This is a genomic window from Microbacterium sp. zg.B48 (genome assembly GCF_024623505.1).
Taxonomy (GTDB): Bacteria; Actinomycetota; Actinomycetes; order Actinomycetales; family Microbacteriaceae; genus Microbacterium.
Genome location: NZ_JANJFE010000020.1, coordinates 1 through 56298, shown reverse-complemented (window position 1 = coordinate 56298; position 56298 = coordinate 1). Strand labels below are relative to the sequence as shown.

56 protein-coding genes and 2 tRNA genes (1 of these 58 only partly in view) are annotated in these 56298 nt (G+C 70.6%); 25 read left to right on the top strand and 33 right to left on the bottom strand.

What is annotated here, in order from left to right; translation table 11 throughout:
• The 6 genes from NQ152_RS16335 to NQ152_RS16310 form a co-directional block, all read right to left on the bottom strand.
• Positions 1-315 carry the start of an SDR family oxidoreductase gene (locus NQ152_RS16335; protein ID WP_257524742.1) on the bottom strand. Its footprint begins 549 nt before the window's first position, so 315 of the gene's 864 nt are visible here — the first part of the coding sequence; its start codon is at positions 313-315; its stop codon lies beyond the left edge, outside the window.
• Positions 312-1364: a hypothetical protein gene (locus NQ152_RS16330; protein ID WP_257503939.1), complete on the bottom strand. Its 1053-nt coding sequence runs from the start codon at positions 1362-1364 to the stop codon at positions 312-314. Before NQ152_RS16330 ends, NQ152_RS16335 begins: the two co-directional genes overlap by 4 nt.
• Positions 1361-1909: a UGSC family (seleno)protein gene (locus NQ152_RS16325; protein WP_257524741.1), complete on the bottom strand. Its 549-nt coding sequence runs from the start codon at positions 1907-1909 to the stop codon at positions 1361-1363. Before NQ152_RS16325 ends, NQ152_RS16330 begins: the two co-directional genes overlap by 4 nt.
• Positions 1910-1984: 75 nt before the next feature.
• Complete coding sequence (locus tag NQ152_RS16320) at positions 1985-3106, bottom strand: NDMA-dependent alcohol dehydrogenase (protein WP_257503937.1); 1122 nt, start codon at positions 3104-3106, stop codon at positions 1985-1987.
• Between the two features lie 14 nt (positions 3107-3120).
• The gene (locus NQ152_RS16315; RefSeq protein WP_257524740.1) at positions 3121-4611 is read right to left on the bottom strand and encodes an aldehyde dehydrogenase; all 1491 of its coding nucleotides are present in this window, start codon (positions 4609-4611) and stop codon (positions 3121-3123) included.
• 17 nt (positions 4612-4628) lie between these two features.
• Entirely contained in the window at positions 4629-5738 is a 1110-nt protein-coding gene (locus NQ152_RS16310) for an NDMA-dependent alcohol dehydrogenase (protein ID WP_257503935.1), read from the bottom strand.
• A gap of 306 nt (positions 5739-6044) precedes the next feature.
• Here NQ152_RS16310 and NQ152_RS16305 point away from each other — a divergent pair, with 306 nt between their 5' ends.
• From NQ152_RS16305 to NQ152_RS16285, 5 genes are all read left to right on the top strand, one after another.
• Positions 6045-6800: a 3-oxoacid CoA-transferase subunit A gene (locus NQ152_RS16305; RefSeq protein ID WP_257524739.1), complete on the top strand. Its 756-nt coding sequence runs from the start codon at positions 6045-6047 to the stop codon at positions 6798-6800.
• Positions 6797-7465 (top strand): 3-oxoacid CoA-transferase subunit B, encoded by a 669-nt coding sequence (locus tag NQ152_RS16300; protein ID WP_257503933.1) that lies wholly within the window; start codon positions 6797-6799, stop codon positions 7463-7465. The genes NQ152_RS16305 and NQ152_RS16300 overlap by 4 nt, the downstream gene beginning before the upstream one ends.
• Positions 7462-8343: an amidohydrolase family protein gene (locus NQ152_RS16295; RefSeq protein ID WP_257503932.1), complete on the top strand. Its 882-nt coding sequence runs from the start codon at positions 7462-7464 to the stop codon at positions 8341-8343. The genes NQ152_RS16300 and NQ152_RS16295 overlap by 4 nt, the downstream gene beginning before the upstream one ends.
• Positions 8344-8381: 38 nt before the next feature.
• The gene (locus NQ152_RS16290; protein WP_257524738.1) at positions 8382-9296 is read left to right on the top strand and encodes an SDR family oxidoreductase; all 915 of its coding nucleotides are present in this window, start codon (positions 8382-8384) and stop codon (positions 9294-9296) included.
• A 249-nt stretch (positions 9297-9545) separates the two neighbouring features.
• A complete protein-coding gene (locus NQ152_RS16285; RefSeq protein WP_257524737.1) occupies positions 9546-10346 on the top strand; it encodes an IclR family transcriptional regulator in 801 nt (266 codons plus the stop codon).
• On the opposite strand, the gene NQ152_RS17315 is transcribed toward NQ152_RS16285, so the two are convergent.
• Positions 10314-11867: a GMC family oxidoreductase gene (locus tag NQ152_RS17315; RefSeq protein WP_257524736.1), complete on the bottom strand. Its 1554-nt coding sequence runs from the start codon at positions 11865-11867 to the stop codon at positions 10314-10316. The genes NQ152_RS16285 and NQ152_RS17315 overlap by 33 nt on opposite strands.
• Positions 11864-12496, bottom strand: a complete 633-nt coding sequence (gene mftR / locus NQ152_RS16275; RefSeq protein WP_257524735.1) for a mycofactocin system transcriptional regulator — start codon at positions 12494-12496, stop codon at positions 11864-11866. Before mftR ends, NQ152_RS17315 begins: the two co-directional genes overlap by 4 nt.
• Positions 12497-12581: 85 nt before the next feature.
• Between mftR and mftA the strand changes: the two genes are divergently transcribed.
• From mftA to NQ152_RS16235, 8 genes are read left to right on the top strand one after another with little or no spacing between them, the layout of a single operon-like run.
• On the top strand, positions 12582-12689 hold the full coding sequence (mftA, locus tag NQ152_RS16270) for a mycofactocin precursor MftA (RefSeq protein WP_257503927.1): 108 nt from the start codon (positions 12582-12584) through the stop codon (positions 12687-12689).
• A 7-nt stretch (positions 12690-12696) separates the two neighbouring features.
• On the top strand, positions 12697-12972 hold the full coding sequence (gene mftB, locus NQ152_RS16265) for a mycofactocin biosynthesis chaperone MftB (protein ID WP_257503926.1): 276 nt from the start codon (positions 12697-12699) through the stop codon (positions 12970-12972).
• Positions 12969-14198 (top strand): mycofactocin radical SAM maturase, encoded by a 1230-nt coding sequence (gene mftC, locus NQ152_RS16260; protein WP_257524734.1) that lies wholly within the window; start codon positions 12969-12971, stop codon positions 14196-14198. The genes mftB and mftC overlap by 4 nt, the downstream gene beginning before the upstream one ends.
• A 13-nt stretch (positions 14199-14211) precedes the next feature.
• A complete protein-coding gene (gene mftD / locus NQ152_RS16255; protein ID WP_257503924.1) occupies positions 14212-15396 on the top strand; it encodes a pre-mycofactocin synthase MftD in 1185 nt (394 codons plus the stop codon).
• Complete coding sequence (gene mftE, locus NQ152_RS16250) at positions 15393-16142, top strand: mycofactocin biosynthesis peptidyl-dipeptidase MftE (protein WP_257524733.1); 750 nt, start codon at positions 15393-15395, stop codon at positions 16140-16142. The genes mftD and mftE overlap by 4 nt, the downstream gene beginning before the upstream one ends.
• Entirely contained in the window at positions 16139-17593 is a 1455-nt protein-coding gene (gene mftF / locus NQ152_RS16245) for a mycofactocin biosynthesis glycosyltransferase MftF (RefSeq protein WP_257524732.1), read from the top strand. Before mftE ends, mftF begins: the two co-directional genes overlap by 4 nt.
• A gap of 47 nt (positions 17594-17640) precedes the next feature.
• On the top strand, positions 17641-17856 hold the full coding sequence (locus NQ152_RS16240) for a hypothetical protein (RefSeq protein ID WP_257503921.1): 216 nt from the start codon (positions 17641-17643) through the stop codon (positions 17854-17856).
• A 3-nt stretch (positions 17857-17859) separates the two neighbouring features.
• Positions 17860-18159 carry a putative quinol monooxygenase gene (locus tag NQ152_RS16235; RefSeq protein WP_257503920.1) on the top strand — a complete coding sequence of 100 codons (300 nt, stop codon included), beginning with the start codon at positions 17860-17862 and terminating at the stop codon, positions 18157-18159.
• 140 nt (positions 18160-18299) lie between these two features.
• Here NQ152_RS16235 and NQ152_RS16230 read toward each other — a convergent pair whose 3' ends face one another.
• From NQ152_RS16230 to hemE, 12 genes are read right to left on the bottom strand one after another with little or no spacing between them, the layout of a single operon-like run.
• Positions 18300-19841: a hypothetical protein gene (locus NQ152_RS16230; RefSeq protein ID WP_257524731.1), complete on the bottom strand. Its 1542-nt coding sequence runs from the start codon at positions 19839-19841 to the stop codon at positions 18300-18302.
• Between the two features lie 29 nt (positions 19842-19870).
• Positions 19871-21007 carry a UDP-N-acetylmuramate dehydrogenase gene (locus NQ152_RS16225; protein ID WP_257524730.1) on the bottom strand — a complete coding sequence of 379 codons (1137 nt, stop codon included), beginning with the start codon at positions 21005-21007 and terminating at the stop codon, positions 19871-19873.
• Between the two features lie 3 nt (positions 21008-21010).
• Positions 21011-21409: a MaoC/PaaZ C-terminal domain-containing protein gene (locus NQ152_RS16220; protein ID WP_257503916.1), complete on the bottom strand. Its 399-nt coding sequence runs from the start codon at positions 21407-21409 to the stop codon at positions 21011-21013.
• A complete protein-coding gene (locus NQ152_RS16215) occupies positions 21406-21855 on the bottom strand; it encodes a MaoC family dehydratase N-terminal domain-containing protein (protein ID WP_257503915.1) in 450 nt (149 codons plus the stop codon). Before NQ152_RS16215 ends, NQ152_RS16220 begins: the two co-directional genes overlap by 4 nt.
• Before the next feature lie 38 nt (positions 21856-21893).
• The gene (locus NQ152_RS16210; RefSeq protein WP_257524729.1) at positions 21894-22700 is read right to left on the bottom strand and encodes a sulfite exporter TauE/SafE family protein; all 807 of its coding nucleotides are present in this window, start codon (positions 22698-22700) and stop codon (positions 21894-21896) included.
• A gap of 5 nt (positions 22701-22705) precedes the next feature.
• Positions 22706-24043 (bottom strand): glutamate-1-semialdehyde 2,1-aminomutase, encoded by a 1338-nt coding sequence (locus NQ152_RS16205; protein WP_257524728.1) that lies wholly within the window; start codon positions 24041-24043, stop codon positions 22706-22708.
• Positions 24040-25044, bottom strand: coding sequence for a porphobilinogen synthase (hemB, locus tag NQ152_RS16200; protein ID WP_257503912.1), 1005 nt, complete (start codon positions 25042-25044; stop codon positions 24040-24042). Before hemB ends, NQ152_RS16205 begins: the two co-directional genes overlap by 4 nt.
• Positions 25045-25058: 14 nt before the next feature.
• The gene (gene hemC, locus NQ152_RS16195; RefSeq protein WP_257524727.1) at positions 25059-26030 is read right to left on the bottom strand and encodes a hydroxymethylbilane synthase; all 972 of its coding nucleotides are present in this window, start codon (positions 26028-26030) and stop codon (positions 25059-25061) included.
• Positions 26027-27214: a ferrochelatase gene (locus NQ152_RS16190; RefSeq protein ID WP_257503910.1), complete on the bottom strand. Its 1188-nt coding sequence runs from the start codon at positions 27212-27214 to the stop codon at positions 26027-26029. Before NQ152_RS16190 ends, hemC begins: the two co-directional genes overlap by 4 nt.
• The gene (gene hemQ, locus NQ152_RS16185) at positions 27211-27891 is read right to left on the bottom strand and encodes a hydrogen peroxide-dependent heme synthase (RefSeq protein ID WP_374113612.1); all 681 of its coding nucleotides are present in this window, start codon (positions 27889-27891) and stop codon (positions 27211-27213) included. The genes NQ152_RS16190 and hemQ overlap by 4 nt, the downstream gene beginning before the upstream one ends.
• Positions 27888-29228: an NAD(P)/FAD-dependent oxidoreductase gene (locus tag NQ152_RS16180; RefSeq protein WP_257503908.1), complete on the bottom strand. Its 1341-nt coding sequence runs from the start codon at positions 29226-29228 to the stop codon at positions 27888-27890. Before NQ152_RS16180 ends, hemQ begins: the two co-directional genes overlap by 4 nt.
• Before the next feature lies 1 nt (position 29229).
• On the bottom strand, positions 29230-30306 hold the full coding sequence (gene hemE / locus NQ152_RS16175) for a uroporphyrinogen decarboxylase (RefSeq protein WP_257503907.1): 1077 nt from the start codon (positions 30304-30306) through the stop codon (positions 29230-29232).
• A gap of 100 nt (positions 30307-30406) precedes the next feature.
• Here hemE and NQ152_RS16170 point away from each other — a divergent pair, with 100 nt between their 5' ends.
• A complete protein-coding gene (locus tag NQ152_RS16170) occupies positions 30407-31687 on the top strand; it encodes a glutamyl-tRNA reductase (protein WP_257503906.1) in 1281 nt (426 codons plus the stop codon).
• Positions 31688-31696: 9 nt separating this feature from the next.
• On the opposite strand, the gene NQ152_RS16165 is transcribed toward NQ152_RS16170, so the two are convergent.
• The 3 genes from NQ152_RS16165 to NQ152_RS16155 form a co-directional block, all read right to left on the bottom strand.
• A complete protein-coding gene (locus NQ152_RS16165) occupies positions 31697-32608 on the bottom strand; it encodes a DUF2510 domain-containing protein (protein ID WP_257524726.1) in 912 nt (303 codons plus the stop codon).
• 98 nt (positions 32609-32706) lie between these two features.
• Positions 32707-34065, bottom strand: coding sequence for a permease prefix domain 1-containing protein (locus NQ152_RS16160; RefSeq protein WP_257524725.1), 1359 nt, complete (start codon positions 34063-34065; stop codon positions 32707-32709).
• Complete coding sequence (locus tag NQ152_RS16155; protein ID WP_257503903.1) at positions 34062-34433, bottom strand: PadR family transcriptional regulator; 372 nt, start codon at positions 34431-34433, stop codon at positions 34062-34064. The genes NQ152_RS16160 and NQ152_RS16155 overlap by 4 nt, the downstream gene beginning before the upstream one ends.
• A gap of 388 nt (positions 34434-34821) precedes the next feature.
• On the opposite strand from NQ152_RS16155, the gene NQ152_RS16150 reads away from it, so the two are divergent.
• Complete coding sequence (locus tag NQ152_RS16150) at positions 34822-35556, top strand: alpha/beta fold hydrolase (protein WP_257503902.1); 735 nt, start codon at positions 34822-34824, stop codon at positions 35554-35556.
• Here NQ152_RS16150 and NQ152_RS16145 read toward each other — a convergent pair.
• A complete protein-coding gene (locus NQ152_RS16145) occupies positions 35529-37082 on the bottom strand; it encodes a SulP family inorganic anion transporter (RefSeq protein WP_257524724.1) in 1554 nt (517 codons plus the stop codon). The two genes, NQ152_RS16150 and NQ152_RS16145, sit on opposite strands and share 28 nt — an antisense overlap.
• A gap of 192 nt (positions 37083-37274) precedes the next feature.
• Here NQ152_RS16145 and NQ152_RS16140 point away from each other — a divergent pair, with 192 nt between their 5' ends.
• From NQ152_RS16140 to NQ152_RS16120, 5 genes are all read left to right on the top strand, one after another.
• Positions 37275-37466 (top strand): hypothetical protein, encoded by a 192-nt coding sequence (locus tag NQ152_RS16140; protein WP_257503900.1) that lies wholly within the window; start codon positions 37275-37277, stop codon positions 37464-37466.
• 113 nt (positions 37467-37579) lie between these two features.
• Positions 37580-37951, top strand: a complete 372-nt coding sequence (locus NQ152_RS16135) for a hypothetical protein (protein ID WP_257524723.1) — start codon at positions 37580-37582, stop codon at positions 37949-37951.
• Positions 37952-38113: 162 nt separating this feature from the next.
• Positions 38114-38368: a BatC protein gene (locus NQ152_RS16130; RefSeq protein ID WP_257524722.1), complete on the top strand. Its 255-nt coding sequence runs from the start codon at positions 38114-38116 to the stop codon at positions 38366-38368.
• Positions 38365-39591 (top strand): cupin domain-containing protein, encoded by a 1227-nt coding sequence (locus tag NQ152_RS16125; protein WP_257524721.1) that lies wholly within the window; start codon positions 38365-38367, stop codon positions 39589-39591. Before NQ152_RS16130 ends, NQ152_RS16125 begins: the two co-directional genes overlap by 4 nt.
• A gap of 10 nt (positions 39592-39601) precedes the next feature.
• On the top strand, positions 39602-40528 hold the full coding sequence (locus NQ152_RS16120; RefSeq protein WP_257503896.1) for a sucrase ferredoxin: 927 nt from the start codon (positions 39602-39604) through the stop codon (positions 40526-40528).
• Positions 40529-40551: 23 nt separating this feature from the next.
• Here NQ152_RS16120 and NQ152_RS16115 read toward each other — a convergent pair whose 3' ends face one another.
• Together NQ152_RS16115 and NQ152_RS16110 are read right to left on the bottom strand one after the other, a co-directional pair.
• Positions 40552-40704: a hypothetical protein gene (locus NQ152_RS16115; protein ID WP_257503895.1), complete on the bottom strand. Its 153-nt coding sequence runs from the start codon at positions 40702-40704 to the stop codon at positions 40552-40554.
• Between the two features lie 167 nt (positions 40705-40871).
• The gene (locus NQ152_RS16110; protein ID WP_257524720.1) at positions 40872-41744 is read right to left on the bottom strand and encodes an aldo/keto reductase; all 873 of its coding nucleotides are present in this window, start codon (positions 41742-41744) and stop codon (positions 40872-40874) included.
• 159 nt (positions 41745-41903) lie between these two features.
• On the opposite strand from NQ152_RS16110, the gene NQ152_RS16105 reads away from it, so the two are divergent.
• The 4 genes from NQ152_RS16105 (at position 41904) to NQ152_RS16090 (ending at position 48429) form a co-directional block, all read left to right on the top strand.
• Positions 41904-42926, top strand: coding sequence for a 3-oxoacyl-ACP synthase III (locus NQ152_RS16105; RefSeq protein ID WP_257524719.1), 1023 nt, complete (start codon positions 41904-41906; stop codon positions 42924-42926).
• The gene (locus NQ152_RS16100) at positions 42920-45613 is read left to right on the top strand and encodes an alpha/beta fold hydrolase (RefSeq protein ID WP_306816076.1); all 2694 of its coding nucleotides are present in this window, start codon (positions 42920-42922) and stop codon (positions 45611-45613) included. The genes NQ152_RS16105 and NQ152_RS16100 overlap by 7 nt, the downstream gene beginning before the upstream one ends.
• Entirely contained in the window at positions 45610-46578 is a 969-nt protein-coding gene (locus tag NQ152_RS16095) for an NAD-dependent epimerase/dehydratase family protein (protein ID WP_257524717.1), read from the top strand. The genes NQ152_RS16100 and NQ152_RS16095 overlap by 4 nt, the downstream gene beginning before the upstream one ends.
• Positions 46579-46776: 198 nt before the next feature.
• Positions 46777-48429, top strand: coding sequence for an AarF/ABC1/UbiB kinase family protein (locus NQ152_RS16090; protein ID WP_257524716.1), 1653 nt, complete (start codon positions 46777-46779; stop codon positions 48427-48429).
• Between the two features lie 21 nt (positions 48430-48450).
• On the opposite strand, the gene NQ152_RS16085 is transcribed toward NQ152_RS16090, so the two are convergent.
• From NQ152_RS16085 to NQ152_RS16065, 5 genes are all read right to left on the bottom strand, one after another.
• Positions 48451-49905, bottom strand: a complete 1455-nt coding sequence (locus NQ152_RS16085; RefSeq protein WP_257524715.1) for a YdiU family protein — start codon at positions 49903-49905, stop codon at positions 48451-48453.
• 131 nt (positions 49906-50036) lie between these two features.
• Positions 50037-50110, bottom strand: a tRNA-Met gene (locus tag NQ152_RS16080).
• A 32-nt stretch (positions 50111-50142) separates the two neighbouring features.
• Positions 50143-50214: transfer RNA gene (locus NQ152_RS16075), tRNA-Thr, on the bottom strand.
• 65 nt (positions 50215-50279) lie between these two features.
• On the bottom strand, positions 50280-51482 hold the full coding sequence (locus NQ152_RS16070; RefSeq protein ID WP_257524714.1) for a M23 family metallopeptidase: 1203 nt from the start codon (positions 51480-51482) through the stop codon (positions 50280-50282).
• A 241-nt stretch (positions 51483-51723) separates the two neighbouring features.
• Positions 51724-52524: an inositol monophosphatase family protein gene (locus tag NQ152_RS16065; RefSeq protein ID WP_257503887.1), complete on the bottom strand. Its 801-nt coding sequence runs from the start codon at positions 52522-52524 to the stop codon at positions 51724-51726.
• Between the two features lie 70 nt (positions 52525-52594).
• Here NQ152_RS16065 and NQ152_RS16060 point away from each other — a divergent pair, with 70 nt between their 5' ends.
• Positions 52595-54181 (top strand): NAD(P)/FAD-dependent oxidoreductase, encoded by a 1587-nt coding sequence (locus NQ152_RS16060; RefSeq protein WP_257524713.1) that lies wholly within the window; start codon positions 52595-52597, stop codon positions 54179-54181.
• 53 nt (positions 54182-54234) lie between these two features.
• On the opposite strand, the gene NQ152_RS16055 is transcribed toward NQ152_RS16060, so the two are convergent.
• Positions 54235-55212 carry a hypothetical protein gene (locus NQ152_RS16055; protein ID WP_257524712.1) on the bottom strand — a complete coding sequence of 326 codons (978 nt, stop codon included), beginning with the start codon at positions 55210-55212 and terminating at the stop codon, positions 54235-54237.
• A gap of 147 nt (positions 55213-55359) precedes the next feature.
• Positions 55360-55977, bottom strand: a complete 618-nt coding sequence (locus NQ152_RS16050) for a hypothetical protein (RefSeq protein ID WP_257524711.1) — start codon at positions 55975-55977, stop codon at positions 55360-55362.
• Between the last annotated feature and the right edge of the window lie 321 nt (positions 55978-56298).

The window sequence follows — 56298 nt, the reverse complement described above, 5'->3', positions numbered from 1 at the left end:
TCCCAGCGCCTGCACCGCCTCGGAGACGGCGCGTTCGCACGCCAGATCGTCGGTGGCGTCGGCGACCACCGCGACCGCCTGGCCGCCGTCGGCGACGATGCGCTCGACGGTGCGCTGCGCGGCGTCCGCGGACCGGTCCAGCACCGCGACGCTCGCACCGTGGGAGGCCAGCAGCAGGGCGATGGAATACCCCACGCCCGGCAGCTCGCCGTTCTGCCCCGCGCCGGTGACCAGCGCACGGCGTCCGAGCATCTTCTGCTCCCCCACGCCCCCGAGCGGGTCCGACAGCGGGTCGACGAGGTCGATGGCCGTCACGAGGCCTCTCCCGCACGGATGGCGACGGAGTTTCCCGACCAGTCCGCGAAGTAGCGCACGACCATCGAGATGCCCGCGTTGCGCGAGCCCGCCACGGCGATCAGGACCCGGTCCTCGTTGCCGGGGGCGATCGTGCGCTGGAAGTCGTCGGCCGGCTCCCCGGACCCGGGAAAGCGCACTCCCGCTCCGTCGTTGTGGTCCTTGCCGGCGCGCGCCAGCTGTCCGGTCGTGCGGCCCGAGTGTTCCGCGAGCCAGGCCGCGACATCCGACCGGCTGTAGCCCGCGCCGGCCAGGAGGTTGGCGTGTTCGGGGCAGAGGACGACCCCCACCAGAGCGTGCTTGAAGATCAGCGATCCGGAGCGCCCGATCGTATCGGCGAAGTCGCCGAGAAGCAGCTCGGGGTCGGTCGTGTGCCGGTTGTCGACGTATTCGCACGTGCGCAGCAGAGTCGCCGTGACGGCGTTGCCGGTCACGCCGCGGTCCGCGGCGAGAGGCGGCCACGGGCTCTCCTCCTCGTTCTCCCCGATGCAGATCGACCACCGGCCCGGCAGACCCTGGGTGGCCTGCTCGAGCTCGTGCGGGTGCACGCCGAAGACGTTGCGCACGATCAGGCCGATCGCCCGGGCCACCGTGGCGTTCGCGCGGAAACCCGGTCCGAACACGCCACCGGTGCTGTTGAAGCCGAGCTCGTTGCGGATCGGCCCGTTCACGATGATCAGCGGAGCCGGACCGCTCGTGGACTGCCACCCGCCGCCCTTGGCGGCACGCTCGTTCATCAGGGCTTCCCACGCGGCCAGGACGACCGGGAAGTACTCGGGCAGGCACCCTGCCATGACGGCGTTGATGGCGGCGAGCTCGACGGTGACCGAGCGGTCGAGCTGGGGCATGTGGCCGATGACCTCGTCCGCGGGCCGGCCCGCAGCTGCCAGGAATCGGTCCACCAGCGGCCGCGTCGCCGGGACGAGCGGCAATCCGTCCGACCAGCCCTGCTCGTAGCAGTGTTCGACGGCGAGCTGGGCGGCGTCGGCATCCAGTTCGGCGACGCTCACGCGGCGGCCTTCGCGAGGGTGCCGACGATCTGCGGGAGGAGGCCCTCGGCGCGCGTGCGCACCTCGTCGGGCGTGAGGGACGCCATGGGATGCCGGGTCGTGATCCACTCGTAGTCGGGGGCGCCCTGCACTTCGGCCATCATGCGGCCGGTGCTCAGGAACGCGTCGGTGAGAACCACCGCGGCGGGCAATCCGGCACGTTCGAAATTGATGCCGTCGGCAACCGCCGCGGCACTGCACGATCCGCAGTCGCCCACGCCGATGACCACGACATCGCACTCCCGCGCGTAGCGAGCCACGATGGACTCGTCCACCGGAACGGAGAAGTTCGCCTTCGTCTCGACGATGCTCACCTCCGCAACGCCGTGCTCGGAGACGAGCAGGCTGCCGACCTCCCGCAAGAACAGCAGGGCGTTGTGCTTGGTGTTGTCCAGCAGCCCGACGCGCAACCCGGTGAGGTCTGCCGGTCGTGGCGCCAGGGCGCTCAGCGACGACGCTGCGGCATCAGCAGCGCGTCCGGTCGGATCGAGGATGGCGTTGGGCATTGTGGTACTCCTCCGTGTCGGGACCGGCGATCGGTGCTCGCCTGCGGACCTCTGCAGTCGAGCACCGAATCGAGGTCAGATGTCGTGAACGATCACTCCGCGGATGTTCTTGCCGTCCGCGAGGTCCTGGTACGCCTGGTTGACATCGTCCAGCGCGTATGTGCGCGTGACGAGCTCGTCCAGCTTGAGGTCCCCGGAGCGGTACAGGCCCAGCAGCTTCGGGATGTCGTACAGCGGGTTGCAGTCGCCGAAGAGAGCTCCGCGGATCTGACGCTGGTAGCCGATGAGCAGACCGGCCGGAACGTGGACGGCCTTCTCCTTCAGGGCGCCGACGCCGGTGATGGTGACCTTGCCCCCCTTGCCGGTCATCATCACGGCCTGCATGACCATCTCTTCGGTCACGACGCCGGGGGTGAGGATCGCGTGATCGGCCAACTGGCCCCACGTCGTCGCGTTGACGAACTCGTGGGCTTCCTTGGCATCGGCGAAGGTGTGCGTCGCGCCGAAGTTCATCGCGCTTTCGCGCTTGAACTCGACCGGGTCTATCACGACGACGTTCTTCGCTCCGGCGTACCGCGCGCCCTGGACCGCGTTGCTGCCCACGCCGCCCGCACCGAAGATCACGGCCGTATCGCCCGGCTTGACGCCGGCCGCATAGACCGCCGAGCCCCACCCGGTCGGCACTCCGCAGCCGACCAGGGATGCGATCTCGAACGGGATGTCGTCGGCCAGCGGCACGACGGCCCACTCGGAGACGACCGCGTACTGCGAGAACGTCCCCAGTGAGCAGAACCCGCCGAAGTCCTCACCGTCCTTGTGGAACCGGAAGGTGCCGTCCAGGAACATCCCCGAGCCGGCGTTCAGGCCCTTCACGCACATGTTCTGGTGCCCGGTCGAGCAGGGCCGACAGGCTCCGCAGGCGGGGATGTACGAGCAGACGACGCGGTCGCCGACCTTGACGCGGTTCACGTTCGGCCCGATGGACTCCACGATCCCCGCGCCTTCGTGTCCGCCGACGACGGGGAAGCGAACCGGTGCGTCACCGGCCGTGATGTGGTCGTCCGAGTGACATAGCCCGGATGCGGCGAACTTGATGCGCACCTCGTGCTCTTTCGGATCGTCCAGCTGGAGGTCGGTCAGCTCCCAGCCTTGATGTGGAGCGCGGGCAACAGCCGCGTGGGTGGTGATAGTCGCCATGTTCCGTCAACCTCTCATCGCGCCTGCGATGCGGCGCCGCGCATCGAGACCGTCTTGATCTGGGTCCATTCGAGCACCGAATCGGCACCCATCGTCCGGCCGAACCCACTGCTCTTGTACCCGCCGAAGGGACCGCCGATGACGCCGGCGCCCAGCGCGTTGTTGACGGCCACCTGGCCGGCCTGCAGTGCCCGGCTCAGCCGCACGGCCCTGCCCACATCCTGGGTCCACACCGACGCGACCAGACCGTACTCGGTGGCGTTGGCGACTTCGATCGCCTCCTGCTCGTCGTCCACGACGATGACCGACAGGACGGGACCGAAGATCTCCTCCTGCGCGATGCGCATGCCGGGATCGACCTTGTCGAACAGCGTCGGCTGGATGAAGAACCCGTTCCCGTAGTCGTCACCGACCGGCACGGCTCCGCCGGTGACGATCTCCGCTCCGGCTTCCTTTCCGAGTTCGATGTAGCTCAGCACGCGATCGTGCTGCTTCTCGTTGATCAGGGGTCCCATGTTGACGGGCTGATGCCACGGCCCCACGGTCACCTTCTGCATCTGCGCCGCCAGTCGTTCGACGAGCTCCACGTGGATGCTGCGCTGCACGATCACACGCGAACCGGCGGCGCAGATCTGCCCGGTGTTCAGCGTGATGCCGGCGACCATGGCCGGTACGGCGGCGTCCAGCTGGGCGTCGTCGAGGACGACCTGGGGAGATTTGCCGCCCAGCTCGAGGTGCAGCGGCGTGAGGTTCTTGGCGCACGCAGCCATGATCAGGGCGCCGGTCTGCGGCGAACCGGTGAAGCCCATCCGGCGGATGCGCGGGTGCGCCGGAATGGCCGCCCCGGCTTCGTGGCCGTAGCCGGTGACCACGTTGATGACGCCGGCCGGGATGCCCGCCTGCAGGGCGAGCTTGGCGAGCGCGAGCGGCGTCAGCGGGGCGTCCTCGGCGGGTTTCATCACGATCGTGTTGCCGGCGGCGATCGCTGCGCCCACCTCGGTCACGAACATGGGACCGGGAGCGTTCCACGGGATGATGCCGCCGACGACGCCGAAGGGCTCGCGCAGCGTGAACCCGAGCGTGTCAGGCGAGTAGGTGGGCAGCGACACGCCCTGGACCTTGTCGGTCTGGCCTGCGATGAAGCGCAGCTGTCCGGGCGATCCGAGCGGACCCCAGCTCGGGCGGCCGACTTCCTGACGCTCGATCTCGTCGAGCGCCTCGGCGTTCTGCTCGATCAGGTCGGCCCAGCGGAACAGCAGCCGCCCGCGGGCGGTCGCGTTCAGGTCGCGCCAGGCGGGGAACGCCTTCTCGGCTGCCTGGACGGCCGCCTCGACGTCTTCGGCGTTGCCGCGCGGGATGCGAGCCAGCAGCGTGCGGTTGGCGGGGTTGATGACGTCGATGGTCTGGCCGCTCGACGAAGCGACCCAGTCGCCGCCGATGAGTTGCACACCGTCGACGAGGAGATCGCTGTCGACCGAGGTCGCGGTGGGGGAAGTAATGGTCATGTCGTTGTCCTCGTCCTTCAGTGTTCGATCATGATGACGCCGCGGATGTTCTTGCCGTCGAGCATGTCCTGGTAGCCCTGGTTGATGTCCTCGAGCTTGTACTTCGTGGTGACCAGCTCGTCGAGCTTCAGGTGGCCGGACTGATAGAGGCTGAGCAGCTTCGGCACATCGTGCAGGGGGTTGCACCCGCCGAAGATCGCACCCTGGATGCGGCGCTGGTAGCCGATCAGCATTCCCGGGTTCTCATCGATCCATCCGGCGCCGACAGCCGTGATCGTGACCTGACCGGTCTTTCCCACGATGTTGATCGCGTCGTGGATGACCTTGTCGTGCAGCACCCCGACCGTGATGATCGCGTGGTCGGCGAGCTCGCCCCAGGTGGACTGGACGACGAACTCGGTCGCCTCCTCCGCGGTCTCGAAGGTGTGGGTCGCTCCGAACACCTTCGCCATGTCGCGCTTGAACTCGACCGGGTCCACGACGATCACCCGCTGCGCGCCGGCCAGTGCCGCACCCTGCACCGCGTTGCTGCCGACGCCACCGGCGCCGAAGATCACGACGGTCTCGCCGGCCTGCACTCCGGCGGCGTGCACGGCGGTGCCCCACCCGGTCGGCACGGCACAGCCCACCAGCGCAGCCACCTCGAACGGGATCTCCTTGGGGATCGGGATGACCGAGTACTCCGAGACGACCGCATACTGCGAGAACGTGCCGAGCACGCACAGTCCGCCGAAGTCCACGCCGTCCTGGTGGAACCGGAACGAGCCGTCCGCGAACTCCCCGGTGGAGGCGTTCTTGCCCTCGTCGCAGAGGTTCTGGCGCCCGGTGGAGCAGTAACGGCATTTTCCGCAGGCGGGGATGAACGAGCACACCACGTGGTCGCCCACCTGCACGCGGGTCACGCCGTCGCCGATCGCGTCCACGATCCCGGCACCCTCGTGGCCGCCGACGACGGGCATCCGCATCGCTGCGTCGCCCTTCTGGATGTGATCGTCCGAGTGGCACATGCCGGCGGCGTAGAACTTGATCCGAACCTCGTTGGCGCGAGGGTCATCCAGCTCGAGCTCCGTGATCTCCCATGGTTGACCTGCTTCGCGGCAGACGGCCGCCCGTGTGGTCATGCTCATGTGACCCTCTCCTAACGTGGATATGGCAGAGCCATGATGTTGCGACGAGAGGATCGTCGATCAGTGGCTGCTCCGCGACTTACTCCACCGTGCGGCCCAGAACGCCTCCTCGGCTATCGCTCTTTCGCCGCACGGAAGACTTTCGGCGTCCACCCCGACGCGGGGCCGGACACCGCTCCCCACCTTGCTCGAAGCGAGGTCGGCGACCGGGCCGCACACGTCTTCTACTCGACGGAAAGAGCGATGGCAACGGGGTCGGGATTCGATTGACTGGCCTCAACGAACAAGTACGGGAGAGGGTTGAGCGTGAACGACAAGTACCGCGAGGACCTGATGGCGGCGCTGGATGTCGTGCCTTCGGGATCTTCCATCGCCGTGGGGGGCTTCGGCAGCTCAGGCAGGCCGGATGCGCTTCTGAACGCGCTCTGCGACCTGGACAAGCGTGATCTTCACGTCATCGTGAACAACGTCGGCGACGACTACACCGGCATCGGGCGCCTCGTGGTGGAAGGACGCCTGCGCCGCTTCACCGGCTCCTTCCCGATCCTCCAGACGTTCTACGACGACTACTTCGCCGGCAGGGTCGAACTGGAGCTGATTCCGCAGGGCACCCTGGCCGAGCGCATGCGCGCAGGAGGCGCGGGTATCGCGGCGTTCTTCACACCCTCGGCCGCCGGCACGATGCTCAGCGACGGCACCTTCCCCCTCACGTACGCCGACGGCCGGCCGGCCGACCATCTGCCGGCGAAGGAGTTGCGCGATTTCGACGGCCGGCCGCACGTGCTCGAGCACGGCATCACCGCGGACTTCGGGCTGGTCAAAGCCCATCAAGGCGACCGCTTGGGCAATCTGCGTTTCCGCCTGTCCGCCCGCAACTTCAACCCGCTGGCAGCGATGAGCGGCCGCACGACGTTCGCGGAGGTGGAGCAGCTGGTGGCGGTGGACGCCATCGCACCCGATGACGTCCACCTTCCCGGGGTTTTCGTGAAGCACGTCGTCATGACCGCCGCGCCGGTCCCCGCGTCTGCGGAGTACACGGCGTCGATGAGAGGTGCAGCATGACCACGACCCAGCCAGTCCTTCCCGCACTGATCGGGCGCAGTCGGGACGAGATCGCGCAGCGCGTCGCCGCTGACCTGTCCGACGGTTTCACCGTGAACCTCGGCGTCGGCATCCCGCTGGCGGTCCCGAAGTTCCTGCCCGAGGGCATCGAGGTGTTCCTGCACGCTGAGAACGGCGTGCTGGGCCTGGGCGATCACCCCGGCGAGGGCAACGAGGACCCTGATCTGACGGATGCCGGCAAGCGGCCGATCTCGCTGGTCAGCGGCGCCGCGATCGTGGACTCCGCGCTGTCGTTCGCGATCATCCGCGGCGGCCACCTGGACGCGACGATCCTCGGCGCATTGCAGGTGGCGGAGAACGGCGACCTGGCGAACTGGTACGTACCCGGCCGCAACCCCGCTGTCGGCGGCGCGATGGACCTCGTCGCGGGCACCCGTGAAGTATGGGTGTGCATGGAGCACGTGGACCGGAAGGGTAATCCGAAGATCATTCCGGCGTGTACGTTCCCATTGACGGGTCACGCCGTGGTCACGCGCGTCTACACCGATCTCGCAGTGTTCCACTTCCGAGACGGCGGTCTCGTGCTGACCGAATGCGCGCCCGGCATCACCCCCGACGACGTCCGCGCGCGGACGACCGCTGCCTACACAGAGGATCTTGAATGACGACCGAACGACGTGCCCTCGATGAGATCGTGGCGATCGATGTGCACACGCACGTGCATCGCGCCGTCGCGGACGAATCAGCCGAACACGCCGGCAGCGAGGCGATGGGCGAGTACTTCGGCATCGGAACCATGCCGACCTACACGGTTCCGGAACTGGCGGAGTACTACCGCGAACGCAACATGATGGCGGTCGTGTTCACCGTCGACTCGATCTCACAGACCGGCAAGGAACCCGAACCGGCCAACGAGGAGATCGCCCGGCAGGCCGCGGCGAACTCCGATGTGCTGATCCCGTTCGCCAGCATCGACCCTTCCCGCGGCAAGGCGGGCGTCGAGCACGCGCGCCGGCTGGTCACCGAATTCGGCGTGCGGGGGTTCAAATTCCACCCCAGCACGCAGGGGTTCTTCCCCAATGACCGCAGTGCCTATCCGCTGTACGAGGTCATCGAAGAGCACGGTTTGGTCGCCCTGTTCCACACCGGCCAGACCGGCGTCGGCGCCGGACAGCCGGGGGGAGGCGGTATCCGGCTCAAGTACGCCAATCCGCTGCACATCGACGATGTCGCGGTCGATTTCCCCGGGATGGACATCATCCTCGCCCACCCGTCGTTCCCGTGGCAGGACGAGGCGCTGTCGGTGGCGACGCACAAGCCGCGCGTCTACATCGATCTGTCCGGCTGGTCGCCGAAGTACTTCCCGCCGCAGCTGGTGCAGTACGCGAACACGCTGCTCAAGCACAAGATGCTGTTCGGATCGGATTTCCCCGTCATCACGCCGGACCGATGGCTGCGCGACTTCGAGCAGCTTCCGATCAAGGACGAGGTCCGCCCTCTGATCCTCAGGGACAACGCTGCCCGGCTGTTCGGGCTGACCTAGACCGGGCAGAGCGCATTCACGACGAAGGAGCGGGACTCATGGACGACGTCAGCGGGAAAGTCGCAGTCATCACAGGCGGTACGAGCGGCATCGGCCGCGGCATCGCGCTGGCTTTCGCACGCGCGGGGATGCGAGTGGTCGTCACCGGCCGCCGCGTCGAACTGGCCGAGGAGACCGCGGCCGTCTTCGCGGCCGAAGGTCTCGACGTCGAGGCGATGCAGGTGGACGTCGCGGATCTGGCCGCGATGAAGGCGGCCGCGGACGCCGTGGAATCCCGCTTCGGTCGCGTCGACATCCTGGTCAACAATGCCGGCATCGGCATGACCGGACCCGTCGTGGATGCCACCCCAGACGATTGGAACTGGGTGATCGACGTCAACATCCGGGGCGTCGGCAACGGGATCCAGGCGTTCCTGCCCAAGATCCGCGCGCACGGCGAGGGCGGCCACATCGTCAACACCTCGTCGATGGCCGCGCTGATGCCGATCGTGGCGGGGCTCTACTCGATGACCAAAGGTGCCGTGGTCGCACTGTCGGAGGCCCTGCACGTGGAGTTGCTGGGCGAGGGGATCGGGGTGTCGGCATACTGCCCCGGACCGGTGCACAGCAATATCGCGGCGACCGCAGCCCTCCGCCCCGCAGCATACGGGGCGTCCGGGTATCCGCCGCGGGACCCGGGGTACGCGGAGGTGAGCAAGCGACAGCCGTACATGACGGCAGAGGAGGCCGGCGAGCGTGTCCTGCAGGGCGTTCTGCGCGGAGACATGTTCATCCTGACCCACCCCGAGTTCAAAGCCGGCGTCATCGCCCGCCACCGCGCGATCGAGGACGCCTTCCCGGACGAGCCGATCGACGAGGCTCGCGCGGCTGCGATTCCGTTCCTGACCGGCTCACCCGTTTATGCGCCGGAGAACCGAGCCGGATCGCCCCGGCTGGCGGCGCGCTCCATCTGATCGACCCGGAGAGGGGCGCACCTGGGTGCGCCCCTCTTTCGCGGCTGCAGGGACGCCCCATGGGCGGCGGGGCCGGCGCCACCGCGGCAGCGGCCGCGGCCGCAGCTGCAGCGGCCGACTCTTCCGTCAGACGGAAGAGTCGGCTAGCCTTTTCCGCAGAATTCAGCCTGTCGCCCGCCGCATGTTTCAGCTGGGCAGAACTTGCCGGTAGCTTGTGCGGTGTCCCCACCGATGCAGGAAGGATGGTCAATGATGACCATTAGCCCGGTCCACGATTCCGAGATCAAGCCGATGACGGCCGCGCAGCGCGCCCTGGCCATTCTGGGGTGCTTCGACCAGGATCATCTGCTGCTCACCTTGAGCGAGATCAGCCGACGCTCCGCGCTCAGCCTGAGCACGACGCACCGCCTGGTGGGCGAGCTGCGGGAGTGGGGAGCGCTGGAGCGAGCGCAGGACGGTCGCTACGCGATCGGCATGCGGATCCTCGAACTGGGCTCGCTCGAGCCGCAGGGCATGCGGCTGCGCGACGTCGCGCTGCCCTTCCTCGGCGATCTGCAGGCAGCCACGAACGCGAACGTGCACCTCTCGGTGCGCGACGGACATGACGTCGTGTACGTCGATTCCCTCCGGGCGCGCGGCGGCGCCTCGGTGCTCTCCCGGCTGGGCGGGCGGTGGCCGCTGCACGCGACGGGAACGGGCCTGGTCCTGCTGGCCTTCGCGCCCGTGGAATTCCGCGAAGAGGTGCTGGCCAGTCCGCTCAAGCGGTTCACGCCCCACACCATCACGGACCCCGAGGAGTTGCGCCGCGTGCTCGCCGACGTGCGCCGCACCGGCGTCGGCATCGTGCAGGACTCGATCACCTCGGATTGCACGTCGGTGGGCGTTCCGGTCCGCGGCGTTCGCGACCGGATCGTCGGTGCCATCGCCGTCACCATCTCCGCCAAGTCGTCCCCGCACACGGTCCTGCCCGCGCTGTCGGCGACGGCGCGCGCGATCTCCCGGGGACTCGGGGCACCGTCAGCGATCGGCCGCCCGAGCACCGCTGCCTGATCCCCGGCGGGGGCCGGTTTCGGAGCCCATCAGCTCGGCGATGCGCTCCCCGACCATCACGGCGGTGTTGGAGGTGCCGCGCGAAGGCACCGCCGGCAGAATGGACGCGTCCGCGACACGGAGACCCTCGACCCCGTGAACCCGCCCGTGGGCGTCCACGACCGCATCCGGATCGTCGGCGGGGCCCATGCGAGCGGTCCCGGTGGAGTGCAGGGCAGTGGCCAGGTTCGCTCGGATCCACTCGTCCAGCTGCGCGTCGGTCGGAGCGGCGCCGAGTCGTTCGACGAGCTCGACCGTCTCGACGACCTCGGCCATCGGCCCTCTGCCGAGCACGGCCAGCGCGGCGCGAACCCCCTCGCGCAGCGCGTGCCGTTCCGATTCCGCGGACAGATAGCCGTAGTGGATGTCCACGCCGTCTCCGCCGGCGTGGACGGACCCCCGAGACAGCGGGGTGCTCAACGCGACGCGCAGATCCAGCGGCCCGTCCAGGGTGAGATCGCCGGACACGAGCGCAGCGGTCGGCAGCACCGGAAGCAGCAGCTCCAGGGGATGCGCCGCGAGCGACCCGGCCGGAGTGTTCCATGCCGCCGTCCAGGCCGTCATCGGTGCCGACGGCAGGGATCCCGACCGCGCGCGCCAGCTCACGGACACCGCTGCATGATCGGACAGCCCGCGCCCGACTCCGTGGAGCGGGTGGCTCGCCCGGGGGCCGACGCCGGAGCGCATGAGCAGGCGCGGCGTTTCGATGGCACCCGCGCACAGCACCACCTCATCGGCCTCGATGCGCACGGTTCCTTCCGCCCCGACCGCTTCGACGCCGACGGCACGGCTGCCCTGCCAGAGCACGCGGCGCACGTCCAGACCACCGCGGATCTGGACTGCGGCCTCAGCCAGAACGTCGCCGTAGGCCCGATCCGTGCCCCAGCGCTGTCCGCCGAGCGCGTTGCAGGGCAGGGTCCCGACGCCGGAGGCGCCGCCGCCGTTCTTGTCCGCTTCGAGGACCGCGCCGTGCTGCACGGCGCCCGCCATGAAGCTCGCCGTGACCGGGTCGGTCCCGGCGTCCCGGACCACCGGCACCGGCCCGTGCGCGCCGTGGACGGGATCCGCGGGGAAGTCATGGTCGGATTCGAGCCGCCGCAGCGCGCCCAGGCACGCCGCCCAGCTCCACTCCGGCCCGGCGACCGCCGCCCAGCCGGCGAAGTCGTCGGGATGCGCACGCAGGAAGTAGCCGCCGTTCACGGCCGAGCTGCCTCCCAGCGTGCGGCCGCGCCCGACCCGGTACGCCCGTCCGGGCGTCAGTTCCGTGGCGTACGTCCACGCGGTGGGCTCGTCGGGCAGGCCGGCGCGGACCGAGCGGACATCTGCCCGCACCTGCGCGAACGTGGCATCCCCGCCCGGGGTACCTTCACCGCGCTGCCCCGCCTCGACGAGCATCACGTCATGGCCGGCCGCGCCCAGGCGGGCAGCCAGGGGGATGCCGGAGCCTCCGGCCCCGACCACCACGATGCGCCGTGCTGTCACGTGGTCTCCTCCGCATCGATGACGACAGCCGAGAAGACATCCCGGAGTCCCCGGAACGACGCGTCGATGAGCGCGAGCAGATCGGCGTCCGGTCGCTCGATCCACTGCTCGTACGCCGACAGCGAGATGCCCAGGCACGCCCAGGACACCGCTTGCGGGACGGCGTCACGGGCGGACAGGCCCAGGCGGCGTGCGACGAAGTCGGCGATCACGCCACGCCACGCCGCGTAGCGCACCGTCGAATGCGCGACGAGTTCGGGCGTCTTGAGCAGGATGATCATGCGGTGACGATGCCGGTCCAGCTCGTCGCCGGGCACCTGATTGAACCCGCGGACCGCGTCGCGCACCGCCGCGATGACCGACGCGTCCGCCGGCGCCCGGCCGAGGGCCTCGGCGAACCCTTCCATCAGGCGGGAGAAGTCGCCCCAGGCGACGTCGTTCTTGGAGTCGTAGTAGCGGAAGAACGTGCGCCGGCTGATCCCGGCCGCCTCGGCGATGTCGTCCACAGTGACCGTGGAAAATCCCCGGTCGATGAACAGATCGAGCCCGATGCGCTCGAGTTCGGCTTTCGAGGTGGCGCGTGCGCGGCCTCGACCTCGAGGGGCTGTGTCGTCCAAGATCTCCGGCATGACTCTTTTCTTTGGCACTCGGTGCCAATAAGCTCACCGCACGGCGCTTTCCGCCGACGGCAACTCTCAAGGAGGACAGTAACCCATGGACGCAATCACCACTCCTGCCCCCGCAGATGCCGACGCCACGCTGGTCGAGGCGAACGAGCTGGTCGAGGACGTGTCGATCGACGGCATGTGCGGCGTGTACTGACATCGCCATGACCGACATCACACCCGACAGCGTGCTGCGGCTGCACAACCGCGTCTCGGTGCGCCCCGAGCCGTTCGGTGCGCTGCTGTATCACTTCGGAACCAGGCGCTTGTCGTTTCTGAAGTCCCCCGCACTGCTGGCCGTCGTCGACGCGCTCACGGACGACCGCACGGTCGCTGACGCCCTCGGCGTCGCCGCGGTGCCCGACGAGATGCGCCCCGCGATGCTGCGGGCGATCACGACGCTGCGTGACTCGGACATGCTCGTCGAGGTGGCGGCATGAGCGCCGTCGTCCTGGACCGCCCGGCTCCCGCGCCGCGCCTGATCTATCACTTCGAGAGCGGACTGAACTCGCCCATCTGCCTGACGTGGGAACTGACCTACGCGTGCAACCTGTCGTGCATCCACTGCCTGTCCGCGTCGGGACGACGCGACCCTCGGGAGCTGTCCACTGACGAGTGCAAGGCCGTGATCGACGAGCTTCAGCGGATGCAGGTGTTCTACGTCAACATCGGCGGCGGCGAGCCCACCGTCCGTTCGGACTTCTGGGAGATCGTCGACTACGCGACCAGCCACGACATCGGGGTCAAGTTCTCGACCAACGGCGTGCGGATCACCTCCGAGATCGCCGCGAAGCTCGCGAAGAACGACTACGTCGACATCCAGATCTCGATGGACGGCGCGACCGCCGAGGTGAACGACGCGATCCGCGGACCGGGGTCCTTCGACCTGGCGATCCGCGCTCTGGAACGACTGTCGGCCGCGGGCATGACGCGGCTCAAGCTGTCCGTGGTCTGCACGCGGACCAACATCGGCCAGCTGGACGAGTTCAAGGAGATCGCCGACCGCTACGGCGCGCAACTGCGCCTGACGCGGCTGCGGCCGGCCGGACGCGGCGCCGACTCGTGGCACGATCTGCGGCCGACGCAGGAGCAGCAGCGCGAGCTGTACCAGTGGCTGCTGGCGCACGGCGAGGAGGTGCTCACGGGCGACTCGTTCTTCCACCTGTCGGCACTCGGCGGGAGCCTTCCGGGGCTGAACCTGTGCGGCGCCGGTCGTGTGGTCTGCCTCATCGACCCCATCGGGGACGTCTACGCCTGCCCGTTCGCGATCCACGAGGAGTTCCTGGCCGGCAACATCCGCGGCGAGGGCGGCTTCGGCCAGGTGTGGCGCGAATCCGAGCTGTTCACGCGGCTGCGCGCCCCGCAGACCGGGGGCGCCTGCAACAGCTGCCCGTTCTTCGAGACGTGCCGGGGCGGCTGCATGGCCGCCAAGTTCTTCACCGGACTGCCACTGGACGGTCCCGACCCGGAGTGCGTGCGCGGCTTCGGCGACGACGCCCTCGCGGAGTCCTCCGGAGAGCGGCCCAAACCGAGTGGTGACCACTCGCACCGCACCTCGCCCCCACGCCCCCGACCTGTCGCGCTGAAGCTGGAGATGCAGCGGCCGACGGCCCCGCCGGTCTCGGCGTGCAATGTGAGCCCGCTCGCGGGCATGCAGCTGAACTGAGAGAGAGCATGTAATGCCCCGCAACGCCTGGTTCGAAACCGTGGCGGTGGCTCAGCGACGCGCTCGCAAGCGCCTGCCTGCCCCCGTCTACTCCGCCCTCCTGGCCGGCTCCGAGAAGGGGACCACGTACGCCGACAACACGGCGGCGTTCTCCGAGCTCGGGCTGGCGCCGCGCGTCGCGGGAATGTCGTCCGCACGCGATCTCTCCGTCAACGTGCTCGGGATGGACCTGGCGCTGCCGGTGCTGATCTCGCCGACCGGCGTCCAGGCGGTCCACCCCGATGGTGAGGTCGCGGTGGCGCGCGCCGCCGCCAACCGCGGCACCGCGATGTCGCTGAGCTCCTTCGCGAGCAAGTCGGTCGAAGAGGTCGGCGCCGTCACCGACAAGCTGAACTACCAGGTGTACTGGCAGGGCAGCCGCGACACGATCGCCGCCCGCCTCGATCGAGCGCGCGCGTCGGGCGTGAAGGCCATCATCCTCACCCTGGACTGGTCCTTCTCCAACGGCCGGGACTGGGGCAGTCCGCACATTCCGGAGAAGCTGAGCCTGCGCGCGATGGCCGAGTTCGCGCCGTTCGCGATCACCAAGCCGGCGTGGCTGGCGGAGTACCTCAAGCGCGGAACGCTTCCGGATCTGACCGTGCCGAACCTCGTGATCGGCGACGAGCCGGCCCCGACCTTCTTCGGCGCGTACGGCGAGTGGATCTCCACCCCGCCCGCGACCTGGGAGGATCTGGCCTGGCTGCGCGAGCAATGGGACGGTCCCGTCATGCTCAAGGGCATCACCCGCGTCGATGACGCGCTGCGGGCCGTCGACGCGGGGATGAGCGCGATCTCCGTCTCCAACCACGGCGGGAACAACCTCGATTCCACCCCCGCGTCCATCCGGCTCCTGCCGGACATCGCGGCCGCCGTGGGCGATCAGATCGAGGTGCTCCTCGACGGTGGCATCCGCCGCGGCAGCGACGTCGCCAAGGCGCTCGCGCTGGGCGCCAAGGCCGTCATGATCGGACGCGCATACCTGTGGGGTCTCGCCGCGAACGGTCAGGGCGGAGTGGAGAACGTCCTGGACATCCTGCGGGGCGGACTCGATTCCGCGGTGCTCGGGCTCGGCCACTCCTCGGTGCGCGATCTCAACCCCGACGACCTGTGGGTCCCGCCGGGATTCACGCGCCGCCTGGGCACACCGGTCGGATGACGGCGGGGCCGGGGGCCGGCTCGCCGCCGCTCCCCCTCGCGGACGTTCCGTGGCCACGCGTGCCGCGGGACGTGACGCTGCTGGTCCCGCTGGGCGCGACCGAGCAGCACGGGCCCCATCTGCCCCTCGACGTCGACACGGCGATCGCGAGCGCCGTCTGCGACGGCGTGGCCCGCCGTCTCGCGCAGCCCACTGTGATCGCCCCCGCGATCGCATACGGAGCCAGCGGCGAGCATCAGCGCTTCGCCGGCACCGTCTCGGTCGGGACGGATGCGCTCACGCGGACGCTCGTGGAGTTCTGCCGGTCCGCGCGGGGGTGGGCCGGACGGATCGTCTTCGTCAACGGCCACGGCGGGAACACCGATGCCTTGACCGCCGCGATGGCCACCCTCGCCCAGGAGGCGACCGCCGTGAGCTGGCACCCCTGCCGGCACGGCGATGTGCACGCGGGCAGGCCGGAGACCAGCATCATGCTCCACCTTGCTCCACACCGGGTGCTGATGGATGCCGCGGAGCCGGGTGTCACGGCATCCGTTCCCGAGCTGCTCCCCCGCCTGCGGCGCGGGGGCGTGGATGCAGTGAGCGCGAACGGGGTCCTGGGCGATCCGCGCGGGGCGACCGCGGCCGAAGGCGCCGCCATCCTGGACCGCATGATCCGCGAGGTCGCCGAATCGGTCGCGGGCACCGGCACGGTCACGACGGGGGCAGCCCTGAGCGGGTCCCCCGCCGCGAGGCAGCAGCCGTGAAGCTCGCGCCCGAAGGATTGGACGTGGTGGTGGGCGCCGAGGTGTGGCGCTATGACGGGGGGCGGGTGCTGGTCGGCGGGGCGCCCACGCGTGTCCTGCGGCTGAGCCCACGGGCCTTCGAGTTCGTGCGCGACTCGCGGGTCGCGGCCTGCGATCCCACCTCCCGGCAGCTTGCCGCGCGGCTGCTGGAGGCCGGACTCGCGCACCCCGACCCCGAGACCCTGCCTGCAGTCGCGCTGGACCAGCTCACCGTCGTCATTCCCGTGCTCGGTAGGTCGGCCGCTCTGCAGCGGCTGCTGTCCGGATTGCAGGGCGTGCGCGTGCTCGTCGTCGACGACGGCACGCCGGAGCCGGCGGCGACCGCCCTGCACCAGGTCGTGGCCAGCGCCGGGGCCGAACTGCTGCGCCTGGACCGCAACGTGGGACCGGCGAGCGCCCGCAATGCCGGGCTGGGGCAGGCCGAGACCCCGTTCGTGGCGTTCGTCGACTCGGACGTGGTCGTCACCGCGGATGCCCTGGAGCGGATGCTGCGCCACTTCGCCGACCCGGAGCTGGCGCTGGTGGGCCCCCGGGTGGTGGGCACGCCGCACCCGCAGACCTGGATCGCGCGCTACGAGAACTCACGGGCGTCGGTCGATCTCGGCATCCGTCCGGCGCTGGTGCGGCCGCGCTCTGCGGTCTCGTGGATGTCGAGCACCTGTCTGATCGGCCGTCGCGAGGTGCTGGCGGCGGGCTTCACCGCCGGGATGCGCGTGGCGGAGGACGTGGACCTGGTCTGGCGGCTCTGCGAGCAGGGCTGGCGGGTGCGGTACGAGCCCCGGGTCGTCGTCGAGCACGAGCATCGGCAGCGCTTCGGCCCGTGGTTTCGCCGCAAGCTGTTCTACGGCACGGGGGCCGCCGACCTGGCACCCGTGCATCCGGCCGCGATCCCGCCGGCGATTCTGCGACCGTGGACCATTGCGGTGCTGCTGTGCCTGCTCGCCGCCCGCCGGTGGTCGCTTCCGGCCGCGGCTGCGGTGAGCGGCGTCGCGGCGTGGCGCGTGCACCGCCGGCTGAGCTCGACCACCCGCTCCCGCGCTCTGGCCGTGCGCCTGGTCGGCGGCGGAGTGGTCGCCGCGCTCACCCAGGCGTCGGCCCTGGCGTTGCGGCACTGGTGGCCGATCGGCGCCGTGGCCGTGCTCTGCTCGCGACGCGCACGCTGGATCATCGGCATCATGGCCCTGGCCGACGGGCTGGTGGAATACAGCCGCCTGCGCCGCGGTCTGGATCCGGTCCGCTTTCTGCTCGCCCGCCGGCTGGATGACATCGCCTACGGAACCGGGGTGTGGCTGGGCTGTCTGAGGCGACGCAGCTTCCGCGCACTGGTCCCCGCAATCGTGTCGGACCGCCGCGCCGGTCTTCCGCTGAGCGGAAAGGTGCATCGAAAAGCGGGGATCGATGGCGCTCAATAGAGGTGCGGCCGACGCCGCCTCGAACCGACCCAGGAAGCGTGAGACCGATGGCAACACTCGATGAACTGCAGACAATGCTCTCCGTGGACGGCTACTCGCTCTCGGTCGAGACCGCCGACGGCAAGACCAAGGCTGTCATCTCCGCGGGCGAAGGCATCTGCGAGGACTGCCTGGTGCCCAAGGTCGTCATGACCGGACTGCTCGCCCAGGCGCTGGACGTGCCGGCCGAGCAGATCACGCTCGAGTACCCCGAAGAACACTGATCCGTGAGTGAGCGGATCGCCGCCCTGGTGCGGTTCACCTTCCGCGAGGATGCGCTGGAGCGCGTTCCGGCGATCGTGAAGGACATGCTCGACACGACCCGCACCTTCGCGGGGCTCGAGCAGCTGGACATCCTCCGCGATCCGGAGCGCCCCGGCCTGTGGACGCTCTACGAGATCTGGTCCGACGATGCGTCGGAGCAGGCCTATCGCTCGTTCCGGGCGACGCCCGAGGGCGGAGTCGCCGGCCTGGCCGAGGTCATCGCCGAGCGGCCGTCGCTGGAGCGCTTCACGATCGAGGCCTGACCGCCCGGGCTCATTCGGTCTGTACGACGGCGAAATCCCCGTCCAGTTCGACCGCGACATCCTCGCCGTCGCCGCGGTCGGAGTCGCATCGCTCCATCGTGGCCCATCAGCGCTGAACAGGCGCTGAAGCGGCGCCGGTCTCAGGGCGCGGGGATGTCGATCCGGGTGACCGGGGTGCGATTGCCCGCGGCATCCAGGCCGTACACGCAGTACACCGCCGGCAGGTCACCGGCCTGCAGACGCAGCGGCGCGACGGCGGAGTCGGTGATGGCCGCGCTGTCGTCACAGTCCACGGACCCCGCCGCGCCCCACCGCCACCGCAGCGATGTCAGCTCGGGCGGGTGCAGGGAAGGGCGGATCACCACGCCGCCGTCGCTCAGCGGCTCGACCCGCGCGTCGGCGGCGTAGACCGGCGGGGTCCGGTCCACCTGGAACAGGACGGATGCCGCGCCGGCGTATCGCTCACCGCGCACCGCGCACATCAGGAAGCGTCCCTCCTGTTCGGGCAGCGGCGCCGGGACGACGACGCCGACCACCTCCCACGGCTGGCCGGCACGGGGCAGCCGCACCGTCCGCGCATCGCGGTACGTCTCCTCCTCGGTGCAGGCCGTCCCGTCGCCGAGCGGCACCAGCGTCGTCCGCACGATCCCGACCGCGGTCCCGACGAAGCTCGCCTCGGGCAGCTGCCCCGCCGCATCCGGCTGGCCGGCGCCACGGAACGACCCGCCTCCCCGTTCGGACCAGACGTCCGAGACCGGCAGCGGGCAGTCGGCGCCGAGCGAGAACTCCCCGGTGGCCGCGTCGAAGCAGCGTCCGACGCCGGCCACGTTCTGCGCATAACCGGCCTCTTCGCCGGCCTGCGCACCGGCGTCCGTCAGCCGACACGGGCGGCCCTCGGAGCACGCGCCGCCGTCGGCGCCGCCGGGGGCTGCCACCGACGTGCTCACGACGGCGGCGATCTCCTTCGGCCGTCCCTCCTCGTCGGCGGTGAACAGGGGTGATCCGAAGGAGCCCTCGCCGATGCCGGGGCAGTCGTTCGGGAAGACGTCGAACCAGAGCCACGCGGACTCGATGAGCGTCTGCGGCGCGCCGAGATCGCAGACGCTGCGACGCATCACCACCGCGTCCGGTTCGAGCGAACCGGTGGGCACGCTCACCTGCAGGACGGCATCTCCGGCACCCGATGCCCGGTCCGCGATCGGCACCGCGCGCGCCCCGAGACGCTCGAGCTCGCCGAGGCCGGCGTCCAGCCGCACCACCGCCGCGTCCGTGTGCCGCATCGTCGCGTAGGCGAGCTCGGCGACCTCGACCGTCACGGTCGCATCCAGGGCGCCCGCCGCGCGGAAGAACTCGGCCGTGCCCGTCCACGCGGCCGCCAGAGTGGTCTCCTGAGCGGATCGACCCGCGCCTCCGGCGCACCGGGCCGTGGTCAGCAGATAGGCCGGACCGTCAGCGACACCGGTCTGGATCAGGGTGCCCGTGCAATCCGACCCGGCACGCAGTGCCGCGACGCCGCTGAACGCGGCGATCTCCTCGAGCGGCACCGGGGGCGCCGGCGCCGGCAGTCCCACACCGCCGTCGGCTGTGGACGCGGTCGGCGCAGGCTCGGGCGTTCCCGCGGTGCAGGCCGCGAGCGCCAGCACACCGACCAGCAGGATCCCAGCGGGCGTCCGATTCCTCACGCCGCACCCCCTCGGGGGGAAGGATAGCCCTACAGCTCGACGCCCACGAGCACCGGCTCGGGTTGCAGGACCAGCCCGAACTCCGCCTGCACGCGGCCCTGGATGAAGCGCGCCAGCTGTGCGATCTCCTCAGCGGATGCTCCGCCGCGATTGGTCAGCGCGAGCGCGTGCTTGGTCGACAGCGCGGCCCGGGACCTGGGCAGCCGGAAGCCCTTGCGGAGCCCGGAATGTTCGATCAGCCACGCGGCGCTGACCTTGACATCGGACTCCTGACTCGCAGTCGGCGGGACGTAGCCCGCGTAGGCGGCGAGCGGGATGACCAGGGCGGAGTCGAGGTCCGGGGTGACCGGCCACCGCGGGCACTCCGGCGGCAGCGTGCGCGCGAACGACGCGGACACGATCGCGTTCTGGAAGAAGGATCCGGCGCTGTGCGTATCGGGGTCCGCATCCTCCAGCACCATGCCCTTGCGCCGACGGGTGGCCAGGACCTGTTCGCGCACCCATGCGATGGACACGGATGCCGTCGGCTCCAGTCCCAGGGCGGTGCGAAGCTGCTCTCCACCGACCGGGCGCGCGTCCGACCCGACCTCTTCCAGTTCGAGCGTCACGGTCAGGATGACCGCCGGGCGCTCCGGCACGAAGCCGTAGTGATGCTTGAGCACGGAGGTCCGGAAACCCAGCCCCAGGTCGGCGGCGGGCACGGTGGCGATCTCGCCGGTCAGCTCGTCGATCAGCTCGACCTCGACGAGCGTCTGAACGATCTCCTGACCGTACGCGCCGATGTTCTGGACAGGGGCGGCCCCGACGGTGCCGGGGATTCCGGACATCGCCTCGATACCGCCCAGGCCCCGCCCGACGGCGAAGGCGACCAGCGCGTCCCAGTCGTGCCCGGCCTGCACGCGAAGACGCGCGAACCCTGCGCGCGGCGAGGGCAGCATCTCGATGCCGGTGGTGAGCACGCGGATGACGGTGCCCTCGAGCGGCTCGTCCCCGACGAAGAGATTCGACCCGCCCCCGAGGACCAGCAGCGGCTCCCCCGATGCCCATGCGTCGCGAAGGGCGGCAACGAGTTCGTCGCTCGTGTGCGCGGCGAACATGCGCTCGGGGACGCCGCCGGTGCGCAGCGTCGTCAGCTCCGCGAGCGGGATCGGGGGGATCTCTGGCATCGGCTAGACGTGACGGACCCGGACCTGCGCCTTGCCGAGCACCGTCCGCTCCTGGTGGGTGACGGTGAGGTCGATGCGGGCGCCGTCCGCGTCGACCGCGCCGACCTTCGCGACGATCTGCAGCCATGCGCCCGCGTCCGGGTCGACCACGACGGGGCGCGTGAAGCGCACGCCGTATTCGAGGATCCGGCCGGCGTCCCCGAGCCAGGGCACGATCGTCTCGACCGCGAGACCCATGGTGAGCATGCCGTGGGCGAGCACGCCCGGCAGGCCGACGGCGTTCGCGACGTCATCGCGGTAATGGATGGGATTGAAGTCGCCGGATGCGCCGGCATAGCGCACGAGCGATTCGCGTGTGAGGTGGACGGAGCGCTCTGCGACCAGGTCGCCGACGGCGATCACTGCTCGCCCTCGCCGACCAGCAGCACGGACGTCGCGGTCACCACATGCGCGCCCGCGGCATCCGTGATCTCCGCCTCGCTGGTGACCATCGCGTTGCCGCCGATGGCACGCACACCGGTGACGGAGAGGATTCCGGTCAACTCGTCTCCGGCGACGATCGGACGCGTGTACCGGAAGCGCTGCTCCGCATGCAGCACGCGGGACAGCTCGATGCCGGAGTCCGGCTCGGCGAGCAGCTGCTGCAGGGTCTGGTCTTGGACGACCATCGCGAAGGTGGGCGGCGCGACGACGTCGGGATAGCCGCGCTCTTGCGCGGCGGCCGGGTCGAGATGCTGCGGGTCGTCGGCGAAGACGGCGCGAGCGAACTCGCGCACCTTCTCGCGGCCGACAAGGTAGGGCGCTGTAGGGGGGAAGACGCGCCCGACGAGCTCGGGGTTCACTGGCACCGTGCCATCCTACCGAGCGGTGTCCGAGGCGGTGCGGCTCAGCGGCGGCGCATGCGCAGCGTGCGCACGGCCAGTTGGATCGCGATGAAGGTGATGAACGCCGCGAACAGCACGTTGCCCCAGAACGGGTCCACGAGCGTGGCGCACCACGCCCCCAGCGCAGTCGTGGTGCATGCCGCGACGCCGATGAGCGCGGCAGCGGGGAGGTCGACGTTGCTGCGCCGGAGGTTTCCGATGGTGCCCGAGATGGCCGTGGGGATCATCATCAGCAGCGACGTGCCCTTCGCGATGAGATCGCTGGTGCCGAACAGCAGCAGCAGCGCGGGCACGACGATGATGCCGCCGCCCACGCCGATGAGCCCGGCGACGATTCCGGTCGCCACGCCCAGCACCACCAGCCCGGTGATCGACAGTGCCGTCAGCGGCAGACCCGCGTCGCGGGAGGGGATGACGAGGAAGAGGCTGACGACGACCGCGGCGAGGAAGCCGATGAAGCTCCACCGCAGCACCGCCAGGGGCACGCGGGGCAGTAACCAGGTGCCGATCTGCGCGCCGACGACGGCGCCGGCCGCCAGGAGCAGCCCGGGGATCCACGCCACCGAGTCGTTCAGGGCGTAGGAGATGACCCCGACGGATGCCGTGGGAACGATCGCCGCCAGCGAGGTGCCGGCCGCGAGCCGCTGGTTGTAGGCGAGCATGAGCACCAGCAGCGGGACGATGACCGTCCCGCCGCCGACGCCGAACAGCCCGGAAAGCAGCCCTGCCAGCAGACCGATCCCGAGGCAGCTCAGGATGTACTTCGCCCCCCGGGGCCGATCGGTGCCGGGCGCGTCGGTTTCGGGCATGCGTTCTATCCTGCCGCGTCCGGGCGCGGCGCCCGGACAGCGGCACGGACCGCGGCCGGAAGGGCGGCGGTGATGAGCTCCAATTCGAGATCGGTGTGCGCGGCGGAGAGGAACCACGCCTCGAACACGCTCGGCGGAAGGCTCACCCCTGCCTCGAGCATGGCGGTGAAGAAGGCCGGGTAGCGCCATGCGTCCTGGTCCTTCGCCTCGTCGTAGGTGCGCACCGGATGCTCCCGGAACGCGAGTGAGAAGAGGTTGCCGGCGCGCGAGACGGTGACCGGCAGACCCTCCGACGCGAAGGCGTCTTCGACGGCCGCCGACAGCAGCGCCGCCGAGCGGTCGATGCGCGCGTAGACCGCGGCGTCGGCACCCCGAAGGGTGGCCAGTCCCGCGGCGACCGCGAGCGGATTGCCGCTGAGTGTGCCGGCCTGGTAGACCGGGCCCAGCGGTGCGAGAAGCTCCATGACGTCGCGGCGGCCGGCGACGGCGGCGAGCGGGAGCCCACCGCCGACGATCTTGCCGAAGGTCACCAGGTCCGGCTTCCACATCTCGCCCTCAGCGCGCTCGGCCTCCAGCCCCCACCACCCGGCCGGCCCGACGCGGAAGCCGGTGAGCACCTCGTCGAGGATCAGCAGTGCGCCCTCGCGGTGCGCGAGCTCGGCCAGCGCGCGGTTGTACCCGTCATCGGGCACGAGCACCCCGGCGTTGGCGCCGGAGGCCTCGGTGATGATCGCGGCGATCCGGCCGGGATGCGCGGCGAAGGCCGCCTCGACCGCGGCCAGGTCGTTGTAGGGCAGCACGACGGTCAGCGCCGCGACGTCGGCGGGGACCCCCGCCGAACCGGGCAGGCCGAGCGTCGCCACGCCCGAGCCGGACTCGGCCAGCAGCCCGTCCGAGTGTCCGTGGTAGTGACCGGCGAACTTCAGCACGATGTCACGGCCGGTCGCGCCGCGTGCCAGGCGCACGGCGGTCATCGTCGCTTCGGTCCCGGTGGAGACCAGGCGGATGCTGTCGAACAGACGCGTCCCACGGACGGTGGTGCGTTCGCGCAGCAGTTCGGCCAGCTCGGCCTCGCCGGGCGTGGTCGCCCCGAAGGAGAGACCGCGGGAGGCGGCATCCTGCACAGCTGCGACCACGTCGGGATGGGCGTGTCCGAGCAGCGCGGGTCCCCACGAGCCGACGAGGTCGACGTATTCGCGTCCTTCGACGTCGGTGACGTACGGGCCGCGCGCCGAGACGAGGAACCGGGGGGTCCCGCCGACGGAACGGTAGGCGCGCACGGGCGAGTTGACCCCGCCGGGGATGACGGCGCGGGCGCGGGAGAACTCGGTCTCGTTGGTCATGCGTGCGTCCGTTCCCGGATCAGGCGGGCCGCCTCGACGGCCCAGTAGGTGAGGATCGCGTCTCCACCCGCGCGGCGGATGGAGACCAGCGACTCGAGGACGGCGCGTTCGCGGTCGATCCACCCGTGGGCGGCGGCGGCCTCGATCATGGCGTACTCGCCACTGACCTGGTACGCCCAGACCGGGACGGGGGATGCCGCCGCCACCCGCGACAGCACGTCCAGGTAGAGGGAGGCGGGTTTGACCATGACGATGTCGGCGCCCTCCGCCACGTCGATCGCGGCCTCGCGCTCGCCTTCGCGGGCGTTGGCCGGGTCGAGCTGGTAGGTCCGGCGGTCCCCCTCGAGTGAGGACTGGACCGCTTCGCGGAACGGGCCGTAGAGGGCGGAGGCGTATTTGGCGGCGTAGCCGAGGATCGCGGCATCCTGGTGTCCGTGCGCGTCCAGCACGTCGCGCACTGCCCGCACCTGGCCGTCCATCATGCCGGACAGTCCGAGCAGCGCCGAGCCGGACGAGGCCTGGGCGAGAGCCATCGCGCGGTAGCGCTCCAGGCTCGCGTCGTTGTCCACCCGGCCCTGTGCGTCCAGGACACCGCAGTGGCCGTGGTCGGTGAACTCGTCCAGGCACAGGTCGGTCTGGACCACGAGGGCGTCCCCGACCTCGGCGACCGCGACCCTGGTGGCGACGTTCAGGATGCCGTCCGGGTCGTCGGCGCCCGAGCCGATGGCGTCCTTGTGCTCGGGCACGCCGAACAGCATCACGCCGCCGATCCCGGCGTCGGCGGCATCCTGCAGCGCGGGCTTCAGCGAGTCCAGCGTGTGCTGGACCACCCCGGGCATCGAGGAGATCGGAACCGGCGCGGTGACGCCCTCGCGGACGAACATCGGCAGGATCAGGTCGGCCGGGTTCAGGCGCGTCTGGGCGACCAGTCGTCGCCAGGCGGCGCTGCCGCGCACCCGGCGCGGGCGGATCGTGGGCACCGGCCCGTTCGCAGAACTCATGCGTGCTTCCTTCGTCATCGTGCCCCGCCGAGTGGTGCGAGCGTGGCGGCCCCGCGCTCGAGCAGTTCGGCGGCGACCCGGTCGGCCAGCGCGTGCGCGGCGCGATCCAGCTCCGCCGGACCGGCCGCGTCCGGATCGATCGCTTCGGTGCCGGAGCCGGTGAGCCGGTCGCCGCCGTCGACCGCGTAGACCGTTGCGGTGAGGGTGAGCATGCCGTCGGCGAGCCGAGCGGACGCGGCGATCGGCGCCGAGCACCCCGCTTCGAGGTGTGCCAGTACGCCGCGTTCGGCGGTGGCGGCGAGGCGCGTGGGGGCGTGGTCCACCGACGCGACCCGTTCGATGAGCGCATCCGCGGCGTCCGCGCGCACCTCCAGGGCCAGCGCGCCCTGGGCGGGGGCGGTGGGCCACAGGTCCAGATCGAGCAGTTCGGATGCCTCGCCCAGTCTCCCGAGCCGCTCGAGCCCCGCCGCAGCCAGCACCAGCCCGTCGACGCGACGGTCGTCGTCGGCATGGTACAGCCGCCCGAGCCGGGAGTCGACGTTGCCGCGGATGCCTACGACGTCCAGGTCGGGGCGGGCCGACAGCAGCTGCGCGCGCCGTCGCGGTGACCCCGTTCCCACCCGCGATCCGAGCGGCAGACGCGCGAGCGTCACGCCGTCGCGCGTCGCGAGGGCGTCGCGGGGGTCCGCGCGCTGCGGCACGGCGGCGAGGCGGATACCGTCCGCCGGCGCAGTCGGAAGGTCCTTGTACGAGTGCACGACCAGATCGACCTCGCCGGCCAGGAGCGCGTCGCGAAGGGCGGACACGAACACACCGGCTCCGCCGAGGGACGCGAGCGGGGCGCTGGACCGGTCGCCCTCCGAGGTGATGGTGACCAGTTCGTGCGGGCCGAGGTGGGCGGCGGTGGCAGATGTCTGACCGACGGCGAGCGCGCTGGCGCGGGTGCCGATGCGCAGCGGCGCGCCGGGCTTGAACAGGGCGGTCATGGGGCGACTCCAGAGAGGGCGGGTTTGAACCCGGCGCGGACGTTCTCGCAGCACGCGGGGCGACACACGTCGAACCACGGACCGAGAGGTGTCAGGTGGGGGCGGTCGGCGGCGGGGGTGCCGTCGCGACGCTCCAGGACAAGGTCGACCAGACCGCTGACGAAGGCCGGATCGACACCGGGAGTCGGTGTGCGCACGGCGCGGATGCCGGCGGCCTCAGCCGCTTCCATCGCCTCGGTGTCCAGATCCCACAGCACTTCCATGTGGTCGCTGACGAAGCCGAGCGGGACGATCACGACCGCCGCGATCCCGCGTCCCGGCAGTTCGCCGATGACATCGTTCACGTCCGGCTCGAGCCACGGCTGCGTGGGCGGTCCGGAGCGGGACTGGTACACCAGCTCCCAGCCGGTCTCACCCGCCGCGGGGATCGCTTCGGCGACCTGCGACATCACGGTCGCCGCGACCGCCTCGTGCTGTGCGGCGTACGCGCCGCCCGCGCCGAAGTCCCGATCACGCGGCCCGGAGCGCTGCGCGTCCGAGGTGGGGATGCTGTGCGTGGAGAACAGGACGCGGATGCCGGCGGCGGGGATCCCGTCGCCGATCAGGTCCCGCACCGCCGTGGTGACGCCCTCGGTGAAGGCGTGCACGAACCCGGGGTGGTCGAAGAACTGGCGCACCTTGTCGATGGTGATGGTCCCGGCGGCGAGCCCGCCCCGCTCCGCGGCATCCAGCGCCCGCGCCAGGTCCTCGCGATATTGCCGGCAGCTGGAGTACGAGCTGTACGCGCTGGTGGCGATCGCAAGCAGGGTCGTGCGCCCGTCGGCCGCGGCCTCCTGAACGGCCTGCTCCAGGAAGGGCGCCCAGTTGCGGTTTCCCCAATACACCGGCAGGTCGATGCCGCGCGCGGCCAGCTCGGTTTCCAGAGCGGCCTTCAGGGCGCGGTTCTGCGCGTTGATGGGGCTCACTCCGCCGAAGTGACGGTAATGGTGGGCGACCTCTTCGAGCCGCTCGTCCGGGATGCCGCGGCCGCGTGTCACGTTGCGCAGGAAGGGGATCACGTCCTCCTGCCCCTCCGGACCACCGAAGCCGGCGAGCAGGATGCCGTCGTAGGCGACCGCGGTTTCGACGTGCTCCGGTCCGGCCGCGGCGGCGGGACTTGCGCCCAGGACGGTGATGCCGCTCATGAGAGGACCTCGGGCAGCTCGTCCAGCTCGATCCGGCGGCCCGTGAAGAACGGGACCTCCTCGCGCACGTGCCGGCGCGCTTCGGTCGCCCGCAGGTGGCGCATCAGGTCGACGAGGTCGATCGGGTCGTCGGCTTCGAGCGCGAGGATCCACTCGTAGTCGCCGAGGGCGAAGGACGCGACCGTGTTGGCCTGCACCTGGGGGAACTCCCGGCCCATGCGCCCGTGCTCGCCGAGCATGCCCCTGCGCTCCTCCTCCGGGAGGATGTACCAGTCCAGGCTGCGCACGAACGGGTACACGGTGACCCAGTCCTTCGGCCCGAGACCGCGCATGAACGACGGCGCGTGGTCGCGGGCGAACTCGGCGTCGCGGTGCACGCCCATGGCGTTCCAGCGTGGCGTCAGCGCGGCCAGCGGCGCGGCCCGCCGCAGCGTGCGCAGCGCGGCCTGCAGCCGCTGCGGGTCGTCGCCGGTCAGCCAGAGCATCACGTCGGCATCCGCGCGCAGGCCGGACACGTCGTAGACGCCGCGGAGCGTCACACCCGTCTCGGTGATCGCCGCCACCGCGGTGGCGAGGGCCGCCGTGCCGGGTTCGGCGGACGCGCCGTCGTCCGGGCGCGCGTAGACCGCCCACAGTGTGTAGCCCACTCGGTTCTGCGTGTCGTTGGTCATCGTCATCCTTCCGCGCCGCCCTGAGGGGCGGCGCTCACGTCGGCTGTGATCCGTTCGGCAGCGGCTCGGGCCGCGGGCACGATCGAGGCGAGCCCGGTCAGGGATGCCGCCTCCCCCACCGTCTCGACCCCGTGCGGGCTCGGCGCGGCTTCCAGGGTGCGCGTCCAGGTGTGCACGTTCAGCTCGAGGAGCCGCTCGATCCGGGCACCCGTGATCGCACGGAGGTCGGCGCTGACGGTCGCCTCCGCATCGTCGGGCATCTCGTCGTAGGACAGGCGCACCACGTGGCGGTGCGCGGGCAGTTGGTCGGCGAGCCACTGCCATTTCGCCGACGAATGCGTCAGGGCGCGCGCCGTGACCCCGCTCGCACCGGCCTCGACCAGCGCGCCGGTACCGCGCGGGCCGGCATCGAGGTCCGCCGCATCCACCACGGCCGTCGCAAGGGTGATCGAGCGCGTGCGCACCGCGGGTCCGGCGGCGGCGGCGCTTGCCAGGACCACCCGGCCCGGGAGGTGCTCACCGCCGTCCAGTCTCACACCGCTCGCATCGACGCTGCGGATCCGGGCGTTGAGGACGAACTGGGCCCCGGCGGCTCGGGCATCCTGTTCGAGCGCGGCCGCGAGCCGGTGCACGCCGCCGCGCAGACCGCCGACCTGCGAACCGGCGGGGCTGGCCGCCCGCAACCGGGTGACTGCGGCGCCCAGCGAGCGGCTGGCGCGCAGCGCCTCGGGCAGACCGGGCGAGGCCTGGGCCAGGGACAGCGCATCGGGCACGGTGGAGTAGACGCCCCGCACGACTGGCCCGACCAGCCCGCGGACGACCCGCGGACCCATGCGGCGGCGCACCAGATCGCCGAACGAGCGGTAGGCCTCGGGCCTGCGCAGCGGCACGATCGAGTCCCATCGCGCGCGCCAGGAACCCCACCGGCCGAGGGCATCGAGGACGGCTGCCGCGCGCGGATCCGCGGGGACCCCGAGCACGCTCGCGGCCGGCAGCGGATGTGCAGCGCCGTGCCGTCCGATCAGCCATGCGGGCGATTCGCGCGGCAGGACCAGGTCATCGTCCAGCCCGAGTTCGGAGGCCAGCTCGGCGACCGCGCCGCCGCGCGTGGCGAACGATTCGGCGGCGGCGTCCAGGCGGACGCCGGCCAGGACGATGTCGGCGAGCTGCCCGCCGACGCGGGCGGCCGGGTCGAACACCGTGACCGGGACGCCGGCGCGGGCAAGATCGCGCGCGAGGACGAGTCCCGCGACGCCGGCACCGAGCACGAGGACACGGACCGGCGAGGACCGCGCCGTCGAGCGCACGCGTGGGGAGACCGGCTGCAACGGAGATTGGCTCATCTCAGACCGGGACGGCGCCGACCGAGGCTTCGTGCACCAGGCCGACGATGCGCGTGAGCACGTCGGGATCGGTCTCGGGGGGAACGCCGTGGCCCAGGTTGACCACGTGCGCCGGAGCGGACCGGCCGCGCTCCAGCACGTCCAGCACGTGCGCGCGCAACGACTCCCACGGCGCCGTCAGGAACGCCGGATCGATGTTCCCCTGCAGCACCACGTCGCCGCCGAGCCGGCGCGAGGCCTCGTCCAGCGGAAGCCGCCAGTCCACGCCCACCGCATCCGCGCCGATTCCGGCCATCAGGTCCAGAACGTCGCCGCTTCCCACCCCGAAGTGGATGATGGGCATGTCCAGCCCACGCAGGGCGGAGAGGGTCCGCCGGGAGTGCGGCGCGACGCGACGCTGGTAGTCGCTTCGCGACAGCGAGCCGACCCAGGAGTCGAACAGCTGCACGGCGCTGGCGCCTGCCTCGACCTGCGCGCGCAGGAAGGCCCCGGATACGTCCGCGCACCAGTTCAGAAGCTGTGCCCATGCGGAGGGGTCCGAGACCATCAGGCTGCGTGCGCGCAGCTGGTCCTTGGACGGTCCGCCTTCCACGAGGTACGAAGCCAGGGTGAAGGGTGCGCCGGCGAAGCCGACCAGGGGGGTGCTGCCCAGCTCGGCGACCGTGCGGGCGACGCCCTCGCGAATGGGGGCGAGCGCATCCGGATCGATGGGCCGGAGGCGCAGGATGTCCGAGGCCGAGCGGATCGGCGATTCCAGGACGGGGCCGCGGCCCGGCACGATCTCGACATCCACTCCGGCGAGTCGAAGCGGAATCACGATGTCGCTGAAGAAGACCGCCGCATCCACCCCGTGACGGCGCACCGGCTGCAGGGTGATCTCGCTGGCCAGCTCGGGGTTCAGGCACGCATCGAGCATGGCGGTGCCCACTCGCAGCTCCCGGTACTCGGGGAGGCTGCGCCCGGCCTGGCGCATGAACCACACCGGGGTGCGATCGGGACGCTGACCGCGGAGGGCGGTGATCAGCGCGGATGTGCCGGTTCGGCCGTCACGGAGGGGATGCGACGCGGAGGAAGACATATCCTCTATCCTCCCACCGCTCGCGCACCGCGCGGTCCGCCGGAGGCCGCGCGGGCGGCCTTGTCGGCGACCTCACTGCTGCATTCCGTACCATGGGAGAGTGCTGCTCTGCGTCTCCGTGTCCCATCGAACAGCAGACTTCGATCTGCTCGGTCGCCTCTCCGAAGGCGCGACCGCGGGTGCGGCGACCACCCTGCTGGCCGACGGACGCGCGCGAGGTGCCGTCCTGGTCTCCACCTGCAACCGCGTCGAGGCTTACCTTGATGTCGTGCCGGGAGCGGACACAAGTGTGGCCGAGGCCACGCTGCGCACGCTGGCCGCAACCGCGGACCTGCCCCATGACGTGTTGCGCGAGGGCGCACAGGTGCTGGCCGGAGCGCCGGCGCTGCACCACCTGTTCGCCGTGACGTCGGGGCTGGAGTCCCTCGCCGTGGGCGAGGAGGAGATCGCGGGCCAGGTGCGCCGCGCCTACGAGGCTGCCCGGGAGTCCAGCTCGACGACTCCGGAGCTGGACACCGCGTTCCAGCGTGCGGCGAAGGTGTCCCGCGATGTGCGCTCGGCGACCGCGCTCGGCAAGGCCGGGCGTTCGCTCGTCCAGTTCGCCCTGCAGCTGGCGGGCACGCGCTTGACCGACTGGCGTCAGACGCGGGTGCTGATCGTCGGAACCGGCAACTACGCCGCGACCACTGTCGCGGCGCTGCGGACACTCGGGGTCTCCCGGCTGTCCGTGTACTCGCTGACCGGCCGCGCCGAGATGTTCGCGGATCGCTACGGCGTCCGCCCGGAACGCGGGCTGCGGGATGCCGTCGCCGACGCGGATGTGGTCATCACGTGCACCAACACCTACTCGCTGAGCGTCGAGGAGATCCCCGACGACTCACGCCGCACGATCATCGACCTGGGGCTGCCCCGCAACGTCGATCCCGCGGTGGGCCGGCTTCCGGGGATCGATCTGATGGACCTGGAGCTGATCGCCACGCATGCGCGACTGCCCAAGCTCGCGCCCGACGCGACGGCGCGGCAGCTCGTGTCCTCAGCGGCCGACGCGTTCGCCGCCGAGCAGACGGCGGCACCGGCCATCGTCGCGCTGCGCTCGCACGTCTTCGACGCGCTCGACAGCGAACTGGCCAGGCTGGCGTCGAGATCCGTTGCGCCCGAGCACGCCGCGGCCGTCACGCAGGCGCTGCGCCACTTCGCCGGCGCGCTGCTGCACGACCCCACCCAGCGCGCACGTGAGCTGGCCGCCCGCGGGCAGCTCGGTCAGTTCGAGGCGGGGTTGGCGGCCGTCTTCGGAATCGATCCGGCGCGCGCTGCCGGCACGGTGACACCGCTGCGGCCGCCCGTCAGCGACTCAGGCGCCGCCGAGTCCGGCAGCGCCTGATCGCATCGCTCACTCGTTGGCCACGGCCTCGTTGATCGCCCAGCCGTCGCCGTCGGGGACGACGATGTACGCGTAGCGATCCTCGTACTCGACGGGCTGGTCGGTCGGGTTGCCCTCGGCATCGACGAGGCTCGAGTAGGTCTCCGTGGTCTCGACGCGGATCTGCTCGTCCTGGGACTGGACCGACGTGACCTGCAGCTCGTAGTCCTGGACGGAGGCGATGAACCCCTGGGAGGCCTCGGAGAAGGCCGCGCAGTCCGGAAGCTCCAGCGCCGTCCGCAGGCTTTCGGTCGTCGCCCCTGTGAACTTCTCGCAGTCATCGGTGCGCCACGCCTCGTCGTACTGCTCGACGGCCGCCACCGCGGCCGCCTCGTCCTGGCTGGCGCCGCCGCTCGCGAGGTTGCCCATCACCATCGGGATGAGCACCGCGGCGAGGACGACGACGCCCAGGAGCACGACACCAAGCGCCACCCAGAGGATCCAGAGCTTGGATTTCCTGGGCTCGGTCGCTGCGATGAACGCGCCTGAGGGCGCCCGACCGCCCGGGAAACCGCTCGGGTACCCGGGAGGCGTCGCGGCGGGATCGCCGCTCTCGGGCACATCGAACCAGCTGGCCGAAGCCGGCGCCGACGTGCGCTGGGCATCGTCCAGCGTCGGCGCGGCCGGCGTGACGGAGTCCGCCGGCGCGCCCGCATCCACCGCGGGGGCGAGCAGGGTGTCCATTGTCTGGGGCCGCTCCCCCGCAGTCCGCGCGCCCTCGGTGCTCTCCGAGCTGACCGGCGCCGGCTCGTCGGCGGCGGCGTCCGGCGCGGCCGTGGGGTCGGCATCCGGGGTCTGTACGTGCTCGGTCCACTGGGCGCCGTCCCACCAGCGCAGCGCGCCGCGTTCGTCGTCGTACCAGCCGGGTGGTGTCGTGGCCATGCGCTTGTCCCTCTCACGCCGTCACCTGTGCGGTTTCGGGTCGTGCGTCGAGCCTAACCGAGGCCAATCGCGCGCCCCCACCCGGGAGCCGGCGGGTCTCAGGCGAACGCGAAGACCGGCGGGAAGACGATCACGACGATCAGGGCCCAGCCCAGGTACACCGGCAGGTACCGGGTCTGCCATCTCTCCAGCCGGGCGGGGCGGACGGTGCCGCGGAGGATGCCGGTGAGGAGGTAGGCCGACCACGCGAGGTTGACCAGCAGGAGGACATTGAGCCCGAGCGAGGCGACCTTGTTGGCACTGAACCCGAACGCACCGATCCTGGCCACCATGGCGGTCAGGACGAGCAGGTCCACGACGATGGCGCTGGATACCATCACCAGCTGCAGCCGTTCGAACCATCCCGGTCTGGCCTCGGGGTCGCGCGCCGACAGCGAGTACAGCAGCAGCCCCAGCACGACGATCAGAACCACGTCGAAGAGGATGAGCAGGTCACGGCTGGTCTCGAGCAGATCGCGCTGCATGACCGCCGCCACCACGAGGGCCAGCAGCATGAGCGTGAACAGCGGGGTGAACAGCTTGGTCAGCACCGGGGCGATGTTCTCGATGACGCTCTGCTTGGCCTCGACCAGACCGGCCGCGACGATCACCGCCCCGGCTGCGCCGCACGGAAGGATCCAATCCTGGATGACTCCGCCGGCGTCCACGCCGATCGCACCGAAGACGCCGAGCGTCAACGCGATCAGCACGGCGCCGCCGAGCGCGATGAGGGTGTAGTAGACGACCCACTCCCCGGTGAACCGGATGAAGTCCATGCGCAGCGTGTCGGATCGCCACACCCCGCCCGTGTACGCCAGCCCTACCGCCAGCCACAGGACGATCAGCGCGTGACCGGAGGCGAGGAACACCGTCATCCCGTCCGGGACGAAGGGATAGACGTTCAGGATGACCGCCGTCATGGCGAACGCCGCCGCGACGACGATGGTCACCGCCGTGGCGGCCCGCCGGGTCCACAGGAAGAAGGCGGCCAGGAAGGGCAGCACCAGAATGCCCGCGTTGCGGAGGTAGAACTCCGGGTCTGCGCCGATCGTCACACCGAACAGCGAGGGCAGCTTCACTGCGAGTCCGGCACCGACGGCCAGCGCGACGACCAGGAGAATCGGACGCCGTCGCCGTTCCGGTCCGGCCGGGTCCTCTATCACCAGCTGCTTCCACAGCCGATCGGAATGCTCCCGCGCGTACTCCCGCGACACGTCGTCCAGGCTCCCGATGCGCCGGATCGCGACCAGGAACGACTCCTCCTCGCTCAGACCGGCACGGACGAGGTCATCGACCTGGTCGCGGAGGTGTCCCTCCAGTTCGTCCACATCGGCGCCGGCGACGGCACGCCGACGCCGCACGTACTGCGTCCATGACGCGATCTGAGCCTCCAGACGCGATTCGCTATCCACGCTCATGCCCCCGCCGGGCTGACGGCGAGCCGGCGCGGACCGTCGGATGAGGGCGTCCACACCTTCTCGAGTGCTTTGCTGACGGTGGACCACTGACGGCGCTGCTCGGCCAGCACGGCGCGACCGTCGGCGCTCAGCAGATAGTGCTTGCGACGCCGTCCGGAAGGCGCGGCGTGCCAGGCCGATTCGACATAGCCCAGCCGCTCCAGCCGATGCAGCAGGGGGTAGAGCATCCCGTCGCTCCAGGACAGCTCACCGTCCGAGAGCTGCTCGACCCGCTGCAGGATCGCGTACCCGTAGGACTCACCCTCCGCCAGGATGCCCAGGACGAGGGGGGTGGCTGCCGCGGCCACCAGGTCTTTGCCGATGCGCATCGGGTCTCCTCCGCCATACATAGAGCTGTCAGGTACATAGAACCACAAGGTATGTGGTTCGCCAACCCCGTCCTGAACCGCGGATCCCCGCAGCCCGGTTCGCCCGGGGCGCCCTGGATGCCGGGCGGCGTTCGTGGGACTCCGTCCCGGTGGATCGTCTGTGGCCGCGCGGCCTCAGCAGGCAGAAGGCCCGGCCGCGGTTCTCGCGCAGATTCTCCGCGAGAACCGGTGAGCCGAACCCGGCTCACGAGCCGGCCCGCCCCCGATCGCGGGCCCCCTGGTGGGTCGCCTGCCGGAGTCCTATCGTGTGCGATGAGCGTCTGGCACCGCGCGGGCGCAGACCCGACCGAAAGCGCCGTTCCTCGGCGCCCGCCTGAATGGATGCCCGATGCCAGAGAACACCGCCCCCACGATCGTCCTCGTCCACGGCGCATGGGCCGATGCGTCCAGTTGGAACGCGGTGACCGTCCCCCTGCAGGCTCAGGGGTACGAAGTCCTCGCCCCTCCGAACGAGCTGCGCGGTGTCACCTCGGATGCCGCGTACATCGCGTCGTTCCTGGCGCAGCGCACGTCCGGGCCCGTCGTGCTGGTCGGCCACTCCTACGGAGGCGTGGTGATCACCAACGCCGGCGCACAGGGAGGCGATGTGCGGGCGCTGGTGTACGTCGACGCGTTCATTCCGGACGAGGGTGAGAACGTCGTCACGATCCTCGACGGGTCGACCTCCGCCCTCGCCGTCGCGGACCCGACGACCGTCCTGGACGTCGCCGGCTACCCGGGTGCCCCGGAAGGGGTCGCCGACGTCTTCCTCAAACCGGACACCGTCCATGCCTCCTTCGCGCAGGATCTTCCCGAGGCGGACCGCTCGGTCATCGTGGCCACGCAGCGTCCGATCTCTCTCCTGGCCAACGTCGAGCCGACCGGCGTCCCGGCGTGGAGGTCCATCCCGAGCTGGGCGGTCCTGGGCACGCAGGATCGGGTGATACCGATCGACGTGCAGCGCCGCATGGCTGAGCGCGCCGGCGCCACGATCACCGAGGTGGACGCCTCGCACGTCTCGATGGTGTCGCACCCGGATGTGGTGCTCGCCGCGATTCAGGCAGCCGTGGACGCGGTCGGCTGAGCCGAGACGCCGCCCGGTGCCCGGGCGGTGAGCCGTCGGTGGAATTCGGCTGACAGCGCGTCCATGCCCTCGAGCGTCACTGAGGCGCCGTGGCGCTCGTACTTCGTCAGAACCGCGTCCAGTGCCACGACGGTCGAGGCGTCCCACACGCGCGCGCGGGAGAGGTCGATGACGACCGTGCTCGGATCCTGCGCGTACTCGAACTGCGTGGTCAGGTCGTTGCTGGAGGCGAAGAACAGCTCCCCTTCGACGGTGTAGCGCACGGCGGGTCCCGTCGCGGTCGGCGCGCTCTGGCGGGTGACGGTGACGAAGTGCGCGACACGGCGCGTGAACAGGATCATCGCCGCGACGACGCCGGCGCCCACCCCCACCGCCAGGTTGTGACTCCAGACGGTGACCACCACGGTCAGGACCATGACGAACGTCTCGCTCTTGGGCATACGCGCGAGGGTGGACGGACGGATGCTGTGCCAGTCGAAGGTCGCCACCGCCACGACGATCATCACGGCCACGAGCGCCGCCATCGGGATGATCGCGACGACATCGCCGAGCACGACCACCAGCACCAGCAGGAACACTCCGGCGAGGAACGTCGAGATCCGGGTGCGCGCCCCCGAGGACTTGACGTTGATCATGGTCTGGCCGATCATCGCGCAGCCCCCCATGCCGCCGAACAGCCCGGAGAGGATGTTCGCCGCGCCCTGGCCGAACGCCTCGCGGGTCTTGCGGGAGTGCGTGTCGGTGATGTCGTCGACGAGCTTCGCCGTCAGCAGCGACTCCAGCAGTCCGACGATCGCCATGGCCGCCGCATACGGCGCGATGATGCCCAGCGTCTCCCAGGTCAGGGGCACCTCCGGCAGGAACAGCTCGGGCAGGCTCTGCGGCAGATCACCCTGATCGCCCACCGTGGGCACGTTCAGGGCGAACACGACGGCGGCCGCGGTGAGCAGGACGATGGCCACCAGCGGCGGCGGGATGACCTTGGTGATCCGCGGCATCAGATAGATGATCAGCAGGCCGACGGCCACCAGCGGGTAGACCAGCCCCGGCACGCCGATCAGCTGCGGCAGCTGCGAGGCGAACACGAGGATGGCCAGCGCGTTGACGAACCCGACCATGACACTGCGCGGGATGAACCGCATCAGCTTCGCCACGCCCACGGCCGCCAGCACGATCTGGATCAGCCCGCCCAGCAGAACGGTGGCGATGAAGTAGTCGATGCCGTGATCGCGGGCGACCGGGGCGATCACCAGCGCCACGGCGGCTGTCGCGGCGGTGATCATGGCGGGTCGGCCGCCGAGGAACGAGATCGCGACGGCCATCACGAAGGACGAGAACAGGCCCAGGCGCGGGTCGACTCCGGCGATGACCGAGAAGGCGATCGCCTCGGGGATCAGCGCGATCGCCACCACCAGCCCGGCGAGCACTTCCCGCGTCAAGATGCGCGGACTGCGCAGCGCCTGCAGCACAGTCGGCTCGATACGGTACCTGCTCGGTCGCTCCGGCGGGGGGACCACGGCGGACATGAGACTCCTTGGGGAGCGGGCTCTCCGAGGAAAGCGAGGGAAGAGGCCGCGAGCGGCGAGGCGGCGTCGCGCCGCGGGCGAGTGGACGCGCCGGCACCGCCGAGGCGCCGAACAGCGCCGCACCACCCTACGGGAAATGCGGCAGCCGGCGATCCGTGAACGCCACGGCCGAAGCGCTGTATCGTCACGTCCATGACGCAAGTTGTGCTCGTCTCAGCCACGTGGTGGAAGGTCGTCGACGTCGACAGCGCCGAGGACATCATCGACGCCGAGGGCATGTCGTGGCAACGGGAGGACACCCAGCACCCGAGCCCTCCGGTCGGCCAGGAGCCCACCGACATTCCCCCGGACCTGCCGAAGTACGTACCCGCGGTCGGCGCCTGAACGGGTGCGGCACGCGGAGCCGACGTGCTGCCGCCGACCATGCCAGGCGCCCAGGATGGGGAAAGCGCACGCACAATCGACCCGGGCGTCTGCACGATCAGTACCCTGGCGCCATGCCGACTGTGACCGACTGGATCTCCAGCATCGCCGCGCTCGTGGGCGGCCTGGCAGGCCTGGGGGCCCTCATCATCAGCTTCCTCAGCTACCGCAAGGCCGGTCGCGCGCTGTCCGCAGACGCCCGCACCCGGCGGGCACTGACCTCCACGTTCGCCGCGGTGCAGGCGCTGGGCGAACACAACGCCACCGTCGACCAGACGGTGGCTGCGGCGCTGCGCAGCACCCACGGAACCGACGCCGGTGCGCCCGATGCCGGGAATCGGCAGCTGCGCAGCCCCGCGGCCCCCGACCACACCGCGACCCGCGACGCCTATGCGGACGCCGTCGGGGCCGCGCGACGCCTTCTGGACGAGATCGGCCGGGACTGACGAGTCCCTCCCGGGCCGCTGCCACGAGGGAAGGGACGCACGCGATCACCGCGATGACGGGCGCCGCGGACGCATCCTGTCAAGGTCTCGTCCGCTTCGGACGAGCCGAGTAATGTCGGCACCGGCCCGACCGCGCCACACCCACTCTGCTGGAGGTTGCACATGAGCATCAATGACGACGACATCACGACGACCAATACGCCCGGCGAAGGCCCGGCCGACGGCGGGGCCGACCCCAGCGGCCACGATGGCGGCGCGGACGGATCCGCAGACGAAGGCGAAGGCACCGCGGACGGCGGCGCCAACCCCGGCGGCCACGACGGCGGCGCCGACGGATCCGCAGACGAAGGCGAAGGCACCGCGGACGGCGGCGCCAACCCCGGCGGCCACGACGGCGGCGCCGACGGATCGGCTTGAGCACGGGCGTCGAGCGCGGACCGGTGGACCGGCCCGCGCTCGCGCGTCTCATCGACGTCCCCTTCGCCGACTTCGCTCGGGATCACTGGGACCAGGAGCCCCTCGTCACGCATAAGAGCGACGGTTTCGAGGATCTGTTCACTGCCAGCGCCGTCGACGACCTGATCGCGGACCGCGGGACGCGGACCCCGTTCATGCGGATGGCCGTGGAGGGGACGGTTCTGCCGGCGGCGCGGTTCGCCTCTTCCGGGGGTTTCGGCGCAGAAGTGGCCGACCAGATCGACTCGGCGAAAGTCCTGGAGCAGTTCGCCGGCGGAGCGACGATCGTCCTGCAGGGCCTGCACCGCAATTGGGAGCCCATCGCCACCTTCACCCGGCAGCTGGTCCGGGACCTCGGGCACCCCGCCCAGGTCAATGCGTACATCACGCCCGCCTCGTCCCGCGGGTTCGACCCGCACTACGACACCCACGACGTGTTCGTCGTCCAGATCGCCGGCGCGAAACGCTGGACCATCCATCAGCCCGTCCACCGGCATCCGCTGCCCGACCAGCCCTGGACCGATCACTCCGCGGCCGTCGCCGAACAGGCCCGGACGAGCCCCCGGATCGAGGCGGTCTTCGAGCCCGGAGATGTGCTGTACCTGCCCCGCGGATGGATCCACTCCGCCGTGGCTCAGGGTGGAACATCGATCCACCTGACGATCGGAGTCCGTGCCGCAACCCGGCGGGATCTGCTCGTGCAGCTGCTCGCCGCCGCCGGCGAGGACCCGTCGCTGCGGCGGCAGCTGCCCGTGGGCGTGGACTTCACGGACGCCGCCACCTACGCCGACGACCTCGCGGCCACGATCACCGCCGCGCGCAGCCTCCTCGAACGCTCGTCCGGCGACGACGCGATCGGCGCCGCGATGCGGCGGACCTTCCAGGATGCCGTCCGCCCCGCACCGGTGCGGCCGCTCGCGACGGTCGACCTGATCGCGGGCCTGCATCCCGGGGTGATCCTGGGATGGCGCGAGGGCCTGCGCGCGGGCGTCGGCGAGGCGGACGGGATGGTGCGCATCGTGCTGTCCGGTAAGACCATCGCGCTGCCCGGCGAAGCATCCACCGCCGTGCACGCACTGCGGGAACAGCCGCATCCGGCCGGCCGCCTACCGGGGCTGGACCCGGATTCCTCTCTGGTCGTGTCCCGGCGGCTGCTGCGGGAAGGCGTGCTGACCCCGAGATGAACGGCGGATCGTGAGCGCGACAGCCCTGCCCTCCGGGTTCGAGCCGGTGGAGCCGTGGGAGCCGTGCAGCGATCGCTCCCTCGAACGCGGCGATCCCCTCGCCGGCACCGGAGGGTTCGGTGCTCGGTGGCTTCTGATCGAGATCGACGGGGCGTGGGGCGCGCACGCGTTCTTCCAGTCCCGGATCGATCCTGCGCTCGGCCGCACGCTGGTGCGGCGAGCCGAAGCCGCCGGCATCCGCCCGGTGGCGATCCGCCGCTACGGCCGGCGTGCGGATGAACGCCGCGGGCAGAAGTCCTGGCGCTGGGCACTGGCCGATGCGCGCCCCGGACTCGAAACCGTGCGATGGGGGGTCGTCGATGACCCGGCTGCGCTGGCCGACGTGCCCCTGGACGGGACCGCCGGCACCGCCTCCGACCGCCCGGTTCTGCTGGTGTGCACACACGCCCGGCACGACCAGTGCTGCGCGGTGCGCGGTCGCCCGGTGGCGCGTGCCCTCGCCGAGGCGTTTCCGGATGAGACCTGGGAGAGCTCGCACCTGGGCGGCGACCGCTTCGCCGCCACGATGCTCCTGCTGCCGCACGGGCTCTACTATGGGCGCGTTGCGACGTCGGATGCCGCATCCATCGTGGAGCGCTACCTGCGGGGCGAGGTCGTCGAAGAACACTTCCGCGGGCGCAGTTCACTGAGCAACGTGGCACAGGCGGCGCAGTCCTTCGCGCGCGCATCCAGCGGAGATGACCGCATCGACTCCTTCGCGCCGCTGCGGGAGGAGAGGACCGTGGACGGTTGGCGCGTCGACCTCGCTCAGGACGGCGGCATCGTCACGGTGCTGCTGCGCGAGACGATGTCCGCACCGCTGCTGAGCACGTGCTCGGCCACCCGTCCCGCACCGGTCCGTCAGTTCGCGCTGGAGTCCATCTCCCCGCCGCACTGATCCGGCGCGCCGTCGGAGTGCCGCTACCTCGGCTCGGAGTCCTCGTCGCTGTCCGCCGAGGACTGCTCCGAGGTGATCTCGTGCTCGCGCTCGACATCCTTGATCACGTCGGTCTTCAAGTCGCTGGCCGGGTTGCCGCTCTCGGGCGACAGCCGCGGGATCGGTGTGTCCGTCATCGTCGTTCCCCTCGTTGCGTTCGTTGCCTTTCCCAGAGCGTAGGCCTCGCACAGCTGCGACAACTGCCACTTGCACCGCACCGCCACCAGGGTGTACCGCGCCGGCGGCAGTGCGATCCGGCGCCCGCGCCGCCGGTCCGAGGTCGGGGCCGGTCGTCGGAGTGGTCTCAGCCCAGACGGCTGGCGCTGAGCCGGCGCACCATCTCCGGGTCGCGGTGGTCGAAGAACTGCGAGGCCGCCTCATCGAGGGTGCCGATCGCGGCCATGTCCTGCTCCGAAAGCGTGAAATCGAACACGTCGAGGTTCTGCGCCATCCGCTCCGGGCTGACGGTCTTGGGAATGACCACCACGTCCCGCTGAATGAGCCAGCGCAGCACGACCTGCGCCACCGATTTCCCGTGCCCGGCGCCGATCTCGCTGAGCAGCGGATTGGTGAACAGCCCGTTCTTGCCCTCGGCGAACGGACCCCAGGACTCGATCTGAACCCCCTCGTCCCGCATCAGCTGCTGGTACTGGCTCTGCTGGTAGAAGGGATTGGTTTCGATCTGGTTCACCGCCGGGGTGATCTCGTTGTTGATGATCAGGTCCAGGAGCCGGTCGGCGGCGAAATTCGATACGCCGATGGCCCGGGCGCGGCCGTCTTTGTTGAACTGCTCCATCGCCCGCCATTGGGTGTAGTAGTCCCCGAACGGCTGGTGGATCAGGTAGAGGTCGACGTAGCGCAGACCGAGTCTGGTCAGCGAGTCCTCGAAGGCACGGATCGTGTTCTGCTCACCGCGATCCTGCACCCACAGTTTGGTGGTGATGAACAGTTCCTCGCGAGGGATGCCGCTCTTGGCGATGGCGGCGCCGACGGCTTCTTCGTTGCGGTACGCGGCGGCGGTGTCGATGAGGCGGTATCCCGCGGCGAGCGCGGCGCTGACGGCGCTCTCGGCTTCTTCCGGCCCGACCTGGTAGACGCCGAATCCCAGGATGGGCATCTGCACCCCGTTGTTGAGGGTGACGGTCGGGATCGCGGCTGCGGGAATCGTATCTGTCATGCCTCCACGCTAGACACAATGGCGGCGCACATGATCCACTGCCCCGACCGTGCGCGCATTATAGCGGGCAGGCCGCGCCGCTGAATCGGCTCGCGAATCGGCGTAAAGTGGCCGTCTTGGAAGAACAGAGCCTGACGGGCCCGTTCAATCGGAGGTCCCGTGGCCGGAAATGCGACCACTCGCTTCGACAACGTCTCACTGTTGTCGGTTGCGAGCACTCTACCCAGTCGCGTGACGACGTCGGACGAGATCGAGGATCGTCTCGCGACGGCACTGTCGCGGCTGCGGCTGCCGGGCGGACTCCTGCAGCGCGTCGCCGGGGTGCTGGAACGACGCAACTGGGCGACCGGCGAATCCTCGGATGAGGCCACGGTCGAAGCCGGCCGGCAGGCCCTGGCCGAGGCGGCGGTCGACCCCGGCGACGTCGGTCTTCTGATCAACACGTCGGTGACCCGCAAGCACCTCGAGCCGTCCGTGGCGGTGCGCCTGCACCACGGACTCGGGCTGCCCAGCTCGGCGATCAACTTCGACGTCGCCAATGCCTGCCTGGGTTTCGTCAGCGGCATGAGCCTCGCCGCGAACATGATCGAGGCGGGGCAGATCCGCTACGCCATGGTGGTCAACGGTGAGGATGCCGATGAGATCCAGGACAACACGATTCGCCGGTTGCTGCGCGCCGACGTCGGCCGCGACGGCTTCATGAGCGAGTTCGCATCGCTCACGCTCGGCTCCGGTTCGGCTGCGGCTGTGTTGGGCCGTGCCGACGAGCACCCGGCGGGTCATCGCATTCTGGGCGGTGTCACACGTGCCGCGACGCAGTTCCACGAGCTCTGCGTCGGCAGTGTCGACGGCATGTTCACCGATGCGAAGGCTCTTCTGAAGGGCGGTCTGGACCTCGTGGTCTCCGCCTGGAAAGAGGCGTCCTCGGAGTGGGACTGGTCGGCGATGGATCACTACATCACGCACCAGGTGTCCTCGGTGCACACCGGCGCCATCGTCAAAGCGGCCAGGCTCGACCGCGCTCGCGTTCCCGTGACGTTCCCGAAGTACGGCAACGTCGGGCCGGCCTCCATCCCGATCACGCTCGTCGAGCAGGGCCCGTCCCTCGAGAAGGGGCACCGCGTGCTGCTGATGGGGGTCGGGTCGGGTCTGAACACCGCCATGATGGAGCTCGCCTGGTGAGCGAACGCGCCGCGCTCGCCCCTCCGCGCCTGCCCGGACTGGACGCCCGATTCAGTCGGATCGTCGCCGTGCCCGGTGCAGGCGCGGACGCAGGGCTGGTCCGCGAGTGGCACTGTCTGGACACCGGTGCGCAACTGGCGCAGCTCGGCGCCCCGATCGCCGGCACGATCGTTGCCGTGCACGGCAACCCGACCTGGTCGTATCTGTGGCGACATCTGCTCACCGCGTCGGTACGAGCGGCGGCGGAGGGCGCATCCGCGTGGCGGGTTGTCGCGGTCGATCAGCTGGACATGGGCTTTTCCGAGCGCACAGGTGTGGATCGCACGCTCGCGCAGCGCGTGGCCGACCTCGGTGCCTTCACGGATGCGCTCGCCCTCGACGGGCCCGTCGTGACCCTCGGCCACGATTGGGGAGGGGTGGTCTCGCTCGGCTGGGCGGTCGATCATCCGGAGTCCCTCGCGGGGATCATGCTCCTGAACACCGCGGTGCACCAGCCCGACGGTGCCCCGGTGCCGGGCCTGCTGCGGCTGGCCGGAGCCCGTGGCGTGCTCGCCGCCTCGACGGTGGCGACCACCGCGTTCCTGGACACGACGCTCGCGCTGGCCTCTCCTGCGCTGGATGCGGCGACGAAAGACGCCTACCGGGCGCCGTACCGCTCCGCCGCCCGGCGCCGCGCGATCGGCGGGTTCGTCGCCGAAATCCCCGCCTCCGGCAATCACCGCAGCCATGCGGAGCTGGAACGGATCGCGTCAGGCGTGGCGCGGCTGGACGTTCCCGCCCTGATGCTGTGGGGCCCGAACGACCCGATCTTCAGCGACCGGTATCTCGACGACCTCGTCGACCGACTGCCGCACGCCGACGTGCACCGATTCGAGGGCGCGAGCCACCTCGTCGCCGAGGATCGACCGTATGCGGATGCCCTGCTGGCATGGCTCGGCCGCAACAGTGATCGCCTCACCGGCGACGATCACACATCCGCGCGGCAGCCTCCGGCCGCGACATCGCCGACCGACACCGCCGACCCGCCATTCGTGCCGATCTGGCACGGTCTGGACCGCCGACACGCCGATGAGGACATCGCCATCGTGGACATGTCCTCCCGCGGAGCGCGACCGATGCGTCGGGTCAGCTGGCGGCAGCTGGACGATCGGGTCCGGCGCCTCGCCGCGGGGCTTCATGCCGCGGGGGTGCGCAGGGGTGACCGTGTCTCCCTGCTGATTCAGCCCGGCCCGACCCTGTCGGCTGTCGTCTACGCGTGCCTGCGCATCGGCGCGGTCGTCGTCGTCGCGGACGCCGGGCTCGGCATCCGGGGCCTCACCCGCGCCGTCCGTGGCTCCTGGCCGGACGTGATCATCGGCGAAGTTCCGGGCCTCACCGCCGCGCGGGCGCTCGGGTGGCCGGGAACGCGCATATCGGCGGCTCCTCTGCCGGCCGTTGCGGCGAAGGCGCTCGGGGTGTCCTACTCCCTCCAGGACATCCTCCGACTCGGTGACGGCGGCTCGCTTCCGATCCCGCCCGGACCGGCCGACGAGGCCGCCATCCTGTTCACGTCCGGATCCACCGGACCCGCCAAGGGCGTCGCCTACACCCACGCACAGCTTTCCGCCCTGCGCGACGTGCTCGCGTCCCACTTCGAGGTGAGCTCGGAGACCGGCCTGGTCACGGGGTTCGCACCCTTCGCTCTGCTGGGTCCGGCGTTGGGCGCTCGATCCGTGACGCCCGACATGGACGTGTCATCGCCGCGCACGCTCACCGCGAAAGCCGTCGCCGATGCCGTGCGCGAGTCCGACGCGCGCATCGTGTTCCTCTCCCCCGCCGCGATCCTCAACGTGGTCGACACCGCCGCGGCACTCACCGCAGAAGACCGCGTCGCGCTCGGCCGGGTGCGCACGTTCCTGTCCACCGGTGCTCCCATCAGCGCGCAACTGCTCGAGGCGGCCGCGCAGCTCATGCCCAACGCGACGCCGCACACGCCGTACGGGATGACGGAGTGCCTCCTGGTTACGGACATCACCCTGGCCGGTGTGCATGCCGCCGCTGACGCCCCCGACGCGGGGGTCTGCGTCGGATCGCCGATCGGATCCAACCGGGTCCTGATCAGCGCTCTGGACCCGGATGGGCGTGCGAGCGGGGCGCCGACCGCGGAGCCGGGAGTGCTCGGCGAGATCGTCGTGTCGGCATCCCACCTCAAAGCCCATTACGACCGGCTGTGGATCACCGATCAGGCTGCCGCGCGTCACACCGAGAGGCTCGAATCCTCCGATCCCGCGGTGCGCTGGCACCGGACCGGAGACGTCGGTCACCTCGACGCGAGCGGCCGGCTCTGGATCGAAGGGCGGCTCCCGCACCTCATCGTCACCGCAGACGGGCCTCTCGCGCCGGTGGGCCCGGAGCAGCAGGTGGAGCGCGTGGACGGGGTGCGCCGAGCGGCCGTCGTGGGCGTGGGCCCCGAGGGTCTGCGGCAGACCGTGGCGGTCCTCGAGACGGTGCCCGCGGCGGCGCGTGCCGGCCTCGCGTCCGCGGACCTGAGCCGTGCCGTGCGCGCAAGCAGCGCCGTTCCCCTCGTCGCTGTGCTCGTCGTTCCGCGACTGCCCACCGACATCCGGCACAACTCGAAGATCGATCGATCGCGGCTGTCCGCGTGGGCAGAGCGCACCCTGGCCGGCACCAGACCGGTTGCGCCGTGATCGTGCTGGTCACCGGCGCCTCCGGGTTCCTCGGCCGGGCGGTCGTCGCCGACCTGGTCGCAGCCGGGCACCGGGTGCGCACCCTGCAGCGCCGCCCCTCGGGTGTCGAGGGTGCAACCGACGTGCTCGGTTCGATCACGGCCCCGACGACGGTCGCGCACGCGATCGACGGGGCTGAAGGGGTCGTTCACCTCGCCGCGAAAGTCTCCCTCACCGGCCCCGCGGACCAGTTCCGCGAGGTGAATGTGGAAGGCACCCGGTTGCTGCTGGACGCCGCGGAAGCCGCGGGAGTGTCGCGATTCGTCCAGGTATCGTCGCCGTCGGTCGCGTATGCCGGTTCCGCGCTTGCGGGCGTCGGCGCCGAGCCTGCCGATCCCGCGCGTGCGCGCGGCCACTACGCCCGCACGAAGGCGCACGCCGAACTGATCGCTCTCGGTCGGGACTCCGCGGCGATGAACGTGGTGGCCGTCCGTCCTCACCTGGTGTGGGGCCCCGGAGACACCCAGCTGATCGCGCGGATCGTGTCGCGTGCCCGCCGCGGCACGCTTCCGCTGCTCAACGGCGGAACCGCTCTGATCGACACCACCTACATCGACAACGCCGCCAGCGGAATCTCCGCCGCGCTGCACCGCGCCCCGACAGCGCATGGCCGCGCCTACGTGCTCACCAACGGCGAACCTCGGCCCGTGGGCGAGCTGCTCGCCGGCATCTGCCTCGCGGCAGGGGTGCGGCCGCCGCGTTGGAGTCTCCCGGCCGGGCTCGGGCGCGCGGCCGGCTCCGTGATCGAAGGGCTGTGGGCGGTCTCGGGCAGGACCGACGAGCCGCCCATGACGCGCTTCCTCGCCGAGCAGCTGTCCACCGCGCACTGGTTCGACCAGCGGCAGACCCGTCGTGCGCTCGCCTGGTCGCCGCAGGTGACGATCGACGAAGGCCTCGGTCGTCTCGCCGCCGAATACGCAAGCTGACCACCGTCGTACGGTTGCCCTTGTCGGGGCGGGACGGGGTCGGCGACAATAAAGCGATGGAGCCAGAGCGCGGCAGCACCATCCTCACCGGGCGACGCCCCGACCCGGCTGTGACGCACCGCGCGGAGCGCGCACTGACGCTCGACCCGCCCTCGCGGCGATCACACCGACTTCTCCGCGCCGTGGTTGCTCGCTGACGTGAGGGCCCGATTCAGCAGGTACCAGGAGATCGCGGACACGCTCGCGCGCCACGGCCTCGGCTTCCTGGTCGGGGCGATCGGCGCCGGCCGGTGGGTGGCTCCCCGCCGCGCCGGCCGGGAGCGGCCCCAGGACCCCCCGTACACCGTCCCGCAACGGGTCCGCATCGCGCTGGAGGAGCTGGGTCCGACCTTCATCAAGCTCGGCCAGCTGCTCTCCACGCGGCCGGACCTGCTTCCCCCCGCGTACATCGTGGAACTGTCCAAGCTGCAGGACAGCGCCCCGCCGATACCGCCGGACCAGGTCCGTGACGCCGTCTGGCGGGAGCTCGGGGCTGAGCCGGAGCAGCTGTTCGCGACCTTCGACTGGGTGCCGCTGGCGTCCGCGTCGATCGGTCAGGCGCACGCGGCGACACTCCAGGACGGCACCTCGGTGGTGGTGAAGATCCGCCGCCCGGATGCGGTACGGCAGGTGCAGGAGGACCTCGAGATCCTCAACAACCTCGCCTACCGGGCGACCCGGCTATGGGCGCCGGCCCGCACGTACGACGTGCGGGGCATCGTCCAGGAATTCTCCCGCACGCTTCGCGCCGAGCTGGACTATCTTCGCGAGGCGGGCAACGCGGAGCGGTTCGCCGAGCTGTTCGCCGACCAGCCCGCGGTCCTGATCCCGCGGGTGTTCCGGGACCGGACGACCTCGCGGGTGCTGACACTCGAGCGGATGTCAGGGATCAAGATCAACGACCTGGCGGGTCTGGAAGCAGCCGGCGTCGATCGGGCGGCGCTGGCCCGCGCGGGCGCTGAGGTCATGCTGCGGATGATCTTCGAATTCCGCTTCTTTCATGCCGACCCTCACCCGGGGAACCTGTTCGTGCAGCCGGACGGGGGGATCGCGCTGATCGATTTCGGCATGGTGGGTGAGCTGAGTGAACAACTGCGCGATCGGTTCGCCGACTTCCTCATCGCATTCACCCTGAGAAACGCTGACGCCCTCGCCGATGCGCTGGTGAACGTCTCGCTGACACGGGGCAGCGTGGATCGGGACCAGCTCCGCGTCGCGCTGGTCTCATTCATCGAGCTGTACGCGGACCGCCCGCTCAGCGAGGTGAACTTCGCCCGACTGGCGACCGAGTTGCTCGTCGTGGTGCGCGAGCAACGGCTGCAGCTGCCGCGCGAGGTGTCCCTCATCTTCAAGGTCCTGATCGTGATCCAGGGCATCGGGGTGCAACTGGACCCGGACTTCGATCTGACCGCGGTGCTGGCCCCATACGCCCGCACGCTGATCCAGCAGCGGTTCTCGCCGAGTGAGATCGCCAAACGGGTGGCCCGCGCATCCGCGGATGCCGGTGCACTGTTGCTGGAGCTTCCTACGCAGCTGCGGAAGGCGCTCGACGTCCTGGACCGCAACGGCGCCGAGGTGCACCTGCGCGCCGCCGAGCTGGAGCCCCTCGTCGCTCGCACGGAGCGGATCGGAAACCGGCTCGTCGCCGGTGTGGTCACGGCCGCCCTGATCAACGCAGTGGGCCAGATCGTCGCCCGCGGCAACCGCTGGCGTTCGTGGGAGAGCGGGTTGATGGGTGCCGGCGTCGCGGTGGTCACGACCCTGAGCGGCTATCTGCTGTGGACTGCGCGACGGCGCAGCAGGTGGGATTGAGGGCCTCCTCCGGTCGGCGATTCACGTGCCGCAGAAGGTGCGGTACCGCCCGAAGTCCTCAGGGGCAGGCTGCGCGTAGCGTTCCAGCCCGGGGCGCGACGCGTAGGGTTCGCGCACGACCCCGACCAGACGTTCGAAGGGCTCCAAGTCACCCTCGGTGGCCGCGCCGAGTGCCTCTTCGACCAGGTGGTTGCGTGGAATGTAGGCCGGATTGGCGGCATCCATCGCATCCAGGTCGGGAGCCAGCGCCGTCCACCGCTGCATCCAGGAGTCGAACGCGGGCGGGATCTCCTCCCCCGATCCTGAACGATCACGCGCCGCGCCGCTGAGCCGACGGAACAGCGACGTGTAGTCGACGCGGTTCGCCTGCAGCAGATCGACCAGGTCCGCTATCAGCGCCGAGGTCACCGCGTCGTCGCGGATCTCCCGCAGACCCAGCTTCGTGACCATCCCCGCCGACCAGGCGGTGCTGTACTGCCGGCGGAATCCGCCCAGGCACTCCTGTGCCAGCGCCACCGCGCGGTCGGAGTCGTCGTCGAGGGCGGGAAGCAGCGCCTCCGCGAAGCGCACGAGGTTCCACTCGGCGACCAGCGGCTGGCTGCCGAACGCGTAGCGCCCGCCGATGTCGATGGAGCTGTAGACCGCCCGCGGGTCGAAGTCGTCCATGAAGGCACACGGACCGTAGTCGATCGTCTCGCCCGAGATCGTCATGTTGTCGGTGTTCATCACCCCGTGCACGAAGCCCACCAGCATCCATTGCGCGATCAGCGAGGCCTGCGCGCCGATCACGGCCTGCAGCAGCGCGAGCGGCGGGTTCTCGGCATCCGTCAGGTCGGGGTAGTGGCGCTCGATCGCGTGTGCCACCAGTCGCCGCAGCAGGGGCACGTCCCCGGTGGCTGCGGCGTACTGGAAGCTGCCCACGCGCAGGTGACTGCTGGCCACCCGGGCGAGCACCGCTCCGGGCAGCATCATCTCGCGCCGCACCATTCGGCCGGTGGCGACGACCGCCAGCGAGCGGGTGGTGGGGATGCCGAGGGCATGCATGGCTTCGCTGATGAGGTATTCCCGCAGCATCGGCCCGACGGCGGCGAAACCATCGCCGCCGCGGGCGAACGGTGTCGGTCCGGAGCCCTTCAGGTGCAGATCGCGTAGACCGCCGCGCGCATCGACGAGTTCCCCGAGCAGCAGCGCCCTGCCGTCGCCCAGCCGTGGCGAGTACGTGCCGAACTGGTGCCCGGCATAGGCCTGGGCGACCGGTGCGGCCGCGGCGGGAAGCCGATTGCCGGTCAGCAGCTTGACCCCGTCATCGCTGCGCAGAAAGCCGAGGTCGATGCCCAGCTCGGCCGCCAGCGGCTCGTTCAGCACCAGAAGCCGCGCGCCCGGCGCCGGCTCCGCCTGCCACGGCGCCGCCAGCTCCGGCAGCTCACGGGCGAACCGGCTGGTCAACTCGACGGTTGTCGGTGTTGCGACGTTCATCCGGCCAGGTTACTCCGCGCCGCCGCCACCGGATCCGGATGCGGCACAGTCAGCCGGCCCGCGGTCGCGCCGCCCGGGCGATGGCCGACGCCACCGACACAAAAGGCCCCGCACGGGGGCCTTTTCGTTCGTAGCAGGAGAGAGATTCGAACTCTCGACCTCACGATTATGAGTCGTGCGCTCTCACCAACTGAGCTACCCTGCCGCGCGGCATCCGGATCTGCATTCGGATGTCCGAGCCCCGAGTCAGGATTGAACTGACGACCCCTTCCTTACCATGGAAGTGCTCTACCACTGAGCTATCGGGGCGTACCCAGGTGAACCTGGGCAACTAGAAGAGAATACCAGAGCGGCGGCATCCTCCTGAATCGTGATCAGCCGCCGGCGTGCTGCCGCAGCCAGGGGATGGGGTCGATCGGGGTCGTGCCGTTGACGAGGATCTCGAAGTGCGTGTGCGCGCCGAACGAACGACCGGTGTCACCGGTGTGCCCGACGATGGTGCCCACGGTGACGTGGTCGCCGACCTGCACCTGCCGCGAGCCGTACAGCATGTGCGAGTAGCTGCTTGAGATGAGCTGCCCGTCGATGATGTGGTCGATGACGATGTGCACGCCGAACGCTCCGCCCGAGTCGGTCGACTCGCGAACGACGCCGTCGGCGATCGCCTGGATCGGTGAACCCTCGCCGGGGGTGAAGTCCGCACCCTCATGCATGGAGCCCGAGCGCACGCCGAAGCCGTAACTGATCGGCACACCGACGGCAAAGGGCCACTGGATGGGCGAGTTCGGGTCGTTGACGAAGAAGTTCGAGAAGTTGCGGATGCCCGACTCGGAGGCCAGCTGAGCCATCGTCACGGTCGAGTAGGTCTCGTGACGCTCGATCGCAGCGCTCTGGATTCCGGAGGGAGCGACATAGGCCTGGATCTCTTCGTGGTCCGTGTTCGCATGAGCGACGACCGAGGCGGTGATGTCCGCGGTGCCGGTTCCGGCCACCGCAGCGGCGGGGACGGTCATGGACACGGTGAGCAGACCGACGATTCCCATGACCCCGACCGAGAAGGACGTGGCGGTCAGCCGCTTGAAGGACACAACGCGGCGGTGGCGGGAGGCGACGATGTGCGGGGTGCCGGCGTGGTCCGAGGTGCCGGATCCGCCCGCCGCCGGTGTCTGCACCGGCGTTTCCCCGGTGAAGGAGAACAGCCGTGCGGCGGCCTCGAACGCGTCGGCCTCTTCGGCGGTGAGACGGGATGCCGCATCCGGCGATACGAAGAGCGGATCGGGCGCGTCCGCCGATTCGTCCTCGACGTCGAACACGGCGTCCACGTCGGGCTCGAGCAGTTCGAACGGCTCCGCCGAGCCCCGTTCGGTCGCAGGCACCGGCGCCGGACCGGCGGCCCGCTCGGTGGGAGCGGCCGCGGGGGCCGGCGTCTGGCCGACGCGACCGGCACGGCGGCTGCGGCGGGTTGCGACCGGAGCTTCGGTGGCGGCCGCCGCCATCGCGGTCACCACGGCCGCGAGGGGTGCGACATCCGCCAGGGATGCCGCTGCCAGGGCGTCCGCGCTCGCCGGAATCGGCATGGCGGAGGATCGGCTGGAACGCCGCGTGGGCGCAGACTCAGCCTGGGAGGCGTCGAAAGGCAAAGCGCAGAGGGCTCTCGGGATCGTGTCGCTCGGGGGGGCAACGGGAGGACGTCGGGCGGGTGATCACCTTCGCCGTACGGGCAGCGTCGGTAACGATTGGATAAACACTATCCGGATGCGCCTGAGAATGCGATGTGCAGGATTCTCCGGCGGGCCGGGCGGTTCGCAGGCAATCCTTTCACGAACCGACCGCGGCGGTCAGAAGCCGGTCGAAAAGTCCCGGGCCGGCGGTCACCAGCAGGGCTCTGCCCGGCTGGTCGTCCAGCTCGACTCGCGTGATCCGTCCCCCCGCTTCGGTCACCAGCAGGGCGCCGGCGGCGTGGTCCCAGGGCTGCAGCCCGCGTTCGAAGTAGCCGTCCAGCCTGCCTGCCGCGACATAGGCGAGGTCCAGCGATGCGGCGCCCATGCGTCGCAGGTCACGAGCCATCGGCATCACTCGGGCGACCCGAGCCAGGTCGCCGGCGTGGGTGCTCGCGTCGTATCCGAACCCGGTCGCCAGCATCGCCCCCGCCGGCGACGGCTCGGCGTTGACCGCGAGCCGGGCGCCGTAGAGCCACGCGCCGGCTCCGCGGGCGGCGTGGAACAGCTCGTTCGTCACAGGGGTGAACACCGCCCCCGCGAGGGCTTCCCACCGGTCGGGTGCGGGCTCGCCGCGGACGGCGGCGATGCTCACCGCGTACGCGGGGATGCCGTACGCGTAGTTGACGGTGCCGTCGATCGGATCGACGACCCACGTGATGTCGGTGGACCCGCGCTCGGCTCCGGATTCCTCACCGAGGAAGCCGTCGCCGGGGCGTTCGGCGCTCAGGCGAGCCCGGATGAGCGCCTCGACCTCGCGATCGGCGTGGGTGACGATGTCCGCGATCGCCGATTTCGTCGCCGCGATCGCGACCCCTTCGCGGCGCCGGCGCCGGGCGAGCTCACCGGCCTCCCGGGCGATGTCCATCGCGAGGGACTCCAGATGCTGGGCCGATGACATGACTACACGCTATCGCCGCGGCATCCACAGCAGTCGTTGCGCCGATGCGGCAGCCGGTTAGCGTGAAGGAATGCAGCAGGCCGACAGGTATGACGTCGTGATCGTCGGGGGCGGGCACAACGCGCTGGTCGCCGCCGCCTATCTCGCCCGCGCGGGTCGCACGGTCATCGTGCTCGAGCGGCTCTCCCACGTCGGCGGAGCCGCCGTCTCGGAGAGCCCCTGGACCGGTGTCGATGCGCGGCTCTCGCGGTACTCGTATCTGGTGAGTCTTCTGCCCCGACGGATCATCGACGACCTCGGCCTGCGCATCGACCTGCGGCGACGTCGGTACTCGTCGTACACCCCGGACCCGTCCGATCCCGCTCGCGGAGTGCTGGTGGACACGCAGGATGCCGCCGCCACCGCCGCGTCCTTCCTGCGCACCACCGGCGACCCGGCCGAGGCCGAGCGTTTCGCCGCGTTCTACGAGCGCCTCTCGCCGCTCGCGCGCCGTCTGTTCGCCACGGTGACCGAGCCGCTGCCGCGCCGCGCCGCGGTGCGCGCACTGCTGGGCGACGACGCGCTCTGGCACGCCGTCGTCGAGGCGCCCCTCGGCGGCATGCTGCGAGACTCGCTCGCCACGGATCTCGCGCGCGGAATCGCGCTGACCGACGGGCTGATCGGCACTTTCTCGTCAGTCGACGACGAGAGCCTGCGCCAGAACCGCTGCTTCCTCTACCACGTCATCGGCGGCGGCACCGGCGACTGGGACGTGCCGGTCGGCGGCATGGGCCGCATCAGCGCCGAGCTGGAGCGGGCGGCACGGGATGCCGGTGCCGAACTGCGCACCGATGCCGAGGTCATCGCCCTCACCCCGGACGGAGAGGTGCGGATCGCGGGCGATCAACCCGGGACGCTGCAGGCGCGGCTCGTGCTCTGCGGTGCCGCCCCGTCCGTGCTGGACGCTCTGGTTGCGGCGGGCGGCGCGGGCCCCGCCGTCGGCGCGGCTGCGCCCGAGGGTGCACAGGTCAAAGTCAATATGCTGCTCACTCGGCTGCCGCGCCTGCACGATGACCGGGTGGCGCCGGAGGCGGCGTTCGCCGGAACGTTCCACGTCAACGAGGCGCTGACACAGCTGGACGCCGCCCACGCGGTCGCGGTGGGAGGCGGCATCCCGAACCCGCTCCCGGCCGAGATCTACTGCCATTCGCTCTCGGACCCGTCGATCCTGGGTCTGCGGCTGCAGGCCCAGGGGGCGCAGACTCTGACCCTCTTCGGCCTGCAGGTCCCGCACCGCCTGGTGGCCGGGCAGAACCCCGATGCGGTCCGGTCGGCGCTGCTGGAGGCCGCACAGCGTTCACTGGACTCCGTTCTGGCCGAGGCGATCGCCGACTGCGTCTCTGTGGCGCCGGACGGCTCGCCGTGTGTCGAGGCCCGCACGACGGCGGACCTCGAGCGCTCACTCGGGATGCCGGGCGGTGACATCTTCCACGGCGCCCTGTCGTGGCCGTGGGCGGAGGATGACGACCCGATCGACTCGCCCGCCGCGCGCTGGGGTGTCGCCACCGATCACGCCCGCATCCTGCTCTGCGGCTCCGGAGCACGCCGCGGCGGCGCGGTCAGCGGCATCGGCGGACACAACGCGGCGATGGCGGCGCTGGAGATGCTCCGCGGCTGAGAGCTGGACTCCGGACCCGGCGGCCGCGACCGCGGGCCTCCCCGTGCCTGAGGCTATTGCCGCGGCGGCAGCGGTGGCGGCGGCGGGAACCCCTCGTATCCGGGCGGGGGCACCGGCTGCGTGCTCTGCTCCGCCGGGCCGGGCGCGTTGTAGCCCTGCGCCGCAGACTCGGCGCTGGCATCGGCATAGCCTTCGTGCTGCCATTCGGGTGCCGGCCCGGCCACCGGCGCGACGGGCGCGATGGCCTGCGCGATGTTGCTCGGGTAGCCGGTGTAGTACGCGTTCCAGTCCGGCGTGCCGTCCTGCATCACCGGCAGCGGTGTCACACCGTCGGCATAGGTCGGCCAGGCCTGCGGCACCGCGGCGGCCGGCGGCGGATTCAGATAGTCCGGGCGCGGCTTCTTCGGAGCGAACAGCGCGTTCACGAGCGGGATGAGCGCCGTCCCGACGGCGGCGAGGATCGTGACGGCGACGACGACGCGCCAGTAGAAGTCCCCGAAGTCCACCCACTCGTTCAGCACCAGCGGAGTCACCAGCAGCACCGCCAGAGCAACGACGAGCACGATCGTGGTGATGGCGACGGCCTTGGTGAATGCCGTGACGTGGCGCAGGTACGCCTTGGTGTACAGCCGGACGTGGAGAAGCGCGAGCTGCAGGATCAGCACGATCACCAGGAATTGGACGAACCGGTTGAACCCGCCCCAGGAATAGCGTTCCGGCAGCCAGATCAGAACGGCGCCGATCAGGAGTGCGGCCACCCACGTCGCCATGCTGGCCAGCGCGAACCACGCGGGCCGTCTCGGCGCCAGGTGCGCATCGATGATCGCCACGCCCGCGAACGCGGCCAGGAGCAGGATCGTGAGGAATGCCCGTCCGACGATGCCGTTCTGCGTGCCGATCAGCACCCACACCACGCACACGATCGCCGCGGCGATCAGGGCCCCGATCGCGACCCAGATCGCAGCGCGCACCAGCGAGGAGCTTTGAGCGTCGGTCGTGGCCTGTGGGGCATGGGAGTCCGGCACGGTCATGGCAGTCCTTTCGTCGGCGGCTGCGCCGCACAGGCCCATCCTGACATGCGGGTCTCGCATGCCGGCGGAAGGACCCACTCCTGTGGACGGCGCGCACGCCCGGTGCTGCCGGGAGGAGCGGACCGGCTCACCCCGGCAGCGCGAGGTTCAGCGCCGGCCGACGGAGCGGATGATCGCACCGACGATGACGACGGCGCCCACCGCTGCGCCGATCACCACGCCGGGGCGTTCGCGATAGGCCTGTGCGATCCGATCGCCCCAGCCGCCGGCGAGCGCGCGGCTCTGCGCGACGATGTCGTCGAAGTCGACATCGTCGGCCACGCCCTTCAGTTTCTCGCCGGCCGCCTTCACGGCGCCCACTGCCGCGTCGGCGGCCTTGGCCGCGGCGGCTTTCGCATCGGATGCCGCGTTCTGGACGACCGTCGCCGCATCCGGAGCGGCGCCGCCGTTGTGCGCGTCCGCAGCGGATGCCGAGTCCTTCGCGCCGTCATCGCCGTCAGCACCACCCTGGCCGTCAGCACCACCCTCGCCGTCAGCACCACCGAGCGTGTCCGTCATCGTGTCATTCGCCTGGCCGGCAGCAGCCGGCGCATCCTGCTCCGCACTGCGCGAGCCCGCCGTCGCTGCGGGCGCAGTCGCGGACGCGTCCTGTGCGATCCCCGCAACAGCGACGCCGGAAGAAGCGGTCACATCGGCGGCGGCATCGCTCGCACGGTCGGCGTTCTGAGCGGCCTGCGCCGCGGCGTTCCCGGTCGTATCGGACATCTTCGTGCTCCCTTGATCGGTGAGATCGCCTCATCGTACGTCGCAGGGCGTCGGGCACCTCGAGAGGATGGGCAGGGTTGCCACTGGCGCCGGCGAGTGCTACGCAGCGCCCGCGCGCGGTTCGAATCCCGCTCCGTCGACCAACGAACAAAGCGCCCCACAAGGGGGCGCTTTGTTCGTTCCGTGGCGAGTGAGGTGCCTGGGTTCACGACATATGTCACAGGTGATGTGTCGCTCATGTCTCGGGTCATAGGTCACAGTCCGATGCATGTCGAAGCATCGGGTCGTGGTCTTGAAGATCGTCGCTGGGCAGCTCACCGT

What these genes read in the sequence shown, in the direction of transcription:
- NQ152_RS16325 (WP_257524741.1), bottom strand. Translation starts at nt 1,909, where the DNA reads ATGCCCAACGCCATCCTCGATCCGACCGGACGCGCTGCTGATGCCGCA.
- NQ152_RS16320 (WP_257503937.1), bottom strand. Translation starts at nt 3,106, where the DNA reads ATGGCGACTATCACCACCCACGCGGCTGTTGCCCGCGCTCCACATCAA.
- NQ152_RS16315 (WP_257524740.1), bottom strand. Translation starts at nt 4,611, where the DNA reads ATGACCATTACTTCCCCCACCGCGACCTCGGTCGACAGCGATCTCCTC.
- NQ152_RS16310 (WP_257503935.1), bottom strand. Translation starts at nt 5,738, where the DNA reads ATGAGCATGACCACACGGGCGGCCGTCTGCCGCGAAGCAGGTCAACCA.
- NQ152_RS16300 (WP_257503933.1), top strand. Translation starts at nt 6,797, where the DNA reads ATGACCACGACCCAGCCAGTCCTTCCCGCACTGATCGGGCGCAGTCGG.
- NQ152_RS16295 (WP_257503932.1), top strand. Translation starts at nt 7,462, where the DNA reads ATGACGACCGAACGACGTGCCCTCGATGAGATCGTGGCGATCGATGTG.
- NQ152_RS16290 (WP_257524738.1), top strand. Translation starts at nt 8,382, where the DNA reads ATGGACGACGTCAGCGGGAAAGTCGCAGTCATCACAGGCGGTACGAGC.
- NQ152_RS16285 (WP_257524737.1), top strand. Translation starts at nt 9,546, where the DNA reads ATGATGACCATTAGCCCGGTCCACGATTCCGAGATCAAGCCGATGACG.
- mftR (WP_257524735.1), bottom strand. Translation starts at nt 12,496, where the DNA reads ATGCCGGAGATCTTGGACGACACAGCCCCTCGAGGTCGAGGCCGCGCA.
- mftA (WP_257503927.1), top strand. Translation starts at nt 12,582, where the DNA reads ATGGACGCAATCACCACTCCTGCCCCCGCAGATGCCGACGCCACGCTG.
- mftB (WP_257503926.1), top strand. Translation starts at nt 12,697, where the DNA reads ATGACCGACATCACACCCGACAGCGTGCTGCGGCTGCACAACCGCGTC.
- mftC (WP_257524734.1), top strand. Translation starts at nt 12,969, where the DNA reads ATGAGCGCCGTCGTCCTGGACCGCCCGGCTCCCGCGCCGCGCCTGATC.
- mftD (WP_257503924.1), top strand. Translation starts at nt 14,212, where the DNA reads ATGCCCCGCAACGCCTGGTTCGAAACCGTGGCGGTGGCTCAGCGACGC.
- mftE (WP_257524733.1), top strand. Translation starts at nt 15,393, where the DNA reads ATGACGGCGGGGCCGGGGGCCGGCTCGCCGCCGCTCCCCCTCGCGGAC.
- NQ152_RS16240 (WP_257503921.1), top strand. Translation starts at nt 17,641, where the DNA reads ATGGCAACACTCGATGAACTGCAGACAATGCTCTCCGTGGACGGCTAC.
- NQ152_RS16225 (WP_257524730.1), bottom strand. Translation starts at nt 21,007, where the DNA reads ATGCCAGAGATCCCCCCGATCCCGCTCGCGGAGCTGACGACGCTGCGC.
- NQ152_RS16210 (WP_257524729.1), bottom strand. Translation starts at nt 22,700, where the DNA reads ATGCCCGAAACCGACGCGCCCGGCACCGATCGGCCCCGGGGGGCGAAG.
- NQ152_RS16205 (WP_257524728.1), bottom strand. Translation starts at nt 24,043, where the DNA reads ATGACCAACGAGACCGAGTTCTCCCGCGCCCGCGCCGTCATCCCCGGC.
- hemB (WP_257503912.1), bottom strand. Translation starts at nt 25,044, where the DNA reads ATGAGTTCTGCGAACGGGCCGGTGCCCACGATCCGCCCGCGCCGGGTG.
- hemC (WP_257524727.1), bottom strand. Translation starts at nt 26,030, where the DNA reads ATGACCGCCCTGTTCAAGCCCGGCGCGCCGCTGCGCATCGGCACCCGC.
- NQ152_RS16190 (WP_257503910.1), bottom strand. Translation starts at nt 27,214, where the DNA reads ATGAGCGGCATCACCGTCCTGGGCGCAAGTCCCGCCGCCGCGGCCGGA.
- hemQ (WP_374113612.1), bottom strand. Translation starts at nt 27,891, where the DNA reads ATGACGATGACCAACGACACGCAGAACCGAGTGGGCTACACACTGTGG.
- NQ152_RS16180 (WP_257503908.1), bottom strand. Translation starts at nt 29,228, where the DNA reads ATGAGCCAATCTCCGTTGCAGCCGGTCTCCCCACGCGTGCGCTCGACG.
- hemE (WP_257503907.1), bottom strand. Translation starts at nt 30,306, where the DNA reads ATGTCTTCCTCCGCGTCGCATCCCCTCCGTGACGGCCGAACCGGCACA.
- NQ152_RS16165 (WP_257524726.1), bottom strand. Translation starts at nt 32,608, where the DNA reads ATGGCCACGACACCACCCGGCTGGTACGACGACGAACGCGGCGCGCTG.
- NQ152_RS16160 (WP_257524725.1), bottom strand. Translation starts at nt 34,065, where the DNA reads ATGAGCGTGGATAGCGAATCGCGTCTGGAGGCTCAGATCGCGTCATGG.
- NQ152_RS16155 (WP_257503903.1), bottom strand. Translation starts at nt 34,433, where the DNA reads ATGCGCATCGGCAAAGACCTGGTGGCCGCGGCAGCCACCCCCCTCGTC.
- NQ152_RS16150 (WP_257503902.1), top strand. Translation starts at nt 34,822, where the DNA reads ATGCCAGAGAACACCGCCCCCACGATCGTCCTCGTCCACGGCGCATGG.
- NQ152_RS16145 (WP_257524724.1), bottom strand. Translation starts at nt 37,082, where the DNA reads ATGTCCGCCGTGGTCCCCCCGCCGGAGCGACCGAGCAGGTACCGTATC.
- NQ152_RS16140 (WP_257503900.1), top strand. Translation starts at nt 37,275, where the DNA reads ATGACGCAAGTTGTGCTCGTCTCAGCCACGTGGTGGAAGGTCGTCGAC.
- NQ152_RS16135 (WP_257524723.1), top strand. Translation starts at nt 37,580, where the DNA reads ATGCCGACTGTGACCGACTGGATCTCCAGCATCGCCGCGCTCGTGGGC.
- NQ152_RS16130 (WP_257524722.1), top strand. Translation starts at nt 38,114, where the DNA reads ATGAGCATCAATGACGACGACATCACGACGACCAATACGCCCGGCGAA.
- NQ152_RS16115 (WP_257503895.1), bottom strand. Translation starts at nt 40,704, where the DNA reads ATGACGGACACACCGATCCCGCGGCTGTCGCCCGAGAGCGGCAACCCG.
- NQ152_RS16110 (WP_257524720.1), bottom strand. Translation starts at nt 41,744, where the DNA reads ATGACAGATACGATTCCCGCAGCCGCGATCCCGACCGTCACCCTCAAC.
- NQ152_RS16085 (WP_257524715.1), bottom strand. Translation starts at nt 49,905, where the DNA reads ATGAACGTCGCAACACCGACAACCGTCGAGTTGACCAGCCGGTTCGCC.
- NQ152_RS16070 (WP_257524714.1), bottom strand. Translation starts at nt 51,482, where the DNA reads ATGCCGATTCCGGCGAGCGCGGACGCCCTGGCAGCGGCATCCCTGGCG.
- NQ152_RS16065 (WP_257503887.1), bottom strand. Translation starts at nt 52,524, where the DNA reads ATGTCATCGGCCCAGCATCTGGAGTCCCTCGCGATGGACATCGCCCGG.
- NQ152_RS16060 (WP_257524713.1), top strand. Translation starts at nt 52,595, where the DNA reads ATGCAGCAGGCCGACAGGTATGACGTCGTGATCGTCGGGGGCGGGCAC.
- NQ152_RS16055 (WP_257524712.1), bottom strand. Translation starts at nt 55,212, where the DNA reads ATGACCGTGCCGGACTCCCATGCCCCACAGGCCACGACCGACGCTCAA.
- NQ152_RS16050 (WP_257524711.1), bottom strand. Translation starts at nt 55,977, where the DNA reads ATGTCCGATACGACCGGGAACGCCGCGGCGCAGGCCGCTCAGAACGCC.